This is a genomic window from Ruegeria sp. I3 (assembly GCF_056532525.1).
Genome location: NZ_JBQFNI010000012.1, coordinates 1 through 46377, shown reverse-complemented (window position 1 = coordinate 46377; position 46377 = coordinate 1). Strand labels below are relative to the sequence as shown.

43 protein-coding genes and 1 pseudogene are annotated in these 46377 nt (G+C 53.4%); 20 read left to right on the top strand and 24 right to left on the bottom strand.

Features of this window, described 5'->3' with window-relative positions; all coding sequences use genetic code 11:
- Positions 1–120: 120 nt before the first annotated feature.
- Positions 121–827, bottom strand: a pseudogene (locus ACR0L9_RS19685) (IS6 family transposase).
- 156 nt (positions 828–983) lie between these two features.
- Between ACR0L9_RS19685 and ACR0L9_RS19680 the strand changes: the two are divergent.
- The 6 genes from ACR0L9_RS19680 (at position 984) to ACR0L9_RS19655 (ending at position 5552) form a co-directional block, all read left to right on the top strand.
- On the top strand, positions 984–1604 hold the full coding sequence (locus ACR0L9_RS19680) for a glutathione S-transferase family protein (RefSeq protein ID WP_480896495.1): 621 nt from the start codon (positions 984–986) through the stop codon (positions 1602–1604).
- A gap of 36 nt (positions 1605–1640) precedes the next feature.
- Positions 1641–2309, top strand: a complete 669-nt coding sequence (locus ACR0L9_RS19675) for a cupin domain-containing protein (RefSeq protein WP_480896494.1) — start codon at positions 1641–1643, stop codon at positions 2307–2309.
- 3 nt (positions 2310–2312) lie between these two features.
- Positions 2313–2996 carry an SDR family NAD(P)-dependent oxidoreductase gene (locus ACR0L9_RS19670; RefSeq protein WP_480896493.1) on the top strand — a complete coding sequence of 228 codons (684 nt, stop codon included), beginning with the start codon at positions 2313–2315 and terminating at the stop codon, positions 2994–2996.
- Positions 2997–2999: 3 nt separating this feature from the next.
- Complete coding sequence (locus ACR0L9_RS19665; RefSeq protein WP_480896491.1) at positions 3000–4061, top strand: flavin monoamine oxidase family protein; 1062 nt, start codon at positions 3000–3002, stop codon at positions 4059–4061.
- A gap of 6 nt (positions 4062–4067) precedes the next feature.
- The gene (locus ACR0L9_RS19660; protein WP_480896489.1) at positions 4068–4631 is read left to right on the top strand and encodes a TetR/AcrR family transcriptional regulator; all 564 of its coding nucleotides are present in this window, start codon (positions 4068–4070) and stop codon (positions 4629–4631) included.
- 63 nt (positions 4632–4694) lie between these two features.
- Positions 4695–5552, top strand: a complete 858-nt coding sequence (locus tag ACR0L9_RS19655; protein ID WP_480896488.1) for an SDR family oxidoreductase — start codon at positions 4695–4697, stop codon at positions 5550–5552.
- A gap of 4 nt (positions 5553–5556) precedes the next feature.
- Here the strand turns inward: ACR0L9_RS19655 and ACR0L9_RS19650 are convergent, their stop codons facing one another.
- Complete coding sequence (locus ACR0L9_RS19650; protein WP_480459946.1) at positions 5557–5751, bottom strand: CGNR zinc finger domain-containing protein; 195 nt, start codon at positions 5749–5751, stop codon at positions 5557–5559.
- A 609-nt stretch (positions 5752–6360) separates the two neighbouring features.
- Here ACR0L9_RS19650 and ACR0L9_RS19645 point away from each other — a divergent pair.
- Positions 6361–7368, top strand: a complete 1008-nt coding sequence (locus tag ACR0L9_RS19645; protein WP_480896487.1) for an adenylate/guanylate cyclase domain-containing protein — start codon at positions 6361–6363, stop codon at positions 7366–7368.
- 297 nt (positions 7369–7665) lie between these two features.
- Here the strand turns inward: ACR0L9_RS19645 and ACR0L9_RS19640 are convergent, their stop codons facing one another.
- Positions 7666–8358 carry a class I SAM-dependent methyltransferase gene (locus ACR0L9_RS19640; protein WP_480504124.1) on the bottom strand — a complete coding sequence of 231 codons (693 nt, stop codon included), beginning with the start codon at positions 8356–8358 and terminating at the stop codon, positions 7666–7668.
- A gap of 51 nt (positions 8359–8409) precedes the next feature.
- On the opposite strand from ACR0L9_RS19640, the gene ACR0L9_RS19635 reads away from it, so the two are divergent.
- Both ACR0L9_RS19635 and ACR0L9_RS19630 read left to right on the top strand, forming a co-directional pair.
- Positions 8410–9309: a LysR family transcriptional regulator gene (locus ACR0L9_RS19635; protein ID WP_480896486.1), complete on the top strand. Its 900-nt coding sequence runs from the start codon at positions 8410–8412 to the stop codon at positions 9307–9309.
- A gap of 16 nt (positions 9310–9325) precedes the next feature.
- The gene (locus ACR0L9_RS19630; RefSeq protein ID WP_480896485.1) at positions 9326–9817 is read left to right on the top strand and encodes a P-loop nucleotide/nucleoside kinase family protein; all 492 of its coding nucleotides are present in this window, start codon (positions 9326–9328) and stop codon (positions 9815–9817) included.
- Positions 9818–9916: 99 nt separating this feature from the next.
- On the opposite strand, the gene ACR0L9_RS19625 is transcribed toward ACR0L9_RS19630, so the two are convergent.
- The gene (locus tag ACR0L9_RS19625) at positions 9917–10351 is read right to left on the bottom strand and encodes a DUF4345 domain-containing protein (RefSeq protein ID WP_480896484.1); all 435 of its coding nucleotides are present in this window, start codon (positions 10349–10351) and stop codon (positions 9917–9919) included.
- Positions 10352–10379: 28 nt separating this feature from the next.
- Positions 10380–11207, bottom strand: a complete 828-nt coding sequence (locus ACR0L9_RS19620) for an NmrA family NAD(P)-binding protein (RefSeq protein ID WP_170402603.1) — start codon at positions 11205–11207, stop codon at positions 10380–10382.
- Between ACR0L9_RS19620 and ACR0L9_RS19615 the strand changes: the two genes are divergently transcribed.
- Positions 11201–12340, top strand: a complete 1140-nt coding sequence (locus ACR0L9_RS19615; protein WP_480896483.1) for an AraC family transcriptional regulator — start codon at positions 11201–11203, stop codon at positions 12338–12340. The genes ACR0L9_RS19620 and ACR0L9_RS19615 overlap by 7 nt on opposite strands.
- A gap of 313 nt (positions 12341–12653) precedes the next feature.
- Here the strand turns inward: ACR0L9_RS19615 and ACR0L9_RS19610 are convergent, their stop codons facing one another.
- The 3 genes from ACR0L9_RS19610 to ACR0L9_RS19600 are packed head-to-tail and all read right to left on the bottom strand — an operon-like array spanning position 12654 to position 15766.
- Positions 12654–14627 carry a pyridoxamine 5'-phosphate oxidase family protein gene (locus ACR0L9_RS19610; RefSeq protein ID WP_480896481.1) on the bottom strand — a complete coding sequence of 658 codons (1974 nt, stop codon included), beginning with the start codon at positions 14625–14627 and terminating at the stop codon, positions 12654–12656.
- A 26-nt stretch (positions 14628–14653) separates the two neighbouring features.
- Positions 14654–15130 carry a nuclear transport factor 2 family protein gene (locus tag ACR0L9_RS19605; protein ID WP_480896480.1) on the bottom strand — a complete coding sequence of 159 codons (477 nt, stop codon included), beginning with the start codon at positions 15128–15130 and terminating at the stop codon, positions 14654–14656.
- A 12-nt stretch (positions 15131–15142) separates the two neighbouring features.
- Positions 15143–15766 carry a glutathione S-transferase family protein gene (locus ACR0L9_RS19600; protein ID WP_480896479.1) on the bottom strand — a complete coding sequence of 208 codons (624 nt, stop codon included), beginning with the start codon at positions 15764–15766 and terminating at the stop codon, positions 15143–15145.
- A 107-nt stretch (positions 15767–15873) separates the two neighbouring features.
- Between ACR0L9_RS19600 and ACR0L9_RS19595 the strand changes: the two genes are divergently transcribed.
- Positions 15874–16776: a LysR family transcriptional regulator gene (locus ACR0L9_RS19595; RefSeq protein WP_170626552.1), complete on the top strand. Its 903-nt coding sequence runs from the start codon at positions 15874–15876 to the stop codon at positions 16774–16776.
- A gap of 254 nt (positions 16777–17030) precedes the next feature.
- On the opposite strand, the gene ACR0L9_RS19590 is transcribed toward ACR0L9_RS19595, so the two are convergent.
- On the bottom strand, positions 17031–17327 hold the full coding sequence (locus tag ACR0L9_RS19590; RefSeq protein WP_480896477.1) for a hypothetical protein: 297 nt from the start codon (positions 17325–17327) through the stop codon (positions 17031–17033).
- A gap of 149 nt (positions 17328–17476) precedes the next feature.
- Between ACR0L9_RS19590 and ACR0L9_RS19585 the strand changes: the two genes are divergently transcribed.
- Positions 17477–20743, top strand: coding sequence for an autotransporter domain-containing protein (locus ACR0L9_RS19585; RefSeq protein WP_480896476.1), 3267 nt, complete (start codon positions 17477–17479; stop codon positions 20741–20743).
- Positions 20744–21056: 313 nt separating this feature from the next.
- Here ACR0L9_RS19585 and ACR0L9_RS19580 read toward each other — a convergent pair whose 3' ends face one another.
- The 4 genes from ACR0L9_RS19580 to ACR0L9_RS19565 all read right to left on the bottom strand — a co-directional run bounded on the left by ACR0L9_RS19580 (position 21057) and on the right by ACR0L9_RS19565 (position 24139).
- Positions 21057–21269: a hypothetical protein gene (locus ACR0L9_RS19580; protein ID WP_480896475.1), complete on the bottom strand. Its 213-nt coding sequence runs from the start codon at positions 21267–21269 to the stop codon at positions 21057–21059.
- Between the two features lie 165 nt (positions 21270–21434).
- Positions 21435–22415: a CobW family GTP-binding protein gene (locus tag ACR0L9_RS19575; protein ID WP_480896474.1), complete on the bottom strand. Its 981-nt coding sequence runs from the start codon at positions 22413–22415 to the stop codon at positions 21435–21437.
- A 14-nt stretch (positions 22416–22429) separates the two neighbouring features.
- Positions 22430–23896 (bottom strand): guanitoxin biosynthesis MBL fold metallo-hydrolase GntH, encoded by a 1467-nt coding sequence (gene gntH, locus ACR0L9_RS19570; protein WP_480896473.1) that lies wholly within the window; start codon positions 23894–23896, stop codon positions 22430–22432.
- A 24-nt stretch (positions 23897–23920) separates the two neighbouring features.
- Positions 23921–24139: a hypothetical protein gene (locus ACR0L9_RS19565; RefSeq protein WP_480896472.1), complete on the bottom strand. Its 219-nt coding sequence runs from the start codon at positions 24137–24139 to the stop codon at positions 23921–23923.
- Positions 24140–24238: 99 nt separating this feature from the next.
- Between ACR0L9_RS19565 and ACR0L9_RS19560 the strand changes: the two genes are divergently transcribed.
- Positions 24239–25573, top strand: coding sequence for a tetratricopeptide repeat protein (locus ACR0L9_RS19560; protein WP_480896471.1), 1335 nt, complete (start codon positions 24239–24241; stop codon positions 25571–25573).
- Positions 25574–25948: 375 nt separating this feature from the next.
- Here the strand turns inward: ACR0L9_RS19560 and ACR0L9_RS19555 are convergent, their stop codons facing one another.
- The 6 genes from ACR0L9_RS19555 to ACR0L9_RS19530 all read right to left on the bottom strand — a co-directional run bounded on the left by ACR0L9_RS19555 (position 25949) and on the right by ACR0L9_RS19530 (position 32310).
- On the bottom strand, positions 25949–26434 hold the full coding sequence (locus tag ACR0L9_RS19555; RefSeq protein WP_480896470.1) for a RidA family protein: 486 nt from the start codon (positions 26432–26434) through the stop codon (positions 25949–25951).
- Positions 26435–27293: 859 nt separating this feature from the next.
- On the bottom strand, positions 27294–28658 hold the full coding sequence (locus ACR0L9_RS19550) for a sensor histidine kinase (protein WP_170516074.1): 1365 nt from the start codon (positions 28656–28658) through the stop codon (positions 27294–27296).
- 357 nt (positions 28659–29015) lie between these two features.
- Positions 29016–29159, bottom strand: coding sequence for a hypothetical protein (locus ACR0L9_RS19545; protein WP_480896469.1), 144 nt, complete (start codon positions 29157–29159; stop codon positions 29016–29018).
- 477 nt (positions 29160–29636) lie between these two features.
- On the bottom strand, positions 29637–31007 hold the full coding sequence (locus ACR0L9_RS19540; RefSeq protein ID WP_480896468.1) for a sensor histidine kinase: 1371 nt from the start codon (positions 31005–31007) through the stop codon (positions 29637–29639).
- Positions 30994–31671, bottom strand: a complete 678-nt coding sequence (locus ACR0L9_RS19535) for a response regulator transcription factor (RefSeq protein ID WP_170818990.1) — start codon at positions 31669–31671, stop codon at positions 30994–30996. Before ACR0L9_RS19535 ends, ACR0L9_RS19540 begins: the two co-directional genes overlap by 14 nt.
- 111 nt (positions 31672–31782) lie before the next feature.
- A complete protein-coding gene (locus tag ACR0L9_RS19530) occupies positions 31783–32310 on the bottom strand; it encodes a roadblock/LC7 domain-containing protein (protein ID WP_480439453.1) in 528 nt (175 codons plus the stop codon).
- Positions 32311–33452: 1142 nt separating this feature from the next.
- Here ACR0L9_RS19530 and ACR0L9_RS19525 point away from each other — a divergent pair.
- The 5 genes from ACR0L9_RS19525 to ACR0L9_RS19505 all read left to right on the top strand — a co-directional run bounded on the left by ACR0L9_RS19525 (position 33453) and on the right by ACR0L9_RS19505 (position 38996).
- A complete protein-coding gene (locus tag ACR0L9_RS19525) occupies positions 33453–33824 on the top strand; it encodes an EF-hand domain-containing protein (RefSeq protein WP_480896467.1) in 372 nt (123 codons plus the stop codon).
- Between the two features lie 225 nt (positions 33825–34049).
- Positions 34050–35114, top strand: coding sequence for a P-loop NTPase family protein (locus ACR0L9_RS19520; RefSeq protein WP_480896466.1), 1065 nt, complete (start codon positions 34050–34052; stop codon positions 35112–35114).
- Positions 35111–36640: an ABC transporter transmembrane domain-containing protein gene (locus ACR0L9_RS19515; protein WP_480896465.1), complete on the top strand. Its 1530-nt coding sequence runs from the start codon at positions 35111–35113 to the stop codon at positions 36638–36640. Before ACR0L9_RS19520 ends, ACR0L9_RS19515 begins: the two co-directional genes overlap by 4 nt.
- A gap of 1 nt (position 36641) precedes the next feature.
- On the top strand, positions 36642–38225 hold the full coding sequence (locus ACR0L9_RS19510) for a sensor histidine kinase (protein ID WP_170597715.1): 1584 nt from the start codon (positions 36642–36644) through the stop codon (positions 38223–38225).
- Positions 38226–38324: 99 nt separating this feature from the next.
- On the top strand, positions 38325–38996 hold the full coding sequence (locus ACR0L9_RS19505) for a response regulator transcription factor (RefSeq protein ID WP_480896464.1): 672 nt from the start codon (positions 38325–38327) through the stop codon (positions 38994–38996).
- A 470-nt stretch (positions 38997–39466) separates the two neighbouring features.
- Here ACR0L9_RS19505 and ACR0L9_RS19500 read toward each other — a convergent pair whose 3' ends face one another.
- A complete protein-coding gene (locus ACR0L9_RS19500; protein ID WP_480896463.1) occupies positions 39467–40336 on the bottom strand; it encodes a LysR substrate-binding domain-containing protein in 870 nt (289 codons plus the stop codon).
- Between the two features lie 73 nt (positions 40337–40409).
- Between ACR0L9_RS19500 and ACR0L9_RS19495 the strand changes: the two genes are divergently transcribed.
- Positions 40410–41432 (top strand): permease, encoded by a 1023-nt coding sequence (locus ACR0L9_RS19495; protein WP_480896462.1) that lies wholly within the window; start codon positions 40410–40412, stop codon positions 41430–41432.
- Positions 41433–41705: 273 nt separating this feature from the next.
- Here ACR0L9_RS19495 and ACR0L9_RS19490 read toward each other — a convergent pair whose 3' ends face one another.
- The 3 genes from ACR0L9_RS19490 to ACR0L9_RS19480 form a co-directional block, all read right to left on the bottom strand.
- Complete coding sequence (locus ACR0L9_RS19490) at positions 41706–43307, bottom strand: aldehyde dehydrogenase family protein (protein WP_480896461.1); 1602 nt, start codon at positions 43305–43307, stop codon at positions 41706–41708.
- Between the two features lie 47 nt (positions 43308–43354).
- Positions 43355–44182 carry an oxidoreductase gene (locus ACR0L9_RS19485; protein WP_170440557.1) on the bottom strand — a complete coding sequence of 276 codons (828 nt, stop codon included), beginning with the start codon at positions 44180–44182 and terminating at the stop codon, positions 43355–43357.
- A gap of 124 nt (positions 44183–44306) precedes the next feature.
- A complete protein-coding gene (locus ACR0L9_RS19480; protein WP_171181587.1) occupies positions 44307–45296 on the bottom strand; it encodes an AraC family transcriptional regulator in 990 nt (329 codons plus the stop codon).
- Between the two features lie 273 nt (positions 45297–45569).
- Between ACR0L9_RS19480 and ACR0L9_RS19475 the strand changes: the two genes are divergently transcribed.
- Positions 45570–46058, top strand: a complete 489-nt coding sequence (locus tag ACR0L9_RS19475) for a GNAT family N-acetyltransferase (protein ID WP_170440552.1) — start codon at positions 45570–45572, stop codon at positions 46056–46058.
- Positions 46059–46167: 109 nt separating this feature from the next.
- Here the strand turns inward: ACR0L9_RS19475 and ACR0L9_RS19470 are convergent.
- Positions 46168–46377: hypothetical protein (locus ACR0L9_RS19470; RefSeq protein ID WP_480896460.1), on the bottom strand; the 210-nt coding region annotated here is incomplete at its 5' end.

Here is a 46377-nt window from a genome sequence, read left to right as displayed (position 1 = left end):
CCAACTCGCGGGAATTGCGGCACAATTCCGGGTCAGAAAACACAACTGGATTGAGACAGGTATGAGTGGCGGGGAGACAGGGATTCGAACCAGTCTCAGCTAGGCCAGTATAGCTGTCCTTCATTCGTCACAAAGACCCCGCCACTCGGCGAGAGCGGCGGTGAGTATCAGCTTGAAGGTGCCTCGGCTGGCAAGCGCTCTTTCTCGTTGAAGTGGTTGTAGACAGAGGAGCTGACGGCGGCGAGCTTCTGCAAACTTCGCATCCGCCTGAAACGTTGCATGGCGCGTTCGCGTCGTCGGAAAGGCAGGTGCGAATTCTCGACGCAGTTGCTGAGCCACCAGCCCGTTTTCTGTTTTTTGTCAGTACCAAGCTCTCTGAAAGCGGTTCTATATGAGGCGAAGCGATCTGTGACAACGTTTTCCGCTTTACCGTGTCGCTTCATCAATGTCTTGAGGAATTTCAGCGCTGCAACTTTGTTTCGGCGTTTGGTGACAACGGCTCCCAGCACCTTGCCCTCATGATCTACGACCCGCCAGAGGTAATGCTTCTTGCCATTAACCTTCACAAAACCTCATCCACATGCCACTTCCATTTCGAGAATGCGCGCAGTTGTTGCACCCGCTTTCTTCGGATCTCAGAGGCAAACATCGGGCCAAACCTGTTCCACCAATAGCGGACAGTTTCGTGGCTGACATCGATACCTCGCTCGTGCAGCAGATCTTCGACATTCCGAAGCGAGAGCGAGAAACGGTTGTACTGCATCACCGCAAGGCGGATGATCTCAGGACAGGTGTTTATAGTATTTGAAAGAAGCAGGTCCGGTAATGGGCAATAGCTACGCAATACCCCTGCCCCACTCAAACAAAGTTCTTTTGACAAGACCATCAGAGCAATTCAATCTGACAAGACGTAATAAAGGCTTGCAATATTATCTACCTATTGATAGGTAGATAATATTGCAAGCCCTGACGGAGGTACTCAGATGAAGATTTATGACGTCGAAGGGTTCCCGAACCCTGCCCGTGTTCGTATTGCGCTGGCTGAAAAAGGTGCGTCAGACAAAGTTGAATTCATCCCTGTGGATGTGATGGGCGGCGAACATCGTACGCCTGAGTTCAAAGCCAAAAACCCCGATGCCGCGGTGCCTTGTTTGGAACTGGAAGATGGATCGCACATCGCTCAATGCAACGCGATCACTGAATATATCGACGCAACCTTCGATGGCCCATCATTGACCGGCGTGACTGCGCAAGAGCGCGCCCGAATCTCGATGATGAACCTGCGCGCGGAAAACGGTCTGTTGAATGCGGTCGGCACCTACTTCCACCATGCCACACCTGGCCTCGGCCCGGACCTGGAAACCTATCAATGCGCCGAATGGGGCAACAAACAGAAAGAGGTTGCCGGAAACACTATGGCCTATCTGGACTCGGTTCTGGCCGAGAATGAATACTTGGCCGGAGACACATTCTCGGTGGCTGATATCACCGCCTTTGCAGGATTGGCCTTCGCCGATTTTGCCAAAGTTGAAATTCCTGAAACCCTGACCAACCTGCAAGCTTGGCGTGCTAAGATGGCGGCCCGTCCATCTATCGCCGGCTAAGCGAGAACTGCCATTTAAGTTGAAAGGACCCCTCCCATGGAACTCAACTCGGACTTCTCTTCGCGTGTCGTTGTTCACTCTGATCAGCTTGAGTGGCAGGCCTCGCCCATGAAGGGTGTGGACCGGCGCATGCTGGACCGAATTGGTGGCGAAGTCGCCCGCGCCACCACCATTGTGCGCTATGCACCAGGCAGCAAGTTTTCGGCCCACACCCATACAGGCGGTGAAGAGTTCATCGTTCTGGACGGCGTCTTTCAGGATGAGCATGGCGATTTCCCGGAAGGCACCTATGTGCGCAATCCGCCCACAACCGGGCACACGCCCGGCTCAGAACCCGGCTGCACGATCTTCGTCAAACTCTGGCAGTTCGACATGGAGGACCGCAATCAGTTCCGCAAAACCATGGCCGACGAACTGGCCGCACCCGTGAACGGGGTCGCCACCGCGACACTGCACAAGGATGACCGCGAGGTTGTCACTTACAGCCATGTTGATGCAGGCACCGAGATTACTTCGAATGCGCCGGGTGGTATCGAGCTGTTAATGATTGGCGGATCGCTGACCTCAGGCGGTGACGTTCTGAAAAAGAACGACTGGCTACGCCTGCCTGAGGGTGAAGCGCTGTCGGCTATGGCTGGCCCAGACGGGGCGAAGGTCTGGATAAAGACTGGCCACCTGCCCTTTGCACAGCCACCGGTGGTATAATTCATGAGTAGCAAGAAACCTCTGGCGATTGTCGCCGGTGCGGGGGCTGGCCTTGGCCAGTCCCTTCTCGCGCGGTTTCAGGCAGGTGGCATGACGGCCATTGGTCTTGGACGGACGCAGCCGCAGGAAACGATCGCGCCGTTTCATCAGGTCGATCTGTCCGATCCGAGTGCGGTTGCGCCAGTGATTTCTGAATTGATCGCTACGAATGGCCCGCCGAAGATCGTGGTACACAATACGGCTGAGCTGGTGATCGCGCCATTCCCCGAAACCGCATTGGAAGACTATCAGAGAACGTGGACATCAATGGTGCAATCTTTGGTCCTGCTGGGGCAATGTGTTCTGCAACCGATGGTGCGCGGCGGTGGTGGCGCGCTGATCGTTTCGGGGGCCACAGCGTCGCTGCGCGGCGGCCCACGGTTTTCCGCTTTTGCGTCGGCTAAGTTCGCCCTGCGCGGGCTGACACAATCGCTGGCACGTGAATATCAACCGGCTGGCGTACATATCTCGCACGTCGTTCTGGACGGGATCATCGATACACCCCGCTCGAGGGATTTGCACTCGCTGGATCCGTCGAAGATGATGAAACCGGACGAGATTGCCGAGGCCTACTGGCAGCTGGCTCATCAACCGCAGTCCACCTTGACCCATGAGCTGGACCTGCGCCCGGCATCTGAGGGGTTCTGAGCGATGCAGACCCAAACTCTGATCATTGGCGCAGGCCTTTCTGGCCTCTGCCTTGCGCGACAGCTACAGACACAAAGCCATGACTACCTGCTGGTCGAAGCGCGGGATCGTCCGGGCGGGCGTATCCTGACGGAAAGGCTGGAGGGTGGGTATTTCGACATGGGTCCAGCCTGGTTCTGGCCCGGACAGCCGCGTATTGCAGCGTTAATAAAGCGGCTCGGACTGGAGTGGTTCGAGCAATATTCAACAGGCGCACTCAGCTTTGAAAACGAGATCGGCCAGGTCGAGCGCGATCGCGGGTTTGCCTCGATGCAAGGGTCTTATCGCTTGAAAGGTGGTCTGGGCGCCCTCACTGATGCGCTTGCCGCTGAGATACCGCCGAAGCGGCTCATCTTATCCGCGCCTATCGTCGGGTTAGTGAAGTCTGCGACTGGGATCACCGCGACCGCTCAAACTGGGCAGGTCATCCATGCTCAGAAAGTCGTACTGGCCCTCCCTCCTCGCGTGGCGAGCAAGATCGCGTTCTCACCTGCTATACCAGATGAGGCTTTGGCGGCGATGATCGGGATCGCGACTTGGATGGCCGGACAGGCCAAAGTCATCGCTGTCTATGATACCCCGTTCTGGCGCACGGCCGGGCTGTCCGGTGACGCGATGAGCCGCAGGGGGCCGATGGTGGAAATACACGACGCCTCCCCTGCCGAGGGCGGGCCTTACGCGTTGTTCGGCTTTATCGGCTTATCCCCGCGCACCCGTAGCAACGAAGAACGGCTGCGGCAGTTGCTCAAAGAGCAACTGTCCAGGCTGTTCGGCGCCGAAGCTGCGGAGCCAAAGACACTCTTTGTTAAAGATTGGGCCTTTGACCCGTTCACCTCTATCGAAGCGGATCAACAGCCGTTATACGCTCATCCGCAATACGGGCTGCCCCATGCGATGACCCCTCTGTGGGATGGCCGACTAATCTTTGGCGGGACCGAAGTCGCACCACAGTTCGGGGGCTATATCGAAGGCGCCCTGGAGTCTGCGGAAAACGCGCTGGCCCTGATCATGACGGAAAAGGTTTGAGCACGTATGACGAGTGATACCAAGACTGCCCTTTTGGATGTTGCCGAACACGCCGCGCGCGCGAGGGGGTTTGACGGGTTCAGCTATGCCGATCTGGCAGAGGCGGTGGGTATTCGCAAGGCGTCAATCCACTATCATTTCCCGACCAAAGCAGCGCTGTCGGCGGCACTCATGGGTCGCTATCATGAGACCCTGCAGGCAGAGTGCAACCGTATCCGGGTAGAACACAAAACCGGGGCCGAGCAATTGCTGGCCCTGATCGACCTCTACCGGGATGCACTCAATGACGGGAAAACCTTGTGTCTCTGCGTGTCGCTCATCAGCAGCCGTGAAAGCCTATCGGATGACGTGATCCAAAAGATCAGAAAATTCCGCGCCATGATGGTTACCCAAATCGAAGAGATCCTGAAGCTTGGCCAAGAGGACAAGTCAATCACCGGTATCACCGATCCGATCTCGGAGTCCCGCGCGATACTGGCCCTTTTGGAAGGCGCACATCTGACCGCACGCGCAGAAGAGAATGTGAATACCTTCGATGAGGCTTTGGGCGTTTTGAAGTCCCGCTGTTGACCTTCGCCCCGACACATCGGATCGTTGCCGCAAGCAATTCATTTGATATTCGGAGCTTCCATTATGCCCAAAGTCATTCTGATCACCGGCACGTCAACCGGCCTTGGTGTTCAAATCGCCGTACAAGCGGCCCAAGCGGGCCATACTGTCTACGCGACTATGCGAAACCTCGCCAAGCGCGGCATCTTGGATGCGGCCGCCTCTGACGCTAGCGTCAATTTCAACGTGCTTGAGCTGGACGTACAGGACAGCGCCAGCGTAAACGCCGCAGTCGATCAGATCATCGCGAACGAGGGGAGGATCGATAAGCTGATCAACAATGCAGGCGCTGGATTTGTCCGCACAACCGAACAAGCCAGCGAAGAAGACGTCGCCTGGGTCATGGATGTGAATTTCATGGGAGTCGTGCGCTGCACAAAAGCGGTGATGCCACACATGCGCGCAGCACGCTCGGGCCACGTCATCACAATCTCATCCGTAGGCGGCCTAGTGGGTCAGCCGTTCAACGAGATCTACTGCGCCGCAAAGTTCGCGGTTGAGGGGTACACTGAGGCTTTGGCCAGCTACGTCACGCCCAATTTCGGTATCCATTTCTCGACAGTTGAACCGGGCGGTATTCAATCCGAGTTTGCGACCAATGTGCTGAAACATGTCGAGGCCACGGGCGGGATGCTTGAGGATGAGTATCTACCTATTCTCCAGAAGTATATTGGCGGCGCTCAGGCGCGAATGGATGGCAGCGATATCTATCAAACTTCGGAACAAGTGGCATCAGTTGTCTTGGGCGTGATTGAAGCCTCTGACCCGCCGATCCGCGTTCGCACTTCAAACTGGGGTGAGGCGTTTACTCGCCTGAAAACCGAAGCAGACCCGGATGGAAAAAAGCAACAAGCAGCCGTGATTGAGCAGTTCCTAAGCTAAAACCTTACTGGTGTAAGTCTGCTCTGAATGCGGCAGCCTTGCTGCAATTGCCACAGGTTTCCATGCTGCACCATCGGCGACGTCCGCTTTTTGCGATGTCGAGGAACACCAGCACGCGTCGATCATGCGTACAATCCCTGATCCTTTTCGGATCGGTTTCTGTCGGCAATATCGTAAAGCTTTTCGCGACCAGCGCCATGAAAACCATTGCACGCGTCACGTCATTTCACTCGGTGATAGACCATTCAGCATCATCCAAATGTCGCCGTTTCTAGAATTGGTCTGGGGTATAAGCCAGACCGCTTAGAGAAAAGGTGCCTGCAGGCAATCGCGGCGTCCGACAATCCAATGATAACACCCCGCGGTGGGAGCTTTGCTTGATCCAACGCAGGGCCTTCAATCCGGTCGCCCGACAGACTCACCGTCGAACCCAACAATTTCGCACAGAATCATGAAAAAGCACTCACTCGTTTATCTGGCACTCGCGGCACTCGTGAACGTGGGTAGACGCACTAAAGCGCGTTCGACAATCGGAAGCGCGAGCCAACTGGATTGCATTCAACGGCCCATACTAGGCCTTTGACCGACCTTGAGGGCGCTGCGGCGCGGCCCGTCAGACCGGACTATCGGCGCAATCGCAAGGCGGGATGGCAGACTTCGTACGTTTTGCGGGTCAAAGCGCCAATTCGCTGCATTTGCCTATGAATTCTCCGCGTGACAAAGTGAATGCGCCGACCCTTGAAGTTCACGTTCCCGCCACCCAACGATTCTGATAGCAAAACAGAGAATTCTCGTTCCGGGGGCAGCGTTGATCGACAGACTAACAGCGATTTTTGCTTTGAAGGTCATTGCAGTTTCTATTTGCATTGGCGCGCTCACGCCTCTCATATTCCTAGACGGATACGAGAAACCAGTGGATGCAATTGTCGGCAGTTTGACCGGGTTAATCATTGGTGCAGGATGCCTAACGGTTGAGCTCACCTTTCTCTCTAATCAATCGATCCGATGGCTGCGGCAGACCCCGCTTATCGTCATAATCGGGTTTAGGGCCGTCACTTATAGTCTGATTATCGTTATCGGGATCATACTTCCCGCGCGCGTACTGCTTGATCAGAGACTCTGGCAGGAACCTGAGTTTGCATTCAACTTTGCTCTATCCGCTGCGATCGCTTCTGTCATTTCCACGTCAGTTGAACTGCTAAGGCTGTTAGGCCGGGAGGCAACTTTGGCAATCTTCACCGGACAATATCGACGCCCCCGGCTAGAAAACCGAATTGTTCTTTTTGCCGACCTGGTAGGGTCGACCTCGCTCGCGGAGCGGATTGGCGATTTGAGATTCCACGAGTTCCTTTCTGACGTGTCCTACGATCTGTCCCAGCCCATAGAGAGCAGTGGGGGCGAAGTGCATCGATACGTGGGAGACGCAGTCATCGTGACATGGCCGACAGCGAGCCCGAAGAGTTACGAACGGAGTTTTGCGTGCGCGAAGGAAATGCCCCGCACGTTAGAGAGTAAGACCGAAGAATACGTCGCCAGATTTGGGCAAGAGGCAAAGATCAGGGTGGCTTTACATTGTGGGCCGGTTGCGGCAGGTGAGATCGGGACATGGAAAAAGGAGGTAGCCTTGCTGGGCGACACAATGAACACCGTCGCCCGGATAGAAAGTGCTGCCAGAGACTTCGGAGTAGAAGTGGTGATCTCGGATGCTGTCAGGGAACAACTGTCCGATGAAGTTAACAAAATGCTATCCCAACTTCCCGCCTACAATGCCCGCGGAAAAACCGATCAAATGGCGCTTTGGACCATCGCTAGGTGATTTGCCATTGCAGAAGCTATCGAAATCTAAACACTTGGGCCGTTCGTGTGGACGGCTCAGACCTTCTATTGGCAAACAGTTCTCAACGCTGAATTGCGGCCCGACAGACCTTACTTTCGCCGCGGCCGCAACATCTGGTTCTTATTAACTCATGGTTTTCGGGCAACGCCGCCAATCGCAATAGCTTTCTAAAGGTGGAAACAAACCTGAATGCAGTCCATTCATTCAGGAATTTACTGTTACTGGTGATGTGACACAGATAGCGTTTCCACTTGCAAAGCTGAATGAACTAGAGCTTCAAGGTTTTTGCGCAACAACATAACGACTCTGGAGCATCGAGGCTTGATCGGAAGTATACAGGATTTCAAAGCCTGCCCGCTCAATTTTCCTATCAAGCATCGACATAGAAACGAAATTCACAAACGGGGCTTTCCCAAAAAACTGCATGATAGGGATCGCGACACGACTGATCATCGCATACTTGAACCCACCATTCTCAGGCGCACACACCGTTTTGGATATGAAAACCCCACCGGATTTTGTCAATTTGGCAATATGCTCTAGCGCTTGATCCAAATCAGGCAGGAGATGAAGCAGGTTATGCGCCAAAACCGCATCGTAACCACCTTCAACAGGATCGTGCTCGAGAACTTCGGCCACCTTGAAAGTGACATTCTCCAATCCTTCTTTAGCACGCTTCTCGTTGGCAATCTCGATCATGCCCGGAGCGAGATCCGAGGCGGTGATATGGTTGACATGCGGTGCAAGCAACAGCGCGGTTGAACCCGTCCCGCAACCGATTTCCAGTACACTGTCTTCTGCTTTTAGGTGCGACTTCGTACGTTCGAGTGTGTTCAGATACCCTTCCATGTTCCGGATTGGGTCCGCCGCATACTTTCGCGAGATTCTGCTCCAGAACGCGGCATCTTTGGACAAAGCAGCCATTTTATTACTCTCTTTCAAGTTTGTTGTCGCATCCCATACATCCATACGCACATTTATTAAATTGCCATAATTCGTAGAAGTGTTATGCATAAATGCATGAACTGGAATGCCATCAATTTCGACTGGAATCAGGTACGGACCTTTCTTGCGACAGCTGAGGAAGGCTCGTTTTCCGCAGCGGCGCGCGTTCTCAAGCAAACTCAACCTACTGTCGGTCGTCAGGTTGCGGCGCTGGAATTGGCGCTTGGGATCACCCTGTTCGAAAGAGTTGGTAAATCGCTTAGTTTAACGACCGCTGGCGCCGAGCTTTTGTTGCATGTCAGAGAAATGGCGGATGTCGCGCACAGGATCTCCCTTACTGCTACAAGCCAGTCGCAAACTGTCGAAGGGCAAGTCAGGATCACCGCGTCAGATGTGATGTCTGCCTATCAGCTGCCGCCTATACTGAAAAAGATCCGACTTGCAGCACCGCGTCTTGAGATCGACGTCGTAGCTGCTAATGACTTACGAGACATACAGAGACGTGAGGCTGATATCGCCATCCGACATGTACGCCCGACGCAACCAGATCTGACCGCAAAGCTTGTCGCCGAGGCGACGGCACATTTTTACGCAGCACCTGCGTACCTTGATCAGTTGGGAAGGCCGAAAAATGAAAACGAGCTCGCGAAGTTGGATTTCGTGGGGTTTGGCGACATTGACACGATGATCGGCTTTCTCGATCCGGCGGGCATTAAGGTCACTCGAAAGAGTTTCCGGATTGGCTCGCAAAGCGGAATTGTATCCTGGGAGCTGGTGCGCCAAGGGTTTGGCATCAGTGTAATGTCGGATGACGTGGCTGCCTTGACACCAGGTGTGGAGCGCGTGCTACCCGACCGAGAGCCGTTTAAGTTCCCGATTTGGCTGGCGACGCACTCGGAATTACATACTGCGCGAAGGATCAGGTTGGTGTTTGATCAACTTGCAGATCAACTGAGCACAGGGGCCATTAGGTAATCCGGGAGTTCACCCTATGTCACAGGTCCAACCAACGCTTCACTTGCTTTGTGGTAAAGTCGCCTCAGGAAAATCAAGTCTGGCGGCGAAACTTGCGAATAGCGGCGGGGCGGTGCTCATTTCAGAAGATGAATGGCTTAGCGTCCTATTCGGCGACCAGATGAACTCCCTGCAGGATTATGTAAATTGCGCTTTGAAATTGCGGCCGGTCATGGGGCGGCACATCGCATCGTTGCTGAAGGCAGAGGTTTCTGTCATTCTCGACTTTCCGGCGAACACAATTGAAAACAGAGCCTGGATGCGCAAGCTGCTGGAAGAAACTGCTGCGACGCACCAGCTTCACTTTTTGGACTTGCCGGATGAGGTTTGTCTGCGCCGGCTGCACAAGCGCAACAGTGAAGGTGCGCATGCCTTTGCAGCAACGGAAGATCAATATTGGCGTTTAGCGAGGTATTTCGAGGCACCATCACCCGAAGAAGGTTTTAATGTCATAACTCACAATCAGTAGCGCCAGCCATTCAGTATGTCGCGGAGTCACTCTGATATATTGGCCACCCACTCTGTATCCGTGAATGGCCAAATGCACACAGGCAGCTTTCACTGAGTCTCAAGTCCGGAGTTTACGCGACGACATGAGGTGCATGCCAGCTTTCGTTAGCCGCCCTTTGCTTGCGGCCCACAAACACATCAGTCCAAGTGCCATCTCTATCCCAAGAGCAGAAAGGATGCTGTCCGATGGTCGTCCATCAAGCATAATGCTGACCACGCGCCCCGCGGCAAAGGCGAAGAACACAGTGGCTCCAAGCCAAGCTGATGTCTGGGCCATCTTTTGGTATAGCGCTCCCGACAGGATGATCAGGCCAAGTGCAGCCAGATTGGCAGCAGGTGCGCGCAATTCGCTCATCGAGTTCGGCTGCGGCGAAATATCAATGCCGTAGCTGGAGTAAAAGGCCAGTGGGGCCAGCGTGATGATCAGCCCCAGGGTGGCTGCAACAAGACCCGCCAACCCCAGGACAAGCCTGCGTTTTACGTCAAACGTCATGATTGTGTTCCTTTGTAGTCAGACCGACTCATGCAGCTTGTGTCCAAGCGCCAGACTTTGCGGCTTCATCAGCAAAATCAGAGAAATCGCGCGGAGCTCTCCCCAAGGCACGTTGAACACCGTCCGCAGTGTTCGCATTGCGACCATCAAGCGTTTCCCTCGCTATGTCAGTAATCACGTCAGCAATCATCTCTCCGCTCGCGTTGATGATTTCCGCATGGAAGTCTTCAAACGAAATCGGCACATATTGCACGGTTCTACCCATTGCGCGCGAAAGCTCGGCAGCCATTTCGGCAAATGTCATGAGACGCGGCCCTGTAACTTCATACAGCTCGCCAGTGTGTCCTTCCTCGGTCAAGGCGGCGACGGCAACGTCGGCAATGTCGTCCACGTCGATAATCGGTTCACGCACGTCACCTGCGGGCATGGGCAACACACCGGCCATTACCGGCTCCAGCAATGCACCTTCAGAGTAGTTTTGCGCAAACCACGCCGCACGGACGATCGTAAAGGGCACACCGGAGTTCCGAACAACCCCTTCGGCACGTTCGGCATGAAATTCTCCGCGACCTGTTAACAGCACAAGTCGCTGCAGTCCTTTTTCTCGAGCCAATGCCGAAAAGGCCGCAACTTGCTCGACCGCGCCCGGAAAGGCGATGTCAGGAAAATAGGAAATATAGGCGGCAGAAACACCGTCCAGGATTGCGGGCCATGTCTGCGGTTTTTCCCAATCAAATGGGGTTTTGCTATTCCGCGATCCACGCCGAACTGCATGGCCTCTGTCTTCAAGGCGCGTCACGATACGTGATCCGGTTTTACCTGTTGCGCCAAGTACGAGAATGGTTTGCTGTGTCATCGGTCATCTCCGTAAAATCAGTCGATGACCCCAAAATAGGTAAGCACGAAGGACGAAGAATTCTGCATTGTCCTGACTTTTTATCCATTCATCCAAATATTGTGGACAATTGGGGAGATATCGAACAGTCTGGTGCAGTGAGCCAGATCAGCCCCCATATTCCCGACCCCCATGCAATGGCGCAGCCAATCGGTGATCCGCTCGGGGAAATTCTTCATCTTCTGAAACTGACGGGTACATTCTATTGCCAGTCGCGCATGTCTGCGCCTTGGGGCGTTTCTATACCGGGTTTCCCCGAAATACTGAGCTTTGCGGTCATTACGCACGGGCGTTGCTTTATGAGGGTCGGAGAAGATGTGCCGTTTGAAGTCGAGAAAGGCGACTTGGTTCTGATGACAAATGGCGCGCCAGTTGGGTTCTCCAGCTCAAAAGACACCCCACTTTTGAAACTGGAAGAACTGCCCATACGCAAGGTGACCGAGCTCTACGAAACACTAGAGCACGGCGGCGGTGGAGCCGAGACCGGAATCATGTACGGGCTCGTCAGGATAGATCACGCAGCCAGCGGCATGTTGATGGCCTTGCTTCCCGACGTACTCAAAATCGATCCGTGGGAAGAGGATGCAGGGAGCTGGCTACAAGCAACTTTGCAATTCATTGCAAGAGAGGCGCGTGAATTACGACCGGGCGGCGAAACAGTGATTACACGCTTGGCCGATGTGGTTGTCATCGAGGCTATTCGCCGATGGTTGAACAGTGCGCCCGACGCCAATCGAGGTTGGCTGAAAGCCGCCAGAGACCAACAGATTGGCCGCACCATTGTTTCCATTCATCGCGCACCTGCAGCAAACTGGACAGTCGAGTCTCTTGCACAGGTTGCAGGTATGTCCAGATCGGCATTTTCCGCACGGTTTACCGAACTCGTCGGTGTGCCGGCAATACAATACCTCGCAACTTGGCGAATGCATCTCGCGCGGGAACGATTAATTGCTACCGATCAACCAATCTCGCAAATCGTGGCTGAGATAGGGTACCTATCTGAACCTTCTTTTAACAAAGCATTCAAACGGGTTTTTAACATGCCTCCAGGGAAAGTCCGCAAGCTGCAACATCAGTCACAAGGCGCTGTTTAGTCGAAAATAGACACGTCTTGCTAAAAGCGTATTTGCTTTGAGTCTAAACAGGTCGGCTTCAGGCTCGTTGCAGGCTTCAGCGCAGACGCAGCGCAAGCGCCTTCCCCGTTCTCCACGATACATCCAACGGCCTAAACCGGGCCTTGCACGGAGCGATCAGTTTCCGTGAGTGCAGCCCACATAGCGATCATCGATCCGGGACAGCACTGAGGAAACCGGTATCGTTTCGACTTGGTGAAAACCTTTCCAACACCCAATCATAGAGTTGATTATGCGGCCCGGAGACGTCATGGGCAGGCTTTTTGTCTCCCTATCAAAACACAAATGTCTCGCGGTGGCGTCTTGCTTCCTTAACGCCCAGCCCGTTGAGCGCCGCCTCCGTACTGGTCATCATAGCTTCAGGACCGCACATGTACACATCTCGCATTCCGAGATGCGCGACCGATTGAACGTCTTCGCTTTGCATGCGTCGCTCCTCAATCTTCAGCGGCTGGTCGGTGAAAGTCGCGTTCAGATCATCGCGTGCGGATTTCGCAGCCAATGCGTTTTCGCCTGCGCTTTGAAACGCGACAATACGTAGTGTCACCTGGTCCGAAACAGAGCTGTTTTTTTTCGCAAAGTGCTGCAGAACTGCAATGTCATCGTCCCGACCGGAAAACAGAAACATGATATCGATGGGCTGGTCCTGCGGGTAAGCCTCCACCACTTGTTTGAGTCCGTCCCACATCACCATGAACGGGGTGATGCCAACGCCACCCGCGATCCAAAGCATCTTTGCTGGGAACTTTGGGGGGCTGCCCTCAGCCACTTCGGAAAAACAGGAAAAGCCCGCTCCGGTGCCTTTGAATTTAACTGGAAGATTGTACGTGATCAGCTTCTCCGCGTTGTTGTGCAAGAGGTTGGACATCAGACCGCCTGGTTTGCGTTTGACCGTAACACTGATCCGATTGGTCGTGCGAAACGCGTTGTTCTCTTCGTCAAACTTTGGCGCTCCGGAAAGCGTCCATGTGCGGACGTAGTCCTCGTTCACAAGCTGAGGGTTTGTCTCGTTCATGTGGCTGTATCCGGCGTCCACCAGGTCGGAGAAGTCAAAGACGCCAAAGCCACCGGGCAATGGGGCATTGATTGCCTCAGACAACTCGAATTCGAAGGTACTGATTGTGCTGGACAGGGGTTTTGTAGCGATAAGCTTGGCGGTCAACGGGATAGCGGCGTCGTGCGCCTTGATTGCATGCCCCATCTTCTCCAACTCTGCGCGCAAATATTTGACCGGCGGATTGTAGGGGGAGAGTTGCTCTTTTGATGCCTGCTTGAGGTTTAGGCCTCCACGCACAAAAACCGCGCCCGTTACCTTGATACGTGTCAGCAGGCTCACGCGCGGCATCAGCGCATCTGCGTCATCCCCAAGCAGATTTTCAGCATCCCCCGTAATGTAGAGGATCTCACCGGTTTCAAAGTCTGGAAAGACCAGCCCAACCTTCGGGTCCGTTTCGATATTGCCCAGCGACTGGTAGAAGCGATTGCCAGAATGATCGGGCAGAACCAAATAGGTCGTAACCCGCGCCCCGTCGTTCTCCTCGTAGAGCCGGGTAAAGCCGGGCGCGCCGCCGCGATGATTGACGCCCATATCGGTCTGAGCGCCTGCAGTGGTGGCATCGCTTGTATGTTTTGTCGCCAAGAACAAGGTGCTGGCGCGCGCCACGACGGATTTGGCCTCATTCGACAGCACAGATGAGTGCACATCGAAGCCGTCATGGATAATTTCAGGGTTGCGTCGCGTGTGCCCTAAGGAACGGACTGTAATGTACTTTGGACAGTTCCCCAAGTGCTGATCGGACAACAGTTGTAACCTGATCTTCTCCTCGCCCTCGACATCTGCGGTACGTATGGAGCCCGCAATTTTGTTTCGTCGGCGGTTACCGAAATCGATCCCAACCCCGGCAAAGAGCCGCGCTTCAAGGCCCGATGCGGGATCCTGGCTCACAGCACGCACAAAGGGATCATGCGGATTGGTTTCCGCGACCACATGCGTGGTGTTCTGGCCCGCAACCTGAATGCCAACAGAAGGGTCGCTGTCTGATTGTGTAACCAGAAGGCTGACCCACGGACGCCCATTACGATCAAGCGTTGCGAGCGGCAAATAGGACAGACCCGCAAAGAAATCCGCATGCTGTTTCGGCATATCGCTTTCGATGTAGTGCGGAATCGCATCGCTCACCTCTTTGGGAGTGTGACGCCGCTCTTGCAGCATCAACTCACCTCTGTGCGATTTATGTATCTGTGCCATCGCTTGATCCTTTCACCAGAGCCACGCTAGAGCCCGAGATCGCTCAGACCGGGGTGGTCATCCGGACGGCGCCCCGGCGGCCAGCGGAACTTTCTGTCCGCCTCTTGGATGGGGCGTTCATTGATGCTGGCAAACCGGCGTTCCATGTAGCCATCCTTGTCGAACTCCCAATTTTCATTGCCATAGGCCCGGAACCAGTTTCCGCCGTCATCGTGGCACTCATAGGCGTAGCGGACCGCGATGCGATTGCCGTCATGTGCCCAAAGCTCTTTGATCAGACGGTAGTCCAGTTCCTTGGCCCATTTCCGGGTCAAGAACTCCTCAATCTGATCGCGCCCTTGGGGAAACTCGATCCGGTTGCGCCACTTGCTGTCCGGCGTGTAGGCCAGCGCGACCTTGGCCGGATCCCGGCCGTTCCAGCCGTCCTCAGCCAAGCGCACCTTTTGAATGGCGGTTTCTTTTGAGAACGGTGGCAAAGGATGCCGTTGGGCTTCGATCGTCATGGGTTTGCCCTTTCACTCTGCAACAAGACCAACAGCCGTCGCCGGCATCGCTTCAAAACCGGGCAAGGCCTCAAACCGAGCGAGCCAGGCACGGACATTCGGGTATGGCTCGAGAGAGACATTCCCCTCCGGCGCGTGTGCCGTATAGGAGTAGTTAGCCACATCAGCGATCGTGGGTTTTTCGCCGACGAGCCAGTCGCGGCCCGTGAGCCCATGCTCCAGTTTCTGCATCGCTTTTTCGGCAGTCGCGGCTGCAAAGTTCGGGTCCAGCGGCGCGCCAAAGACGGTGATCAACCGCGCAGCGCAAGAACCAAACGCAATCTCTCCAGCCGCTAAAGTGAGCCAACGCTGCACGTTTGCTTCTCCGACCGCATCACTCGGTATCCAATCAGGCGCATATGTCCGCGCAAGATAGACAAGAATCGCGTTCGAGTCGGACACAACAACCTCGCCATCCTCAAGGACGGGCACTTGCCCATTTGGATTCATGGCAAGAAATTCAGGCGACTTATGCGCGCCAGCTGCCAGATCGACGGGAACAACCTCATATGCAATCCCGGCAAGTTTCGCAAAGACCAAAGCGCGGTGTGCATGGCCAGATTTGGCGAAATGGTGAATACGAACAGCGTTGGACATGGGTTTCTCCGGTTGGTTGCAGGTGTTGAACAAGCAATACACATTGCGCTTCTTGATGATAATCTCCTATATTTGACGAACTTTAAGCCCTCAGAAGGCGCAATAGGATGGACAAGATAGACCGCATGCGGGCCTTTGCGCTGGTTGCAAAGAACACGTCGTTCACCGTCGCTGCGCAGCGCATGGGGCGGTCTGCGCGTTTGGTCAGTAAGTACGTAGCTGATCTGGAAAACGCGCTTGGTGTACAGCTGCTCAATCGCACGACCCGCAGCGTGTCGTTGACAGATGCGGGTGCAACATACCTGATGTTGTGCGAGCCGCTTCTCGACGGATTCGACGAACTCGAAGACAGGGTCAGAAATGAGCAGGCGTCCCTTCGCGGTGTGATCCATATCTCGGCGCCAACGGGGTTTGGCGCATTGCGGTTGGTACCTTCGCTCGCAAAATTCGCTGAGAAACACCCCCATGTAGAGCTCGATCTGAAGTTTTCTGATCGCAGAGCGTCGATTGTTGAAGAAGGCCTCGACCTTGCTGTAAGGATTGGCCCAATGCGGGACAGCTCGCTCAAGGTTCGGCAATTGGGCCGCATGCCCTTGGTTGTCTGTGCCTCACCCACCTATTTGGAACGCGCAGGGCGCCCGGACCATCCCCGGGCACTGGCCAAACATGAGTGCATCCTCGATGGCAATATGACAGAGCCTACAGTGTGGAGGTTCGAGTTCGGCGGCCAAGAAGAGGCTGTCCAAGTGACTGGACGCTTCCGAATGAATGCTCCCGCTGCGTCGGCTCGCCTTGCTGAACAAGGCGCCGCCATCGCACGGTGCCCGGCATATACAGTCGCAGATGCCTTACGGTCCGGCGATCTGGTCGAGCTGTTTCCGGAGAACCGGGTGTCGCCATATGTCGTCGCTGCATTGTTTCCACAGAACAGGCGCATTACAACTCGGGTGCGCGCGCTTCTGGACCACCTAGCAGGCGACACGACTTTATGTCCTGATGGAAAGCGCTGACGGCCCGTTGCAGACATTCGACCTGTATCCGAAGTTCTGCGCTAAGAGCGCTCAGCAGAAATTCGAGTGGGCACGAGTTCTAAACCCGTTTGGCATTCATGCAGACAGATGGAGGTTATTTGAATAATTCTATCATTCCACCGGATCCAAGTAGGGAGCTGCCGCTGGCCGGTTTTTTCAGAGCATGCATGTGATCAATTTGCATCATTCAATAGGCCGCTCAGAAGTTCGTTAATATATCGTTAATCGGAACATCAAAAAGCCATCTTTTTTTTGCTGCTAACAAATACGCGGAGGTTTTCGCGCAAAAAAGTTGCGGTGGTTTCCAGACCACTCTTAAGGGGTGAACAAGATGTTACGAGTAAGCGGTTTGAACCGCAAAGCGCGCCGTCGTACAGCGGCATTTTCCAAAGCGCAAACGAGCAAATACCATCAAGGAAAATCCGCTGCATATCGCGCTTTCGCTGCTCCAGTTGCTGCCGGTGCGATAGGTTTGGGTGCATCGATTGGAGTGGCAAATCCTTCGATCGCGCAAACGGTTGTTCCTCCATCAAACGGTCCGTGCAGTGTTGCGGGTGACCTCGCCACCTGTACGGGAGATGTTTCAACGGGTGTTCAGGCAAACGGGCCAGCAATCGAAACGCTCAATATCAATAACGTGACTGCTCCGGGAATTGCACCAAGCGGTGGAACAGACGGAGTGGCTTTCAGCACACCAACAGGTAACGTAACCCTTAACATCCAGACGAATGGAACCGACGGCATTGTCACGACGGGGAACGGCGCGGATGGGATTGTTGTGGATGCGGACGGCGACGGGGATGTTTCGATCACTTCGACGGGCGACATTGCAACCGACGGACGTCGGTCCTTTGGCATTCGGTCCGATCTTGAGGGTGACGGTGCCATCTCGGTTAACTCGACGGGCAATATCACGACATCTGGACGCAGCAGAAGCGCCGGTATCGGCGCTACGCAACAAGGTGGTGATGGCGATGTGTCAGTGGTTTCAGCGGGTCGTATAAGCACATCGGGCAGCCGTTCAGACGGAATTTACGCCAATCAGGACGGTGGAGACGGCACGGTATCGGTCAACTCAGCGGGCGATATCAGCACAATTCGAAATCGATCAACAGGCATCACCGCTCTTCAGAGTGGCGGCGAAGGGGATGTCTCGGTGGTGTCGAATGGCAATATCTCAACGTCTGGAAACAACTCTGGCGGTATACTTGGACAGCAAAGCGATGACGATGGCGATGTCGCGATCCTATCAACCGGAAACATCACAACAGAAGGAAACAACGCGAACGCCGTCTTGGCGCGTCAAAATGGCGGCAATGGGGATATCTCCATTGAATCCGAGGGCAATCTCTCGACTTCTGGAAATAACGCCCGCGGGATCTTTGCACGGCAAGACGACGGTGATGGCGATATCACGATCCGCTCGACCGGAAATATCACAACAGCTGGCAACAACGCTGATGGCATCTTTGCCCGCCAAAGGGGTGGAGACGGAGATATCAACGTCACTTCGTCGGGCAATATTTCGTCCGCAAGGGACGGCATCCGCGCGCTTCTGACCAATGATGGCGACATTACAATTTCGAACCGGGGCGATGTCAGCGGCGCAGCAGCGGGCGACGGTATCAACGCCACGGTGAATGGCGCTGGTGATGTCGTCGTCGACAGCATCGGGGATATTACTGGCAGAGAATACGGGATTTACGGCGTAGCAAATGGAACAGGCAACGTAACGGTCAATTCTAACGGCAACATTTCTGCTGAAGAAGAACATGCGATCTTTGCTGACGCGGAGGACGGGAATGTGACCGTCAATGTGACGGGCGACGTCCAATCCCTCGATAGCGATGCAATTGATGTGGAAACCGGCAGCCCCGGAGGCGTGATTGACGTCACTGTGGTGGGCAACATCACTGGCGATGCGATCGGCATTGACGCTGATGCCGAGGATTCCGGTGATATCAACATTCAGGTCACAGGTGATATCCGCGCCGGTTTGGATGACGGCATCGAAGCCGAAGTTGATGGTGACGGCGACATCTCGATCACGATGAACGGTGATATCGAAGCAAGCGAACACGGGATCCGCAGCTTTGTTGCTGGCGACGGAAACATCTCGGTTGAAGCGTCGGGTGAAATTGCGGCGGAAAATATTGATGGCATTAACGCTGAAATAGACGGAAACGGCGATGTTACTATTTCGGCATCCGGTACCATCGATGCCGAAGTTGACGGAATCTTCGCCCACGTGACCGAGAACGGCAACATAAGCATTACAAACGCTGCATCCATAACCGCCAGAAACGACGAGGGAATTGACGCCGAAATCTTCGGAGATGGCGATGTCTTCATTAGAAACTCTGGGCGGATAACCTCTCGCGAAGACGATGCGATCGAAGTGGATGTCGAGGGAAGCGGCGATGTCAGCATTGTGAACTCTGCCCGGCTTACCGCCGATTCCGACGCGATCGATATCGAACTAAACGGTGACGGCGATGCCCGTGTGACCAACAGCGGGGCGTTGCGTTCGCTGGACAATAACGGGATCGAAGTGGACGTGGACGGAGCCGGTTCAATCACCATTGTGAACACCGGAAATATTGATGCGTTCGAATACGGTATCGAGATCGAAGATCGCGACAACAACGCCGCTGCAATAATCACAAACTCCGCCCGCATCACCGGTCGAGAAGGCTTTTCCATCGTATATGGCGGCGACGGGAACGACACGTTGAATCTCGAGCCCGGCTCGATTCTGAACGGATCGGTCGATTTCGGCAATGGCAACGATGGCATGGGGGGCACGAACCCGAATGACATTGACACGTTGAACTTTGCGCGCGGGATGAATTCGGTTGTAAATTTTGCTGATGCATCGGGTGACGATAATGACCTCGCGTCCGCCCCCGAAGTCGTCAATTTTGAAGGGGCCGGCGTTGTGGCCAACAATGGCCTCACTGCGGTTTCGGTGGATACGACGGGATTCGCGGCCCAAGGTACCTTTATCAGCGATCTCACCGACGCGGTGTTCAATACGATTGACACCGCCAGCCCCTATGCGTCCGGCTCGTCCGGTGGCCAGGTTAGCAGAAACCTGGGACCTTTCGGGTATGTTGAACAGGATAACGGCCCATATGTCTGGGGTTCAGCCTTCGGAGGAGATCGCGATGTTGAAGAAGACGGTTCAAATCTTGGGTTCAGCCATCGTATGTACGGTTTCGTAGTTGGTGCCGAGACGAATGAATTCATCGATAACAGCGATTTTGGTGTTCTTGTCGGATATGACGACAGCCATATCTCGCTGGATCAAGACGCAGGAGATACCGATATCACGTCATATTTTGGTGGCGTTTACCTCGAAAGGGACTACGGACGATACAGCCTCAACGCAGCGCTTCTTGCTGGCGTAACCGACAATGAAGCGACCCGAAACGTTGATGGCGGCGAAGCGAAAGGCGATTTTGACGGCACGTTCGTTTCGCCATCGCTCTCGATCTCGGCACCCATCAACGCCTTGCCAATTCCTGCCTTCTTCAGTGCACGCGCAAGCTATGTCTTTCTGAAACTTGATGAATATACCGAAACAGGAACTGCGTATCCGCTGACTGTCGAAGATCGGAACGTTTCGCTGTTCAACACGCGGGCGCAATTGAACTTGCCCCGCTTCTACGAGGCCGCAAATGGATCGAGTACCTACCTGAACTGGGCCGTTGGAGTAGATGCAACTTTTGATGCAGGATCCGACGATGTGGACGCAATCGTAGCAGCGACACCCTTTTCTTTCGTAGCTTCAACAGAAGATGCAGCTGCAGGGTTTCTTGGAATTACGCTTGAACATACCTCTGCAGATGGAAACCGATCGATAGGCTTCAGCGGCGAGTTTCAATCAACCTTTGGTGGTGGATCCAGTGTTGTCGGAGAACTCACGGCTTCCATAAGGTTCTAAACCAACGAATTGCCGTATTGTTTGGTCAAATGTTGGTTCTTAACAGCCTCTTCAAACTGACTGCCTTAACATGGGAGCGTCTGTTTAGTTTCGTCACGCACGTCCAAGCCATCTACGCCTACGAAATCACAGGGGCTTTTTTGTATTTTCGAATCTAGCCGTAGGCGTCGACCGCGAAGGTCGGATTTCACCTCCGCTACCGGATAGGTTTGCAACTGCAGAGAATGTCAGCTTCCCGCCCTTCGGGCCCAATGGCCAAGGTTTCGCTGGGCGGTTCAAGGTCGACGATCGGCGCTTAACCTAGCTTTCTGCTCTAGCGCCACCGGGACCGCTCGCGATTGCGCTCCCGACGTTCAATGTTGATCTGATGATCGCGACCCAGCGCCCGATAGAAGCCCAGCTCCTTGGACCAATTAAGAAAATGGGCAAAGCTGTTGACCTGATCGTCTTTGCGCCCGCGTGGAAAGGACTGCGATTCCCGTTTGAATGTCCGCAGCCAGGGCGCGTCTAGCAACCTTAGTTTCATAGGCGGTCTCCTTTCAGCTGGCCGTTTTCTCATGGGTGGCTTGCACTTGAGATCGCCAGATTGGCAATGACGTCAATGGCCCACTCACAGTCCGCCGCCGCCGAACTGGGTGAAATTATCCAACCTGGTTGACTTATAGCCAAAATACTTGGTCGAAACTGGCTTTCAGACTGTCTCCATAAGCGTGTCCGAAAGCACATCCTCGGAGAGCGCCCCCGGTGCGCCTATTGCGACAAGCCTTGTTTCGGGTTTGCGGTCACCCCAAGCACCATCCCGTGCGATGTCCATTCGTTTTCCAACCACCTGAACAAGAATGCGATGATCTGGATCCTCCTCGCTGAAAACAAAACCCTTGAGGCGATAAACGTCGCCCGGAAGCTTCCGAATTGCACTCCGGAGGGAAGACAGGCTTATTGGGCGTTCAGCTTTCATCATGGTCGTAGAAAAGCTGTCTGAGTGATCAGAGTGGTGGCAACCACAATCTGGCCCATGTTCGTGATGATCGGGTATTTCTGTTTCGAGCTGTACGGCGGCAAAGCGACCGACTGAAAGAAGTATGTCCAGAGGGACGTCTGCGTTTACAGCTTCGACAAGACGATAGCGACGGAAGCGAGAGCCAAGCCAGTCGTGCACCTTCTGAACTGTGGCCCTGTCGACAAGATCAACCTTGTTCAAAATGACCATGTCCGAGAACGCAATTTGACGAAGCTTCAGTTCCATTTGTTCTGGCGCAGCAAATAGCTGTTCCGCATCGACAAGACACATAAGGCTGTCCAAGCGGATCATGTCCCGGAACCGTTGATCCGTAAACGTCATTGCGATTGACGATGGATCCGACACTCCACTTGCTTCAAGGACGATGTATTCTGGTTTCTCAGGCCGAGCGAGAACAGCTTCTACCGTTTCAATCAGATCATCTCGTATCGAGCAGCAAACGCACCCATTAGCCAAGCTCATCACATCATCTTCGAGACCAACCACCAAGTCGGCGTCTACGTTTATTGATCCAAAGTCATTCACCAGGACTGCCACTCGTAATCCGTGATTGCCGGTAAGGATCCGGTTCAAAAGTGTCGTCTTGCCGGCTCCAAGAAAGCCGGTAAGGATCGTAACAGGGATCGCAGAAGTCGAACCAAATTCAATCATTGTTCGATCTCCTCTCAGTCTTCATCACGCGAGCCGATTACATCCGAAACTTTGATGGTAAAGTCCTGCGGCCAGTCTCCGCCGGGTGCTCGGAAAACGTCAGTTGGGTAGTATTCGCGTGGATCGATCTCCATATCTCGATACTTCTGGTCTTGCTGGTCTGCGCGGGTGAGTCTTGGGTTCGGTAATGTGATTTCATCCGGAAGCTCAATACGCCCGGCCTCGGCCGCCGCAGCCAGTTCACGAAATGGTGGCACAGTACCGGATTTTCCGGGCAGAGCAGCTTTCCTGTACCAGATTGCATCCTTGGTCACGTTCACAACGGCTACATCGAGACCCCATTGGAACAGACCGTCGTAGTGGGCGCGAATACCAGCCAGCATTTCAGCGTCGATGTCTTCATCCTGGGTATAGTGTGTCACCATTCCCAATCGCGGCCTTGTGTCAGCAAAGAGCTTACCCACGGCATAGTGGGAGGTGTGATGCGTATCGATAGTGTAGTTAAAGAGATCTTGTGGGATACCGTATTTGTAGGTCATCAACTGACCAATATCCTGCCCCGACATTTCGGTTACAAAGACATCAACGCCTACGCCGTATTTTCGTGAAAGCTCATCTGGGCGACCATCGCCGGTCCAAACAAAGCTCAGACCATTCCAATCGAGCCGATAACCAACCGCACCGTCCTTGGCATGACTTCGCGGCCAAGACCGAACAGTCACACCGTCTTCGTCATAAACAATACCACCTTCCTGGCGGAAATCGAATTCATTGACTTCGATCTCGTAGCCGTCCCCAATCGGGAAAACATCAAAGGCCTCCAGATGCCATTTGAGCATCTGTTGCATGCCTTTGACCATTCCGGCTGTGCCAAGCTCGGGCGTTCGACCTGACGGCCCATGGATGCGTAGTGGCGTGTAGCCACCCGACCAGGCACGGAAGGGGTAAATATACGGAATGTCGGCATAGTGGTCGACATGCAGGTGAGAGATGAAGATGTCGTTGATCAACTGCCCAGGCACTTGCATCGCAATGATGTTGCGGACACAACCGGACCCAAAGTCGAAGAAGAACCGTTTTCCATTCCCCAACTCCACCATGATACAAGTACCCGCCTGATCTTCGCGCGGCGGATATGGTGTTGAGCCGCAGAATGAGATGCGCATCTCATCTGGCCCCAACTCCTCACTAAGCGGAAAATAGTTCGCATTTGAACCGGTCATGTACTTCGTAGGACGGAAGTACTCCGGCAATGATATGCCACCTGCGGGTCGACCACCATATGGGTTCTTGAGTGTTTCTCCTAGAGGGCCGCCTCCTTCGTGGGCCTCGGCAGTTCCTGCCGCAAACCCAGCCGCCCCTGTGGCAGCCGCTCCAGTGGCCAAGCCCTTTAGAACACTCCGCCGCGACGGGTCTTCAATTTGATCTGACGCCTGAACCTGTTTGTCGTCCTGGTCTTTTCTATTGTCTTCCTTGGTCATGGATTGGTCCTCAGTTAGAGTATCTCACAGGCTGCGCTTCAACATCCGGCGAAGCTCGCTGATGAGTTCAGATTTGATGTGGGCCCATTCGGCGCGCTCTGAGGCCGTGATCGATGCGTCTTTCGAAAACGCAGATGCTTTCTTCAGGTCCTCGATGACCTCGCCGAGTAGTGCATCCGTTTCGATGCGCCCCGACAGCACATCGGAAAGTTCCGGAATTTCTTCAATCAGGTTCACCGTCACTGGAAAAATCCCGACGCCCACTATCTATTCTCAAATCAAGATGAGTGCGGTTGACCGCAAAGGCCAAGTGAGTCACCGTGAGTTGGGGGTGAGTTGACATTGAACAAATCAAACGATTTGCCAATAAATCAACAAGTTGGCCAACCTTCTCCGGAACTCATCCGGGAAGCTCTGAGTCGAATTGTATCAAGCGACGGATTTCAAGCTTCACCCCGACTCACGCAGTTTCTCACCTATATAGTCGAGGAAACTCTATCTGGTCGAAGCGCTCAGATTAGAGGCAAAGCTATCGCTGTTGAGGTCTATGGGCGGCGCATAGATGGTACTGGTGGTCAAAACCTGGTTCGCGTTGAGGCTAGGCGACTGCGTCGCCTTTTACATCAGTTCTACGAAGATCACTGGGACGGCAACGGGGTTCGCATTTTTGTTGATCCCGGCGGATACAAGCCGCGGTTTTCATACGAATCTACAATCGAAGACCGTACATCAAGTGAACTGAAGAGCGACAATCCAGTTGGCCGTTGGCGTTCGCGGCAACTGCTGCCTGCTGGACTAGGTGTTGTTGCATTAGTCGCTGTGCTTGGCCTCTGGATGAGCCAGGATAACAGGGAGGTTGTGCCGACAACTCGATCCATCGAGAAAGCAGAACGTGTGGCGCTTGGTGAACAATCATTGACGAGACTCCAGGCGGCCAACATTGCAGACCAAGCCCGAGGCATGTTTTTTCCCGTTTTTGATGTCAAACGTCAGCAGATAGCACTGGGAATGTTCCAGCACGCGATGGAACTCGACCCGGCTCTGTCCGACGGCTATGCCGGATCAGCGCAGGTCCTGGCGATCTTGGCGGTGTTGTCGCCGGATGAATCACAAAGGGATGATTTCTCCAATCAAGCTTCAGAAATGTCTGAAAAAGCGCTTCAATTGTCCCCGGCCGACGCCTGGGCAAACAGCGCAAACGGTTGGGTGCTGGCTGTCAAAGACCAGCCAAACGAGGCATTGAAATACGCAAGGATGTCGGTCGAACTGGCGCCGAATGATGGCCATATTCTCGACCTTGCAGGTATCACCGCCATCTTGGCTAACGCCCCGGAATTTGCCGCCGAGGTTAGCAACCCGGATAGACCCAAATCAGGATCCGGGAGGTTTGGTGCGAGAAACATCTGGGGCGTCTCGCAACTTATGCTCGGGAACTACGAAAATGTTGTTGAAGCTTTTCAGGGAGCGCCAGCTGCTGGAGCGCCAGTCAGTGCTCCTTCGCTCTTGTTCCAAGCCGTTGCGCACGATCAGTTGGGAAATTCAGAAGAAGCACGACGGCTCGTTGCTGAAATGCGCAGGACATGGCCTGAGTTTCCGTCCGAGTTTCTCGCCGATAGGATTTTCCACAACGACATCAATACGCGGAACATAATACTAGAGGCACTGAGCAGATACTGACGAAACGTATCGCGACTATTGCCTCGAAAAGAGCGTCAAAACCTTTTCAAATAGTTCCGCTTTGAAAGCACAAGGGGATGATAAAATCGGCGGTAGAGCCGGACCACGCCGTCTGTGGATTGAGGGTGGGTTTTGTAGATTTGCAAAGTCTGCTTACTGCGCGTTGGCGACCTTGGTACTGTCCGCAGCAATGGTCCGTTTAGGCCCGCAACTGACTTTCTCTGCGATGTGCCCCAAACAGAAGAAAGAGCCCTGAGCCGTCATTGCTGATCCAACATGGCGCTGCGTACGCATTCGGCAGATCGCAGCCCAAACCCGACATTCATCGTTGGGCTTTGCAAATCCCATTTTGCGGACAAAACCGTCGCAGGCCTGTCAGGTAGAGATCATGACTTCGCCCTCAATTTCCATTGCGAAACCGAGCGGTAGTCCAGACACACCGATAGCAGAACGCGCATGGCGACCGATGTCTGGGCCGAACACCTCAATTATCAAATCGCTAAAGCCATTTACCACAACATGTTGATCCGAGTATCCGGGCGCAGATGTCACCATACCAAAGACGCGGGCCCATCCAACAATTCTTGATAGCTCGCCTATTTCTGCTTTCAGGTTAGCCAGTACCGTTAGTGCCACTTCGCGGGCTTCAGCATACGCTTGATCCGTAGTAATTTCGGCTCCGACAACTCCAAAGGGCCCGGCCAGACTACCATCCATTGCGTTTTTTGGGTGACCTGAGAAAAGTGCTCGGTCACCTCTGACATTAACAAATTCGAAGGGTATGTGCAGGCCATCCGGTAACTTGGTAGGCGCAGGTAATTTCAAGCCCAATTCTTCAAGCCTGCTTTCTGGCGTCGACATAGTAATCCCTCCAACTAATGCATGGGCTGCAAGCTAGGCGGAAAGAAAACCAATGTCATCTTCGGGCTCATTGTAGACAATTTCTACAGGCTGTCGCACTAATCTGCAGCGCAGGGTCACATTTTGTTACGAAAACGATATTTGATTTGGGGTGCCCTCTGATGTCGAACATTCACTTAGTTTATGGTCCAACTATGACAGTTAGGTCAGGTTCGTGTGACGTTCATCAATTTTGTAGGGCGCGACATTGTTTTGCCATTCGGCGACCAGTAAGCCATTGATTTTGAGTCATTCGACTTTTGATAGGTACACTGGTTTTGCCTTTTGCGACTCAAAGGTTTTCCATCACATCAAAGCAGCCCAATATTCCAGGCCGCACGGGCTTTAGGCAGTCAGCCAACTATACCAAGACCGATTAGACCGATTTCAAAACGGTTCTGGTATTCGATGTCGGCCACCGGGGCGTTTCCAAGACGCTGAGCCTGAAGCACACACGGTCAATGCACGCACAACGATCAGCCGGCCTTAGAAGTTGCCGTTTGAAGCCACCAACAGGATTAAGTTGTACAACGTTAAATCCGACTCGGCTCGTTTAAGCAGTTCGTTCTTCTTATATAGCCAATCTAGGTCCACTAGTTTATCCACACCCATCGCGACGAATTGCTTCCGTCAGCGATATTGGGTTTGTTTAGAAACGCCGAATTACCTGATTACATCAAAGCGGGGCATCCCCGCCCTGTCGACACCTCGAACGGTCGCTGTTTCGAGACAGTCTCTCCCGGCTTTGATTGTTCGACTACCTTCTTCGGTCCCAAGTTTCGTAAACACCAAGATAGGTTCGCTCACCTTTTAAGTGCCCTTACGCAACTTCGAATTGAATTGAAACAGTCAACCCAGGTGAATTGTTTATGGCAGTTAAGAGCGACGAATGGTGGTCTGCAATAGCTTTCACTAGCGCCAACCCCAAACCATTCCCAACACTGTTACGTTCACTTTCCAGTTTATAGAAAGGAACAAAAAGCTTACCTAGTGTGTTTTCTGGAACGCCAGGGCCATTGTCGACTACCGAAAGCGTAACGATGCTTTCTTCTTGTTCAACGATCAGCAGAACCTTGGAATGCTCTGGACAATGATCAATTGAGTTCTGCAAAAGGTTTGCACAGAGCTGTTTTAGCATACCCTCATCGCCTTCGATTAGTGTGCGCCCTGATTGGTTCTCCACAAAACTAAGGCTTTGTGCCTTCAATTCCGCTAGCGGGATCATGTTCTCAACAGCTTCTCGACCCAGTCTATTCAAATCCAGATAGCTGAACGCTTTTGAACTGTTGCCTTCTTCGATGCGATTGATCCGCAAAACTGTTTCAAAGGTCCATTTGAGCCGATCAAGTTCAGATTGAATTTGGTCAATAGCTTCGACAGATTTACCCTCCGATTGCAGTGAATCCCTCGCTTGCTGAAGTGTGATGTAAGCATGGGTGAGCGGGTTCTTCAGATCATGCGCAATGGCCGCAGCGGCTGATCGTGTTGTTGACATCAAAGCAGTCAGGTTGTCGAGATGGCTGTTCATTAGCCTTGAAACCCGGTCTATCTGATCATTGTTCTTGCCGACCGGAAGCCTCGCTTTGACTTCCCCTCTTGAGACTTTGTTGAGCGTCTTCGCCATTTGATCAAGTTTGCGATATGTTCTTATGCTGGTGATGTAGCCAACCAATAGCGTGCAAAGCGTTGCTCCTAATCCGATTGCAACCAAAGACCAAGCCAACGATCGAAGTGTGCTTGTTACAAATGCAAGATCGCGACCAACCACGATTACGAAGCCACGGTAGGTTTGCACATTTACACGATGGATACGCTTTTCACCGCCTAGGTTAATGCCATCATCTTCGATTTCCCCCCAGCCTCGAAAGGATGGGTACTCGTCGATGTTTCCAGCCAGACGCTTCCCTTGACTATCGAACAGACCAATCAAACTCGTGTCGAACGGCAACCAGAGTGTCGCGTCATCAATCGCTTGCACCACGTCGGAATCGTTGTCGTTATCGTCCAGAATTTCTTGTATGAAACGCATTTCATCGATTAGCAACGAGTCCATTTCACGCTGCAAGTCGCCACGAATTCTTTCAAATGTCAAAAATGCCAATGCTGCAACCGAAAGAAGTATGACAACCGCTGCATACAAGGCGGTAGTAAAGGCTGCTCCAGATACAATGTTTGAGCGTTTCATTCTTCTTTAGTCCGGTTTTTGTGTCGTCACCATGTTGTTCGGCTAACGACGAACCTGTTCTGGCGGATCGAGTATGTGATCTGAGGGTTTTAGCTGCATTTTCATTCAAAAAATGGGGAATTTGGCCGAATGTGTTGCAACACTGGCGATGCGGACCCAGCGAAGCTCAGTAGAGTCAACGCTTTGACGTCCATGCAAGCTGCACTTGATTGAGCACATCGAGCCATTTTTGACAGCCAACGCACAAGGAGTTCACGGCCGGTATTAGGAAGCAACAGAAAGCAGCTTTAGATGAACTTACAACGCGCCCTTCCGAGGGGGAGGAAGGGCGCGCTGCTTTGACTGAGGGAAGCTTGCTTACGAGTGAGTGGTCCGTGTCTTCACGGCGCCGGTAATACCCTCAAGAATGGGTACGAGTGCTTCCTCAGTCGAGTATTCGGCTTCAGTTCCGAACCTGACAGCATCTTCTGCAACGTGATCTTGCCAGCGGGATTTCATCATCCTTACATTTTTGAAAGGTTATTGCGATCTACCCGATGAACACCGAGTGATTTGTGTTGATCATCCACTCTTTGTGCAATGTCCGTGATCTTCGATTGGTGTGGCACCATGAGTGGACAACTCATAGGTCATGGTTGGAAAATGGAGCACCAACGTCCAGACTTCGTCGGGTTTGATGTGGATAAATGTTACGCCGTCCAGGCCGTGTGCGACAGAGGCTGTGCCTTCTCTATCCTGTACTATCAGTCGCGCTTCTGAGAGGTCGGCATCCTGAAAAACCTGAACTACTTCTCCGTTAGTTTCTGACGTGCATTGGAATATTGTCTCGCCTGCCGTCGCCGCACTCGCGGGCAAGAATGCCATTAGGAATATTGCATTTTTCATCATTGTGTTTCCGATCAAAGAGGTTGAGCTTTCAGGTTTGAGTGGTCCAGGTGATGGTTAGAATTCTGAGCTGCACAAATCATCAGCTTGTGTTCAGGCCGCAATCGGGGGCTTCCCAAAACTCACACATACCCGCAGGCCCGGTTTGTTGTTTTCTGCGGTGATAAGTGCGCCGTGCCGCATTGCGATGGCCTTAACAAGCGATAGGCCGAGCCCATTTCCAGTGTCGTTTTTTGTGTGGTCAACTCGGAAAAACGCGTCAAAAATCTTGCTGATTTGTGGATCCGGAACCCCCGGTCCATTGTCTTCAACAATCAGCTGTATCGCTTCAGTCGTGGCCGTTAGGGAAATCCTGATCCAACATCCAGAAGGGCAAAACCGGAGTGAATTGTTCACAAGATTGACGAGCAGCCGTTTCAGCATGTCTTCGTCGCCTCGTATCAAAATCGTGTCGGCGTTGTAGTCAGCAGTGATGTGTTTACCTGCTTCCGCCGCAACCGGATGAAACGCCTCTGCCACATTCTCAACGAGTGCACTCAAATTGACGGTTTGGAAGCTTACTTCATGCCCGCCAGCCTCGATTTGAGATACTGTGAGTACTGTGTCGAAGACAGTTCTGATGCGCCTAAGATTTTTCTCTAAATCGTCGAGGCCTTGTCGTGGGTCACCACCATGCTCAACTTCGCAATATACCTTTTGTAAAGCCATGAACCCGTTCAACAAAGGGCTCCTCAAATCGCTGGCAATTGTGACCGCAGTGGATTGAGCACAGTTGAGTGAGCTCGAAATCCAGTCGAGACGTCGGTTGATCATATGGCAAATTCGATCGCTTAGGTCGCTTGTATCTGACACGGGAAGACGAAGGCTGATATCTTCTTGAAAGACCTGGTCGAGGGTTCGCTCAATCCTTTGAAGTTTTCGATGGTCTTGAGCGCTGAAGTAATAGCCAAGACCCAGGACAGCGGCAGTTGTCGAAAGCGTCAGCAGCAACAACCCTTCCCAAAGGGTTTTCAAAGCCTGATTAGGTGGTGTCAGGCTGCGAGCGACCACTGTGCGATACCCAAGATACTCTGATACATGGAGAAGATAGACGGGCGCGGTCCCACCGATCTGCAAAAAATCCGGATCGACTTCGTGCCAACCTATCGTATCGGGCGTTTTCGCAACTGATCCAGCAAGTAATGAACCGTTCTGGTCGAACAGCGCGACTACGTGAAGCCCAGTTCGAATGGGACTATTCAAATGTTCAATTGCTCGCTGAACTGGTTCTGAGCCGCCGTCCAGTAAAATCTCATGAAGCAGGAGCTCTTCATCGAGGATTTGTTGCTGGAGATCACTGCGAAGCCTGTCTGCAAGCGCTAAGTAGACAGCAGAGCCAAATACTGCAGTTATGATCCAGACTATCAATGCCGCGAAACAAGCCGATCGGAACGGAGCACCTGAGAGAATGCTAGAGCGGCCCATGAATGCTGTATCCAACGTTTCGAGACGTGTGCAAAAGTGGCGTCTCGAAGGGTTTGTCGATCTTCGACCTAAGGCGACTTATATACGTTTCAATCACGGTCGAATTTGGATCAAAGTTGTAGTCCCAGACTTGCTCCAAAAGCATGTTGCGTGTCACGATCCGACCGGCATTCCGCATCAAAACTTCCAACAGCGCAAATTCACGGGGCAATAAGTCTATTGTAACGTCTTGCCTTTTCACCACCCTGCTGAGCAGATCCATCGAAAGATCGTGGACTTGAAGCCCAGTTGAGGCAATGCCGGTCGGCTGTCGTCTGATAATGCTGTTTAGACGCGCCAGAAGTTCTGAAAAATGAAAAGGCTTAACCAGGTAGTCATCCGCACCTTCGGTCAAACCCTCAACTCTGTCCTGAACGTCGCCTATTGATGTGAGGAACAAAACTGGGGTCTGTTTCTTCGCGGCCCTCAAGGCCTTGAGAACAGAGAGACCATCCATTCCAGGCAACATACGGTCTAAGACTATGGCGTCACATTCGTTGTACAAACAATATGATAGAGCATCTCGACCATCATCATACCACTCCACACTGAAACCGTTCGATCTCAGCCCGGAATTGACAAATTCGGCGGTCTTTTTGTCGTCTTCTGCGACGAGTATTTTCATTTTAAGACCTCCGACATTACCGTTGGATCCGTTTATCGCAGTTACCAATGCGGGGTTAAGTGAACTCAGCCATAACGGGATGGCTAAGTCCATTTGGCATTTCGTTGCAGGCTAGAGGCTGAGCGTTTCTTCAACAGCTTTTACTTGCAATCGGGCGAGCCCCAGATTGGCGGTCTTCTTATCCAACGCGACATACACAAAAATGTTTGGGTTTTTGTCTAGTGGACGAACCAGATGAAACTGTTTGCCAAGCGTGATCAGAATGTCTTCGATGGTATCGTTAAGTTTCAAAGCTTCAATTGCCTGAAGTTTGGCACGGACGACTTCAACATTCGCTGCCCCGGCGGTATCAAGATCAAACTTGGAACCGCCTTCTGTGCCTAAAGTAAGGCCTGTATCGCTGTCGACGAGGCACGCCCCCAGAAGACCTTTGATTTCACTTAGTTTAGAAATGTCCAACGACATGTTTGGCTCCTTTTTGGCCTTAGAATTGTTGATCTGACCCGCACCGCGCATTTGATTGATTGGACGAGTCCTATTGTTTGCAGGTGGGATGGTAATGACGAGTTTTTGAACCAAGCCAAACCTTTCGCCAAATCTGGCCAGCACAGAGGTGGCATCACCTTTGTGTCTCGACATTTGCTATCCAATTCTCGCTGTGATCGTGGAAGTAGAATGTCGAACTGGGTGCCTGTTTCTTCGAACTGCTTGGGCGTGAAGAAACAGCTGATCAACCAATCTGTCATCCAAACAAGGAAGATCGCCTGTCCCTTGACGGGGAAGACACTTGGGTTCTGATGTCACTTTCAAAACTGCTGCGCTAGGGTCTCGGGAGTTATTGTGCCCTCTGTGCAAAAAACTCAGTGCGACAACGCAGGCAAGGGCCAAATATTGGGCAGTGTTGGTTGTAAAAGCCAGTACACTTTCCGAACCAAGAAGGAATGCGGGCCACAAATGACCGAGCTCAAAAAGAACGCCAGCCAAAACGGATAAAACAGAACTCAGCATCAGACCTTCGCCTCGTTACCAAACGACTAAGTGGTCCGTAGAGTATTCAGAGTTTTAACCGACCTTTCATAAAGCTTAAACATTTGTAAGAATTTATTTTTTAAGTTGACGAAAAATGGAAGCTTCGGAGCAAATGGTTGATCAACTGACCGTGCGAGCATTCAGACGTCGGCTGTGGCTTAACGTTGAATCTCTTGGTATGCCTTCTAACGGTGAGAGCAAGCAAGTTGTTGTTATATTAAAGAAAGTCGCCAGACTTCCTGACGAGTTATGCGATGGTACAACCAACTAAGAAGCTGTCACCAACTGGTCAAGCTCCATAAAAACAATTGACAAGCCTCTAGGTTTTTTCGGGTAGAAGCACTTAATACGAAAGTATTAAATACTCTCAGTCGGGAAGCGAACTGACTGAAGGTCTGTTGCAAGCTGACATTAAGTAAACATATCGGACCCGATAACTCACGCGGCTGCAAAGTATAGTTAATTTATCATCTGATAAATTTAGCCAGCGAAAACGCTAATTTAAGTTCCACGCCAAACAATCTGCAAAGCACTCCATAGCGTCACCAAAATTCATCTGACGTTCATCAGCAGAATATCAGCGCTTCATCCGAGCGCGCTATCTTGTCCTACTGAGATAGAAATACTTGAATCTCAAGGAACAAACGTCGGTTAAAGGGATATCTTTGTTGTTAGATCGACGCGAGGCGACAAAGTGCAGAATAAGGACATCCGGCCATACGTTCTATTCGTTCATTTTCGCTCTTATCTTGATGATCGGGATTGGTCTATCGGGCAAAGCCACTGCACAGACAGCGAGCTTTCGCTCTGTCGATACAAACTCTGACGGCGTTCTTAGTTTCAATGAACTTGTGGCTGCATTCGGAGAAGCAGGTGCGCGCAGATTGATTGAGGATATCGACCGAAATGGTGACAGCCGCATTACGATCAGGGAATTACGGCAAAGCTCGGACAGGAAGAATGATGATCGAGACGAGCGTGAAGATCGGGGAAATCGGAACGGAGGAGAGCGAGATGACGGCAATGACGGCTCTGGCAGAAAGGGTGGCGGTGACGACCGTGATGATGACGGTGGAGATGATAGCGGGGACGACAATGGGGATGATGACGGCGATGACGACTGATCGCCGGCCACCCGACGTTGGGTGTTTAGCTCAATCCGTCTTTCTCTGCCAACCCGGGATTTTGGGGCCGCTACGAATCTAAGCTCGCGCCCAATTCCCCCGCTCAAACATCGCGTTCATCTGCTGTTCATTCAATCGCACCACGTCCCTTCATGCACCTTTGCAACCTTTCTCACACGGTGCTGACAAGATGAAACCATGGACACGTCAGCCACGGAGCAAAACATGAAACAGTTTCCCCCAATCCCCCTCAGCGCTTGTGAAATCGCAAAATGGGCATTCACAACCCGCCGCGTTGATCGGTCGGATGTTCACGGGCTCAGCACTGAGATGAGCAACGCAAAAGCATGTGATCTGATCCTCTGCGAGATCGTCGAGATCGGGCACCACAAGAAAATACAGCTAGCCGAACGGCGTGTTTCGACCAGCTATCCAGGCGATTTTGTTGTTTTGTGCCTGGGTGATCGCTATGCGCCAGACCAGTTTCTTGCCAGTGCCGTTGTCGACGATGATCTCATCGATCTGGTTGCGGGCGGCGGCGTAGCGGGCCGGGTGGATGCCGCGCATATCCGTATGGAGGACCCCACACGGTTGAAACCCCTAGGCCTTCTCACCGACGCTAAAAATCGGGTGATCAATATCGCGGACTATGCTCTGCCCCAATTGCCGGCCAATAACCAAGTGACTGTTATCGGCGTTTTTGGGGCATCGATGAATTCCGGCAAGACAACCGCTGCGTCAAGCCTGGGGCATGGCTTGGCGCGTGCGGGGTATTCTGCGTCGGGTGTCAAAGCCACAGGCACCGGGGCCTTTGGCGATTTCAACAGTTTTGAGGATGCAGGCGCGCCCGCGCTTGATTTTACGGATGTCGGGATGGCATCAACCTATCGGATGCCTCTGGAGAAGATCGAAACCGGCTTTGACACTCTGGTCGCGACAGCCGCATCGCGAGGGGCCGAGGTGGTGGTTGTAGAAATCGCAGATGGCGTATTCCAACAGGAAACCCGCGCAATACTCCGATCCTCACGCATTCGGGATCGTCTTGATGGCATCCTGTTTGCAGCACCAGATGCGCTGAGCGCATTAGGCGGCGTCACCGTGCTTAAACGGGTTGGGCTAAGCCCATTTGCGATTTCCGGGAAGGTAAGTTGCTCACCCCTCGCCTCGGCCGAAGCGCTCGAAGCCACCGGGTGCCCGATCCTGTCGCGTGAAGACCTTTGGTCGCCTGCAATGATCGCCCAACATGTTGCCCCCCTGATGCGGCATGAACCAGAGAACGTGGCCGCATGACCCCCCTCCCCAGGTTGGCCACACGGGATCGCATCATCGATGCGGTCCTCGTGGTATCAAGCAGTGTCTTTCAAGCGGTTGCACTAGCCTTTGCTGCTTTCGCGACACGGGACGCGTTTGGGGCGATACACGCGGGACATGCGCTTGCCATAGAGACCGTATTGCAATTGGCCGGTTCCGGTGTAGGCACTGCCGCATGTCTGTTCCTGTGCCGATATCGTGCGGAAGCGCTCGGCCAAAGCTATGCGATCTCATTGCGGCGTGCGCTCTATCAGCAGATCGCAAAACTTCCCAAATCGCGCCATGAGAGACGCCGAGTCGGCGCGCTGTCCTTAAGGTTTGTTGGTGATTTGTCAGCAGCCCGCATTTGGTTTGGACGCGGTTTACCAAGCGTCTGTTCTGCGGCAGTTATAATCCCAGGCGCCGCAGCCATTCTATTTTATCTAAATCCCGTACTTGCGGTCAGTGGAATGGCAGCACTTGGTCTGACTCTGCTGCTAGCAGCGGCAATGGCCTGGCATCTTGAGCATAGGCACCGAAGACTGCGCCGGCGCCGGGCCAGCATTGCGATCTCCATGATCGAGCGGATTGCGATTGCCCCTGAACTCGACCTAATGGGCAGGACAGACCGCGAATTACAGAAGCTAGACACACAAGGTGCAACGCTGCGCCATGATGCGCTGGCACGCCGTGGCCGCGTGGTTGGCCTTCAGGCGATCCTGCGATTGGGTGTAGCATTCGTGAGTCTCTTGATGCTTTGGCAAGCTGGCCAAACAGGCATCGCCCCTGCGACCGTTGCGGCCTGCCTTGCTGTGATGGCATTGATCGCGCTTCCGTTACAAAATCTCGCGAGTGCTTGGGATCATCACTGTGCCTGGCGCGTTGCGCGCGAGAAAGCTCAACGGCTTCTTTCGGAGCCAACGGTCAATCGAAACGTCGCACAACAAACCGATGCCGTAGTCATTAACGTCACCGGAAAACTTGACGAAGCACCTTTCACATTTGTTGCCAAACCGAACAGGACCTCAGAGTTGACGGGACCGTACGCCAGTAAGCTCGCGCGATGTATCGCGGGCTTTGACACTTATGAGGGCATTGAAGTGCGCTATGGTGAGCATCAAATTCCACCAAAACTCGCGCTCATCGGAGACGCCCATATCGGGCTTCAGGGCAGTTTGCGCCGATCCGCAACCTTGATGTGCCGGAAACGGCCCAGCGACCGCAGGATCGCGAAAGTGCTGAGGCAACTAGGTCTATCCGACTTGCTCATGGCCCCCGAAGGTCTTGACCAACGTATCGCTGAAAACGGCCACGGGCTGTCATCTGATCAAACTTTGCGGCTAGATCTTGCGCGCGCTGTACTGTGCGAGGCCGAAGTTGTTGTAATCTCCTCAATCAGGTGGGCTGCCTGCCGACATCAACAAGCTGAACTGCTCGCGGCGTTTCAAGAGCTTTCGTCGGCAACGATAATATTGGCCGATGATCACGTCACCTCTAATCTGAATGAGAATTCAAAGGTCATTTGATATGCGCTCATCCACCCTGTTTGGAGTATACGCCGCTGTTCTCGTCGGGTTTCTGTGCGGGCTTGCGGGACTGACCCTCTACAGTCTGGAAAAAACCCGTTGGTGGGACGCCCGGATATTGCTGGCTCAAGAATCTTATGGGCTCCATCTCCGGCTTGAGGCAGACCTTTACCGCCTGTTCAAACAACATGGCGACGCGCTTCTGATCGGGGATCGGGATGACGGTGCCCGGGAAGCAGAGCTGCAAGTTAAAATCGCGAAAACTCTTGAAGACATTCGAAATGTCATCGCGCGCGAAATCCAAATGGTTGGCGACGAGGAAATCGAAGAGCTGGAACTGCTCGATCAGATTGAGGACGACATTGAATCCGTGAATGCAGCCATTGCCAGCCTCACAGCAGAAGGCAGCCCGGTTGAAACCTTTGTTCGCATCGAACGTCTGGCAGCCCTTCTGGACGGAGACATCGATGACGAACTTGACCGAAAAATCAAATCCGCGCTTGATGAAGAGATCGAGGAAGTCGAAGACGTTCTGACAGAGGCCACGGTTTTCAGGGAATGGAACAAACGATTGGTCTACATGATTGTGGCAGCTGCCATTGGAGTGCTTCTGGTGGCCCTCGTGTCATTCAATCGTCAGATCAGGAAGCCTTTGATCCGACTTGCCGAAGGTATCGGCCATCTGCGCAGGGCCGACTACTCTGAGCCTGTGAGGCTTGGTGGCAGTCGCGAGTTCAGGGAACTCGGTACCGTTCTGAATAGCATGGCCGAAGGTTTGGCCGCACGTGAAGCCGGCCGCGCGGAACAAAAAAGACAACTTGAACAAACCGTCGCGGCAAGAACGTCCGAGCTCCAGCAACTCATCGACAAACTTGAGACCGGGGAAGAAAACCGCAAACAGCTGATGGCCGACATAAGCCACGAATTGCGCACGCCACTGGCGATCATACTTGGCGAGGCCGATGTCACATTAAGGACATCTGACAAGCTGTCCGAAGAAGTCTCAGATTCCCTGGCCCGTATCCGGGATTCTGCCAAGCACACCAATCAGATCGTCGACGATATGTTGACGGTGGCAAGGTTCGAGGCGGGTCAGCTTCGGCTTGATCGCAGGAAGACCGACTTGCGAAAGATATTGCACGATGCCATCGCCATGTTCCCTGAGCCGGTTCAGGTTGAAACGCCCAAGGACAAAGTTGTCGCTTCGGTCGACGAAGTTCGCCTGCGCCAGTCCCTTTTGGCATTGCTGCAAAACGCCCGGCGCTATGGCGGTCCTACGATCGAGGCCAAGCTGGAAGAGGGCCTCGCCTCATGCTCAATTACAATCGAAGACAACGGGCCCGGTTTAAGCGCTGCAGAAAAGTCCCAGGCGTTCAACCGCTTCTATAGGGGTTCGAACGCCTCGGGTCAGGGAATCGAGGGCAGCGGTCTTGGCCTTCCAGTCGTCAAATCAATTGTCGAGGCCCATGGTGGAACCGTTGACCTTCAGGACCGTCGAAAGGGTGGTTTGAAAATTGTCTTAACACTGCCCAAAGGGCCACGGATGAAAGTTGTGCAATCAGATACGTGGCGAGAGATGGGCTGATGTTTTTTTGTATATCTGAATTTCTGTTTCCAGAACCGAAGCGGCCATACTCCTTTTGGCATTGTGATGGATTGAAGCACCGAGCGAATTGAGGCTGACATGAATATTCTACTTGTGGAAGACGAGGTACGCGTTGCCGATTTCATCCGTCGTGGTTTGTCCGCAGAAGGCTGGACCGTCGATCATGCCTCAAGCGGGGAAGAAGCTCTAGAGCACGTGACCACAAGCGAATACGATGTCATCCTTTTGGATCTGATGCTGCCGGGAATTCAAGGGCAGGATGTCTGCCGCAAGTTGCGCGCCCGTAAATCCAAAATCCCCATCCTGATGCTAACCGCATTGGACAGCCCCGAAGAACGGGTCGAAGGATTGAAAATTGGTGCTGACGACTATCTTCCGAAACCGTTTGACTTCGACGAACTCATCGCGCGCATTGAAGCCCTGCACCGGCGCGCCAACAATTATGCCAGCGATCTCGGAGACACCGTCATCAAATGCGGAACCCTGAGCTTTGACAGACGCTCCCTTCACGTGACCGTGGCTGGCAAGGAGGTTCAGTTATCTAAAAAAGAACGCGATCTTCTTCTACTATTTCTAACAAATGTGGGTCGGGTTCTGTCCCGAGAGCGCATCCTAAACTCCGTATGGGGCATGAACGAAGATCCATTAACCAACGTCGTCGATGTTTACGTTGGTCGCCTACGGCGCAAAATTGGAAGCGAGGGTCAGCGGATCGTTACGCTTAGAAATGTTGGGTATAGGATGAGTTGACCAGCACACTGAGAACTTAGTCTGTAGGTTAGTTGGCCGCGACAAGTTCAGTATTCTAGAAGATGGTCACGTTTGTTCATAGCCGACATTCCCGGCATTCAGACAGGTTAAGACATTGCCCTCCCACGATTGGACCCACCGCCGCCTCGCCAGAAGAAAGCGCGGCATGTGGCGAGTCAGACTACTTTCGTTGGCGCTGCTCTTTACTCTCATGCCCTCCCCAAAGGCTGCTGTGACAGCTCTGTTCAGGCATCAGTACCTGACGCAGCGTTTCTTGACCGATCTCACCATCTTCCGCCAGCAGACCGTTTATTTGGGGGACATACGTGACGGCATAGAGAATTTTGTGAAGCGATCTTTGGTTGAGTGGTCAGTTAATCATCGCGCCCAACGTCCATTGCTTCAATTCACCTGCAAGCGGCCATTGATCCTTCATGCAGAGAAGGTTGGAAAAGGGCTAGAACGGCCCATCATGCTTTGGACAAAAATGCAGCTCTGATAGATTCCTTCATTGCGTCTAGAGGCCTATGCTCTTTTGGATTACTTGATGCCATCACCAGCTTGGAGGCAGGAGTAGCCTCAAAGCCCAGCCCCTCGTTGACCACGGATAGCCCGATGTGAAGCGACGACCGGCCCAGCAGGCCAACCGCGATCCCTGCCTCTACCGCTGCAATCACGCCAGAAACGCTTTGGCTCGAATAGACGATACGGTATGGCTTTCTGCGGGCTTTTAACGAACTGATTGCAGCGTCGCGCCACCAACACGCTTCATCGAAAAGGGCCACTGGTAGGACTTCATCGGCTGAAAAATCCCGATGTGCCGAAGACACCCAACAAGTCGGGTCTTCATAGAGGAGTTCCTCAAAACCAGATGGAGTTTCGACCTCGTAAACCGCAAGGTCCAACAGCTCTTTGTCGAGCGCATCAGGAAAATGTGCGCTCAAGGCGCAGGTGACCTCCAGTTCGACTTTAGGATGATGACTGGTAAACGCCGCAATAATCTTCGCGAGTTTGGCGCGCCCGTGATCGTCGGGTATGCCCAAGCGTAGTTTTCCGCTCACAGAATTGTGGGAAATCTCCCGCTGTACCGCGTCAAGGCGGGCCGTCACGTCTTTCGCAACGAACAGCAACGTCTGCCCCGCATCGCTCAACACAACCCCGCGACCATGCCGATCAAAAACAGGGCGGCCCAGAATGGATTCCAGGCGTTTGATCTGAAGGCTCGTTGCAGATTGGGACCGGTGTATACGAGCTGCACCATCCGTGACACTGCCAGCCTCAGCCACGGCAACGAAGGTTCGCAAAAGATCGCTATCCAGATTCTCCATCTGTTTTTCCAATATCTGAAATTGAAACTATTCGTTTCAAAGATGGCTCGTGCCACTCTAGTTTTCAAGTTCAAAGGAGTAGGCAATGTCCGAACAAACCGCTGCCCATCGACCATCTACCCGGAAAAACCTGATGTGGGGCGTTTCTCTGGTGCTGTTGTCGGGTGTCTGTCTTGTTTGGCCGGAACACGCGGCAAACGCTGTAAAGTTTGTCGTCTTGGGCTTGATTGTCGTCGCCCCAATCGTCATTCCGGGTATCATCCTTGCGGCCTGGATCATTGCCAGCAGCGCGGACACTCATATTGCTGCTGCCTTTGAGGGCAGGACATTTCGATCGGTGTTGGCCGCGTCGCTGATCGGAGCTGTTACGCCCGTCTGCGGTGTTACAGTGTTGCCGTTAATGGCTGGGTTGCTGGCTGCAGGTGTACCGCTTGCACCGATCACGGCATTCTGGCTGTCCTCTCCGATAACGGACCCGGCGATGCTCGCGACCACCGCCGCAACATTGGGTCTGAGCTTTGCGATTGGCAAAACTCTTGCAGCTTTCGGATTGGGTGTATTCGGGGGGGCGATTACCGGGCTATTTTCCAGGGCGCCTTGGGCAATGAATGCGCTTCGCGATAATGATCTCGCTCGCCAACTAAGTGCTGCGCGATGCGGCGAAGGTCAGCCCTTTGATCCTTGGGTATGGAGGTCCGAGGCGAGACGACGTTCCTTTGGCAAACAGTTCTCGGCAACCAGTCGGCTTATACTAATTTGCCTGATACCGGCGTTTGCGGCCGAGTACGCCCTGAACACGGCACTGACGCCCGGATCGCTAGCAGTATATGTCGGGGAAGACAAATGGTGGGCCATACCCGCCGCTGTCTTCATTGGTGCCCCAGCCTATATCGACGGGTACGCGGCACTCCCACTGACGCGAGGGCTGATCGACAACGGCATGTCCGAAGGCGCAGCGATGGCTTTCCTTGTATCGGGTGGCGTAGTCAGCATCTGGGGTGCGATGGCCATCGCACCGGTGCTCAAACTGAAACCATTCCTGCTCTATCTGTTGCTTGCTGTTCTTGGGTCGATTGGAGCGGGGTATGTCTTTGGGTGGATCGTCTGAGAGCCAACGCCAATTAAATGCACGCGGTCGAAGAATGGCTATTCTGCCCGCCAACACGGAAATCTCAAAACTCGAGTTGAACGTCCGGGGTAGGTCGTCCTTAACATAATCAAACGCCTCTATCAGAAGGTAACTGCCTGCCCCCAATGGTCGCGAGAGTCGCAAAACCGCCCAATCCAGAATTTTGAAAAAACGCCCACAACCTCAAACCCTACCCCCAAGATGGTAGTAGGGTCATCACGCACAACGCACCCTGGCTCCGGGTTACTGGCCTCAGAAATCCTTCCGACGGAAACCACCCATGATAGCACCACCCATCAGGCATGTTAGGTTTCGCCAGGATGGCTCAACCGCATAATTGGCCATTTCCGTAGCCAGCGTGTCAAAGGCACCCTTGTTGGTTTTTATCATGTGACCGGGCGACATGAAGCCAGCAGTCAAGATAGATTTCTCGACATTCTCGAAGCACATGGCGTTGCCGAAGTTGCCTACTCCCGAGACGAACTCCTTGCCTTCTTCGTTGCCGCCCCATGTCAGCCAGGGCGAAAGGAAGATGAAGGGTGGCATGGCGTTTACGGCAATTGCACCATACTCCATTTCAGTTACCGCTCGGTCCAGAGCGGCCTGATGCGTCTTCTTGGTGTCCTCGTCGATCAGGATTGCGCTGCCCAACGTGCCAAGCAGCTTTTCATTGCAGAAGGCAACTGCAGCGGGCAGGAATTCAGCAGCGTTGGCAGGCACGTCCAACGGCACCTCACCTGTGATCTGGCAGAAGGCCTCGTTGCGCGTGCCATAACTGTCCACTTCGATCCCGGTGATCAGCAGGTTTTCAGCTGCCTTGAACAGACCGCCCTCCGGTGACAGCCGCTCAGCTTGCGGATAGGCGTTGAGGAACCCGTCTTTCACCTCGCCAGCCCCCGGATAGTAGGTGCCCTCGGCGGGCGTGTCTTCGACGATCGCCTTTCGAATGGCATCTAGGAACTGATCCCGCTGGGCCCAGTGTTTCGACGTTACCAAAGTTTGAACTCGACCGCAGACTGCACCACCGTTGAGCTTGTTAATTGTGACGATCTGGTGCGCCTGATGAGCGATTTCCTTATCGGTCCAAGGGCGGTCGCCCGGCACGATGATCACCGGGTTGTTGCCTCCGCATTCGGAGATCAATTCGGCTTGGGTGGCACTTTGGATCGCTTTGGCGGTACCTGCACCACCCGTGAAGTAGATCTTGTCGATCCTGGTATCGGTCGTCAGCACACGGCCTTGGTCGTGATCAGCGAAAGCCAGGGCTTGATGATCGATCAGCGGGGTCATGACCTTTTCCCAAACCTTATCGCTCTCGGCATTCAGGTGGTGAGGTTTGTGCACCACAACCTTGTTGTCGAAGAAGATTGCCTTGAGCATCTCCAAGGACGACGAATAGTTCCCCGCGCCCAATACGGCGGTGATACCGGCAGGTTTATCTATCGGATTCACTTGCTTCGGTTCGCCCTTGACCCGAATGACATCCTTCCGGTCGCCGTTCATCAGCTTGTCCTTGGTGTCGATTGGGAAGACCGCAATGTCATAGCGATCATTACCAACTTTGGTGATGCTGATCGGCTCTGGCATCTTTCCATGCACGATGCCTTCATAAACGTCGATGGCGGCAGAAATGGTATTGGCCATTGGAACAATCGTGGCGATCTTTGATAGCGGGTCGGTATAAATCTCTTCACCCATCTGACCATTCTTCATGGCGGTGTCCGAGGCGGCGAGTTCACCGCCAAATTTCTTTAGGTTTTCGCGCACAGCTTCCAGTAGGGCTAACCGCTCGGCGGGGGAGGTAGCGGCCCATTTCTGCGGGTTCAGGTGAGTAATGGCGTCGTCGGTTTTCATCTAATTGTCCTTAAGTGTTCGGTCGGAGCGAGTTGGGGAAAGCAGGATCAGCGAGCGATCGACATGACCATGCGGTCGAAAGCACGGTCGCCCAACCATTTACGGACGCCCATCATCAAGCTTGCGTATTTTCCGGCGGCGTAGCGGGTCTTGGGTCTGCGGGCCTTCACCGCCCGGGACACAACATCGGCAATCACCTGTGGGGACGAGCCGCCACCATCCTTGTAGTTTTCGGCGGTTGCCTTGGCGACGGTTTTGGCCATCGCTCCATAAGCCGTATTGCCCGAAAACTTCAGCATCGGGCCTTCGACAACATTTCCGAAAGAGGTCTGAATGATGCCGGGTTGGACCACAACCACGTCAATACCAAACTGTTTCAGCTCAAGGCGCAGGCAGTCAGACAAACCTTCGAGAGCGTGTTTCGAGGCATGATACCAAGCACCCAAGGGCGTATAGATCTTGCCACCCATCGACGTTATGTTGATGATCTTGCCTGCACGTTTCTCGCGCATGTAGGGAAGCAGTTCCTGTATCAACGCGGCAGCACCGAACAGATTCACGTCCATCTGATAGCGTGCTTCCTCGATCGGCACGTCCTCGACCGCACCATAAAGTCCAAAACCCGCATTGTTCACCAGCACATCCGCGCCGCCGAACTTGATGGTGATCTCAGCGACAGCGGATTTGCGACTGGCCTCATCCGAGACATCCATGGCAACAGGATGCGCGCCGAGCGCTTTCAGATCGTCCATTTGCTCCACCCGTCGGGCGGCGACGACGACAGTCAATCCATCCTTGATCAGTTGCTGAGCGATCACTTTACCCATGCCCGACGATGCACCGGTAACGAGCGCAACTTGCTGTGTGTTTGCCATTATTTACTCCAATTGTTTTGGACAGCTTGTCTTGTCCCGGATCAGTTGCACCGTTCGGCCCGAGTCGATGCGTTCGGTATCTCCGGATACAAACGCAGATTGGAGCGTACGATTGCGCGGCTGTTCATTTTCGTTGCGGGCGCGGACTAAGTTCCGACATATCCCTCGCCTCGGCCGGGGTCATGCCGGTCCAGCCTTGGAACGCGCGATAGAATGAGTTCGGCTCGCGGTATGCCAGCAAATAGGAGATCTCCTCGACGTTCAGCTCCTCCTCACTCAGATAGTGCATCGCCAGTTCCAAACGGGTTGATTCCAGCAGAGTTTGGAAGGTCTCGCCTTGCTCCTTCAGTTGGCGTTGCAACGTGCGCTTGGACATGGCCATCCTCTTGCACATCGCCTCAATATTTGCCTCACCCGAAGGCAACATGTCATGTAGGACCCGCTTGGCGCGCATCACGATGGGCGTGTCTGTTTCATGAGTCACCATCTTGCGACGAAGTTGCTTCTCAAATTCCGGCCAGGCTTCCTCGTTTTCAGTGATCAGGGGGAGGTCCGCGTCTTCGCGACGAAGTGAAATGCTTGCGCCGGGCGTTGGGTGGCGTCCCAGATACGAAAGTACTTCCTCACCCGGATGTTCAATGACTGGAAGCTTCACGTGTGCTGGCACGATATGCTCGGCAGTGTGGCAACGGGCACACTCCAGCAGGTAAAGCGCTTCGAACCAGAGCATTCGCGGTGGGACTGGAATGGTGGGATCGACTGAGCCGATGGCAACATGCAGGCAATCGTCGTCCTCGGAGAGGTCCAGAGTGATCGGTGCCATCAGCGGTTTGAACACCGACAGTCGTTGAAGCCCGGTACGTACATCGGGTGAGCAGGAGAAAGAGAACATCGCGGGCGTGAATGGCGCGTGAGCAAAGAGTTTGCTCAAGATGAGCGGCAAATCTGGGCGTTTAGCTTCTGTTTCAACCGATTGCCACAGATCGAACACCTGTGCGGGCGTCACCCCCTTGCTTTCGTTGCGCAGGAAATCACGCGGGAACCCGGCTCGGAGAAACACCTGCTCGGGTGAGATTTTCAACAACTTGGCCAACTGTGTGATGGATTTGGCCATTGGGTAAAGACGGTTTGGCGATTTCGCCTCCTGAAGCGAGTGTATTAGCGCATCCTATATTCGCATGTGATTTCCACCGCGCCAGAGGCTTGAAACCCTTTGGCGTGTTCTGATGGTCCTTTGGCGCAATATGATAGAGCAACAGCGAAGCCCCAGCATCGTGTTCCTCTCGAACCCGTCGTTGACCTTTCACGTTACACTATGTTGCTGCTCTGGCTGCTAGGTCCAGGAAGAGCCCATTTCTTCTAGTTACAAATGTGCTAGTTTTTCGAAATGAAACATGCGGAGCCATTCACTTTTCGCAGTGCTACAGTTGCCGATCTTGAACTGCTACTAGACTGGCAATCGCGTCCTCATGTCCGAGAATGGTGGGATTCGACTGAGCCCAGTGAAACCAAGGATTTCGACGACACGCGGGTTGCTAGGTGGATTGTCGGTTTTTTCGATCAACCCTTTGCATATATGCAAGACTACACCGTTCATGGTTGGGATGATCATCATTTCTTTGATCTGCCTAACGGATCGCGCGGCATTGACCAGTTCATTGGCGAATTTGACATGGCTGGAAAGGGGTACGGACCGAACTTCATAACCCAAAGGGTCAAAAAACTTTTTGAGGAGGGCGCACCGGTGATCGCAACCGACCCGCACCCAGAAAATGTTCACGCAATTGCAGCATACAGGAAAGCAGGCTTCAAGGAATTGCGACCTGCTGAGGAAACTCCTTGGGGTCTAGTCCTTCCTATGGCCATTTACCCTTAGACGTTATAGTCCCGACGTCGGTTTCGTCCGAATTGCGGTCGTGGCGGTTTGGCACCACAAATGGCTGGTTTCGCAACCGTTGGGTGACTTGCCGCGCCATACCCAACCACTAACGTCGTTGAAGCGGTTTTATGTGAAGCGATCTCTGGTTGAGTAGTGGCAATTCAGTGGAACGCGTACAAAAGGCTGCCTCGCGGACAAAGTTGCCTTTTGTTAGCTTTCGGCAGCCCTTGGTCGTCACGTTGACAAGCGCTTCGGAAGAGAAGGTCGCAGTACTGATCTCATCGGCATCGGTATATGACACCGTGGCACCTTCGAT

Bases quoted from the DNA above. Each gene is read 5' to 3' on its own strand.
- ACR0L9_RS19475 (WP_170440552.1), top strand. From the start codon at position 45,570: ATGAAACATGCGGAGCCATTCACTTTTCGCAGTGCTACAGTTGCCGAT.
- ACR0L9_RS19665 (WP_480896491.1), top strand. From the start codon at position 3,000: ATGCAGACCCAAACTCTGATCATTGGCGCAGGCCTTTCTGGCCTCTGC.
- ACR0L9_RS19605 (WP_480896480.1), bottom strand. From the start codon at position 15,130: ATGACGATCGAAGCCCAACGGCATCCTTTGCCACCGTTCTCAAAAGAA.
- ACR0L9_RS19630 (WP_480896485.1), top strand. From the start codon at position 9,326: ATGTCACAGGTCCAACCAACGCTTCACTTGCTTTGTGGTAAAGTCGCC.
- ACR0L9_RS19575 (WP_480896474.1), bottom strand. From the start codon at position 22,415: ATGATTGAATTTGGTTCGACTTCTGCGATCCCTGTTACGATCCTTACC.
- ACR0L9_RS19550 (WP_170516074.1), bottom strand. From the start codon at position 28,658: ATGAAACGCTCAAACATTGTATCTGGAGCAGCCTTTACTACCGCCTTG.
- ACR0L9_RS19590 (WP_480896477.1), bottom strand. From the start codon at position 17,327: ATGGAGGAACAACCGTTTGCGCGATCGAAGGATTTGCCACTCCAATCG.
- ACR0L9_RS19540 (WP_480896468.1), bottom strand. From the start codon at position 31,007: ATGGGCCGCTCTAGCATTCTCTCAGGTGCTCCGTTCCGATCGGCTTGT.
- ACR0L9_RS19505 (WP_480896464.1), top strand. From the start codon at position 38,325: ATGAATATTCTACTTGTGGAAGACGAGGTACGCGTTGCCGATTTCATC.
- ACR0L9_RS19485 (WP_170440557.1), bottom strand. From the start codon at position 44,182: ATGGCAAACACACAGCAAGTTGCGCTCGTTACCGGTGCATCGTCGGGC.
- ACR0L9_RS19515 (WP_480896465.1), top strand. From the start codon at position 35,111: ATGACCCCCCTCCCCAGGTTGGCCACACGGGATCGCATCATCGATGCG.
- ACR0L9_RS19495 (WP_480896462.1), top strand. From the start codon at position 40,410: ATGTCCGAACAAACCGCTGCCCATCGACCATCTACCCGGAAAAACCTG.
- ACR0L9_RS19660 (WP_480896489.1), top strand. From the start codon at position 4,068: ATGACGAGTGATACCAAGACTGCCCTTTTGGATGTTGCCGAACACGCC.
- gntH (WP_480896473.1), bottom strand. From the start codon at position 23,896: ATGACCAAGGAAGACAATAGAAAAGACCAGGACGACAAACAGGTTCAG.
- ACR0L9_RS19480 (WP_171181587.1), bottom strand. From the start codon at position 45,296: ATGGCCAAATCCATCACACAGTTGGCCAAGTTGTTGAAAATCTCACCC.
- ACR0L9_RS19640 (WP_480504124.1), bottom strand. From the start codon at position 8,358: ATGGATGTATGGGATGCGACAACAAACTTGAAAGAGAGTAATAAAATG.
- ACR0L9_RS19610 (WP_480896481.1), bottom strand. From the start codon at position 14,627: ATGGCACAGATACATAAATCGCACAGAGGTGAGTTGATGCTGCAAGAG.
- ACR0L9_RS19600 (WP_480896479.1), bottom strand. From the start codon at position 15,766: ATGTCCAACGCTGTTCGTATTCACCATTTCGCCAAATCTGGCCATGCA.
- ACR0L9_RS19535 (WP_170818990.1), bottom strand. From the start codon at position 31,671: ATGAAAATACTCGTCGCAGAAGACGACAAAAAGACCGCCGAATTTGTC.
- ACR0L9_RS19655 (WP_480896488.1), top strand. From the start codon at position 4,695: ATGCCCAAAGTCATTCTGATCACCGGCACGTCAACCGGCCTTGGTGTT.
- ACR0L9_RS19670 (WP_480896493.1), top strand. From the start codon at position 2,313: ATGAGTAGCAAGAAACCTCTGGCGATTGTCGCCGGTGCGGGGGCTGGC.
- ACR0L9_RS19510 (WP_170597715.1), top strand. From the start codon at position 36,642: ATGCGCTCATCCACCCTGTTTGGAGTATACGCCGCTGTTCTCGTCGGG.
- ACR0L9_RS19680 (WP_480896495.1), top strand. From the start codon at position 984: ATGAAGATTTATGACGTCGAAGGGTTCCCGAACCCTGCCCGTGTTCGT.
- ACR0L9_RS19635 (WP_480896486.1), top strand. From the start codon at position 8,410: ATGAACTGGAATGCCATCAATTTCGACTGGAATCAGGTACGGACCTTT.
- ACR0L9_RS19580 (WP_480896475.1), bottom strand. From the start codon at position 21,269: ATGAAACTAAGGTTGCTAGACGCGCCCTGGCTGCGGACATTCAAACGG.
- ACR0L9_RS19520 (WP_480896466.1), top strand. From the start codon at position 34,050: ATGAAACAGTTTCCCCCAATCCCCCTCAGCGCTTGTGAAATCGCAAAA.
- ACR0L9_RS19595 (WP_170626552.1), top strand. From the start codon at position 15,874: ATGGACAAGATAGACCGCATGCGGGCCTTTGCGCTGGTTGCAAAGAAC.
- ACR0L9_RS19545 (WP_480896469.1), bottom strand. From the start codon at position 29,159: ATGATGAAATCCCGCTGGCAAGATCACGTTGCAGAAGATGCTGTCAGG.
- ACR0L9_RS19625 (WP_480896484.1), bottom strand. From the start codon at position 10,351: ATGACGTTTGACGTAAAACGCAGGCTTGTCCTGGGGTTGGCGGGTCTT.
- ACR0L9_RS19490 (WP_480896461.1), bottom strand. From the start codon at position 43,307: ATGAAAACCGACGACGCCATTACTCACCTGAACCCGCAGAAATGGGCC.
- ACR0L9_RS19525 (WP_480896467.1), top strand. From the start codon at position 33,453: ATGATCGGGATTGGTCTATCGGGCAAAGCCACTGCACAGACAGCGAGC.
- ACR0L9_RS19650 (WP_480459946.1), bottom strand. From the start codon at position 5,751: ATGGCGCTGGTCGCGAAAAGCTTTACGATATTGCCGACAGAAACCGAT.
- ACR0L9_RS19555 (WP_480896470.1), bottom strand. From the start codon at position 26,434: ATGTCGACGCCAGAAAGCAGGCTTGAAGAATTGGGCTTGAAATTACCT.
- ACR0L9_RS19675 (WP_480896494.1), top strand. From the start codon at position 1,641: ATGGAACTCAACTCGGACTTCTCTTCGCGTGTCGTTGTTCACTCTGAT.
- ACR0L9_RS19530 (WP_480439453.1), bottom strand. From the start codon at position 32,310: ATGTCGAGACACAAAGGTGATGCCACCTCTGTGCTGGCCAGATTTGGC.
- ACR0L9_RS19620 (WP_170402603.1), bottom strand. From the start codon at position 11,207: ATGACACAGCAAACCATTCTCGTACTTGGCGCAACAGGTAAAACCGGA.